The organism is Rhizobium sp. CC-YZS058 (genome assembly GCF_034720595.1).
Classification (GTDB): domain Bacteria; phylum Pseudomonadota; class Alphaproteobacteria; order Rhizobiales; family Rhizobiaceae; genus Ferranicluibacter.
In genome coordinates, this window is record NZ_JAYESJ010000002.1 from 1 (window position 1) to 57,671 (window position 57,671).

The following is a 57,671-nucleotide window of genomic DNA, read 5'->3' on the forward strand; positions in this document are numbered from 1 at the left end:
AGCTCTTGAAACGCGTAGACCGCTTCCAGAATGGACGGCGGATTTCCAACGAGTATGACCTTTCGCCGCTGGTCGAGCGGATCAAGGCAATCTCGCTCGATATGGCTCAAGCAAAGGAAGAGGCAGACCAGGCCAAGAGAAAGGCGGTTCGCCCAGGGACCCGAAAGCGCACAAAGGCAACGGTATAAAGGAGACCGAGATGAGCATGGGCTTATACGAATACATCTCTCTTGCGGTGGCTGTGGCCGGCCTCCTTGTTGCGGTTCTGCAGCTGCGTTCGCGTCGCTGACGGAAACGAGCAGGGCCGCCCCTTTGGCGGCCCCTCGATAAATCTGCGATAGGGCCTTACGCTACCCGCAGATCTACTGGTTTGAGCTCCTGGAGCGCGTGCAGATATGCGACGGCACGCTGCGCATGGGCGGCGGCCTGGAAGATGGCCCGTTTGTCATCCGTCAGCACTTTCAGCCAAGACTGAAGGTAGGAGGCATGGTCCGGCCGCGGCTCGAGTTCGGGAACGATCCCGAGGTCGGCGCAGAGGAAGCAACTCCCGAGTTCCGCAATGAGCTCTTCACGAGCTCGCTCTGTCCGATCTTTTGCATAGCGCGACAGGTCACGGCCGACGCGATGCTCTGCCGCCGTCCAGTGCGTCGCCTCATGGCTGAGGACGGCTGCATAACCGGCAGCATCGCGGAACGCCTCAAAGGGCGGCATCTGAATATAGTCCATGACAGGCGAGTAGTAAGCCTGATTGCCACCATGCCGGATGATTGCGCCCGTCGCTTTGAAGAAGCGATCGGCGCTCTCGAGGCGCTCGACAGGATCCCGAACCCTGGCTGGCGGGGCATAGTAGGTGTCTGGCAACCCATCGATCTGCTCGATATTGAACACCGAATACGCCTTTAGGAATGGGATTTCCCGATCGACATCGTTGCCGCTCTTGTCGGCCACCGATTTGGTGAAGCGACTGGCGAAGACGACCGTCGAGCCCGTTTCGCCCTTTCGCACGGCTCCGCCCAGTTCGAGAGCCTGTTTGAATGTCATCCACATCGAGGAGGAGAAGCCGCGCGAAACCTGCTCCGACCACAGCAGGAGCACGTTCATCCCCGAGTAGGGCAGCACATTGTGGCGCACCGGCCGGGTGATACGACCATCGGTGTTGGCGGCGCTCCACGGCTTGATCCAGGGGCGCACGCCCTGTTCGAGATCCTCGACGATCCGCTCGGTGATCCGCGTATAGATGTCGATACGATCCGTTTCCGTTTTCCTGACCATGACTTCCTTCTCCTTTTCTCAAGACCGCGTCTGTCGCGGTCTGTCACGGAGGTCCGAAGTCAGGGGCCGTTGGTGTGACCAAGCACCGGAACGGCCGCAACAGCGTGGAGGACGGCAAAGCCGTTGCATGGTCGCCCGGCTCCTGCAGGACCGCCGACCGGGACGGGCCGCGACCGGCACGTCTCCAGCTTTTCCCCTCGGCATGAAAAATGGCCGGCGCTTGCAGGCGCCAGCCTCGAAGGAAAGGAAAAGGGCGGGGTTGTCCCCGCCGATGGTATCATCCGAAGGCAGCCATCTGAGCTTCGGCCGCCTTGCGGTCGAGCGAAGCGCCCGGGTTCTCAACCGGCCGGTCGAAGGGCTTCCAGGTTTCGCCGACAACCTGTTCGTAGGCGGTGACAGCCCCTTCGGCTGCCATGCGCAACGCATGGGACTGGACACCCATGTCGGCCGCGAACTCCCGCTTGCGCTGGGCGCCGCTGTCATAGCCGACCGGACCGTCGAGATCCTCGTCGCGGGCATCGTTCGAGGCTTTGGCCGTTGCGTCGCGCGCCTCGGTGACGGCACGTGAGTAGAACTGTCCGGCGCCATGCGCCGATCCGACGAAGGCCCCGACGATCCGTTGCAGATGAATCTGCATGGCTTTCTCGCCCAGGCCTTCGGAGAGGCTTTCGGCGGTCTCGACGATTAGCCGCTCATGCAGGCTGCGGATGCCATCGCTGTCGACGATGGCCGTGCCGAAGCTTTCGGCAATCTTGTGCGCCTGCACGGCGTCGGGGCAGGAGAGGCGGACCATTTCGAGGGTGGTGCCGCGGCGGGATTGCGCCGATCGAGCGTTGGAGCGATTGGGAGTGGCGGGCTTGGCCATGTCTGTTCCTTCCGTGGCTGCCGAAGCGGTTCCGGCCCGTGCCGGTGTGCCCTTCGATGCGGACGACCAGAACCGGCAAGGGACGGGCGGCTTCACAGGTCCGATCCGACTGAACCAGCAGGGCAGGTTTGCGGGCCAGCAGGTCTTGACCTGAGCAGATCGCGGGATTGCCCTCGCGCAGAGAGGTGGGTCGGCCGCTCCGCGGCGCGCCAGCGGCCTTGAAACGACCGGCCGCCGGTTCAGACCGCAGCGAAAAAGAAGGGCAGTCCGGCACGGATCCGATATCAGATGCAAGCCGACGGCTGATGACATGGCCAAGCACGCCACCTTGGCGGTACCGGGCTGCTGACAGGCCACCCTGCAACCTCCATCTCAGGTCCACCTATCCCGCGACAGTGGGAAGGTCGCATCAGCGCACAGTTCGAATTCATCGATGACGTGCTGTTGCATTGCCAACCAGTGTGCGAGCGTGTCGAGTTCGGCCCATCGTTCGAAAGCCAGGCGGTCTGCCATCTCATGCCGGTAGAGCCGGAGGCCGGATCGGCGCCGTGCCCGGCTCCGGACTTTCATAGTGATCGCTTGCCGGCCGGCGCGGGCTGCAATCTGCCGGTTTAGACAATCGATATGCCGCTGGGTCTCACGCCGGGCGCCGATCGCGTTTTCCAGCGGTTTTGGAGCGAGGGCGTCAATCATGACCCATCCTCCCGACCTCGCCAGCCGATGAAGGAGGACGGCCCATGATACTCAGCATGCCGGACGGGATCGATGACAAAGCCGAACCGGCTGCGCCCGGCATACTCGTCGCTCGGGACCAGGAAGCGACGCTCATCGTTGTCTGCTGGCCGGTTATCCGCCCCTTGATTACTGGCGACGACCGCCACGACCTCGGTCATTCCGGGGTGCTGATCGGAAAAGATTGCAGATTTGACGACGTGGTCAGCGGCGTGACGCTGATCGAACGCCCTGCGATCCTTGGCCCAACTTTCACCCTCGGCCAGTTTGGAGCCGTGGATCGCCTCCCAGGCATCTGGCCAGGAGTTGCGGATGGTCTTCTCCGCCAGGGATCTCTCATAGCCGGTAAACAGTTCCGGAAAGCCGAGCGCCACGATCGCCCATTCGCAATCCTCCTCGTACCAGGGGGTGACTTTGCGCAGCAACGGATGGACTTTGCCATTGCGGTCGGAAGAAAGGTGGAAACCGCCGTGGCCGGCCGTGCTGTGGAAGACAACGCCATCGGCATAGACGACCGCCATTTGCGATCCGCCCCAGGGCGTGCTCGCCGCCGTGCGTGTCTGTGCGCGGTTCAGCGTAGCCAGATCGCGTTTGTGACCAGCGGTCTCGGTGACACGCACACGAAACTCGGCTTCGTCGGCCACCCGGCCATCGTGCCCGATGAAGTCGGTGCGCGTCAGCTCGGCGAGAGGCCGTCGTACGAAGACCGCGCTCGCAAGAAAGGCAAAGCCGCTGGGCGACGTGATCATGGCAAGCACGACGTCATCAATACGGGCGACGGGCATGCCATCGGCGCTGGTGGCAAACTCCACCCCCGAAAGATCGGGGGTGGGTGCTGCTGTGTTCGACTGGACAGCGGCGGTCATGCTGCTGCCCTCTGGTCGAAGTCCTGGTCGTGTTCTTCCTCGGCAGCGCCGTCAATGTCCTGCGGATCGTCCTGGCCAACCTCCTTGTCGACCTGCCCTGCCTGCTCTTCACCGGCGTCGTCGGCATCATCCTCGTCATTGCGTGAGCCAGTGCCGATGACATCGGTGGCGGCACCCGCCCTTATCCATTCAAGCAGCTCATCGGCCGGCGGCGCGAAGCGGCCGGACGGGTGGACGAAGTGCTCGCTCGCAAAATGCTCGACCAGCGCTGCGCGGGTTTCGCGCACCTTTTGCCTTGGCTGGACCGATGCTTCGGCGCAAGACGCTTCCAGCGCCTGGCGCGACAGGCACAAAAGGAAATCCTCCGAGCCCATGTTCGGCAGGTATTCATCCGCACCGATCACATCGCCGGCGATGCGCGAGATCATGCCGCTGTCCGACATGCCACGACGGCACGAGAGAACGTCGATCAGCACGGAGCGGACGGCGACCCGTAGCGTATCTTGTTCGAAATCAAGCTTGCCATGCTCGTCGAACAGCCCGACGGCGTGGCGCGAAAAGCGCTTACCGCCATAGAAGGTGCCATCGGCGCCGGAGTCGACGCGGACATTCTGCCCGGCAAAGGCCAGCACCATCAGCGCCATCAGCATGTCGTCCTCGATTGGAGCGCGGCCGAGCGCATCGTGGAGGGCATCGGTGCGGAAATCGCCGATCATGTCGTGGCCCTTCTGGGTCACATCGGGCCGGACCTTCGGCGCGGCGATTGCGTCGGTGTCGTCGCCACGTGCGACTGATCCGTCACCACCGGCGCCCTTCGGCTTCGCCGCCTCGGGTATGCGGTAATGGACCGTCTGCACCTTTCCATCGCGATCGAGATACATCGCCGCGTGGTCGGACTTGGACGGTTTGCCGTAAACCTGGCTTGCCTTCTTCGGTAGCTCCGGCTGGCCCCAGCTGTTGACGTCGACGATCCCGCCCTTTTTCGGCAGGTTGCTGGTCATCCATTCGTGCTGCGCGCCGAGAAAGCCCTCGACATTGGTCGTGTATCGGCCGTCCTGGTCAGCCGGCGCGAAGAGATCCTCGACCCACTCGATCCCGTAGGCTTGGGCGAGATCGTCGCCAAAACTCGCATCCTTTGCGTACATGCGCTTCTTGGTCAGCGCGTTTGCGATCTGCCACCAGGGTGCCGTGTCACCCTTCTTGGGCTTGTGGGCCTTCCAGACCTCTTTCTGGTCGACCTGACCGGCCGCAGCGATCACCCGCAACTGTTGCTCGTTCGGCATATCGCCGAGCGCCATCTGTTCGAGCATGGCCGGCAGGACGTTGGCGAGCAGGCGTAGCTTGCGGATCTGGCGGACGGGAAGGGCGAGAGCCACGGCGATCGCTTCCTCGGTCCAGCCGAGAGCCACGAGGCGCTCGATGCCGCGCCATTGATCGACGGGATTGAGCGGTTCACGGGCGCTGTTCTCGACCATGGAACGCATCGCGCCCCAAGAACCCGGATTGTCGTTAGCGGCGTCCACGACGAGGATTTCGATTTCTTCGAGGCCGGCGGCGATTGCGAGCCGGACCCGGCGATGGCCGGCATCAATGATGTAGCCGTTGCCACCATCCGGTTCCGGCGCGACGACCGGCGGCTGGACGATACCGACGGCCTTGATCGTGGCGAGCATCAGCGCATCCGCCTGCGGTGACGACTTCGAATGGCGCATCCGCTCTGGGTTTTCCTTCAGAGCGCGCGGGTCAATCTTCATGATCTGCATGGGACCGTTCCTTTCAGGAGAGTTCCGGACCGGCGCCTTGCCAGCCCTTCCTGTCTTCATTTTTTCTCGAAGACACCTCCCGGACCGCCGATCGGCCGGACTGACGCAACTGCGACCGAGCATCCCTGCTGCGAAGGACAAGCAGGGCTGACAGCCCTGCGAAGGTCGAGTGGCCGGGATGGCGCAGGTGGCCGTTGAGCGACAGCGGCGGCAGGAGGACCGATCGGCGAAGGGTTCCGTCCCTCCTCCATATATCCCATTTCTTTCTTGAAAAACCGGTGCACGCACGCTGCGGTCAGATCGGCACGTGAGAACCTTGGCTGGAAACAGAAACGCAAAAAGGGCGCTCGACCCGCGAGGGGAGCGCCCTTTTTTGATCCCGGACGATATCGAAAGCCACCGCAATTGCGGCGGCAGGATATCATCTGAACGGGAAGTAAAGCTCAGATATTGTCGATGACGGGAAGATTCAAGTCGGGCGTCTGCTAAGGGGACACGGCAGGAGAACGCCGGTCAGCGCAAAAGTCCGCTGCCTTCGAACTCTTCCCAGCCCTCCAGTAGCGTCGGCGGATCGTTGGGTTTTGCAGGCGGCGAGATCTTCGCCTTCTTCTTCAGGATACGCGTCAGCTTCGCCCGGTAAGCAGCCTCTCGGCGTTTTTCCGCTTTCGCCCCCGCATCTTCTTCGCGCCATTCATCAACGGCGCCGCGATCGAGAATATCTTCGACGACCTTGGGATCGAACACATGGAAGGTGATACGTTTCGCACGGCCGTTCAGTCTGACCGTTCTCGTACCGGCACTGGGCAGACGTCCATCTGCCAGCCATCGATGGCGCTCGCTCGGTTTGATCGTCAGGATATCCTGAATTTCCCGCGGAATGACGGGCAGGGTATCGATCGCCTCCATCGTCCGGGCGATGATGGCTGCCGCAGCCTTGAACTCGGTCTGTGCATTGGCAGGCATCGCCAAGGTCAAGTTACTGGCTTCGAGGTCGACCGATTTCTTCGCTGGGGCCGGGAGACGCGCCCGTATTTCCAAGAGTATCCCTTTTGCACGCACGGCTGAGCCCAACGTCGCCGAGGCGGGCAGGGTCCACGAACGGATGAGTTCGATTTCGGGCGTGTCGGACTTTGCCATGCTGTAGAAAATGGGATTGCCGCCACGTTACGTCAACGTACTTCGCACCGGTTTGGAGTTGATCGTGAACCGAGCGAGCAAACAGTCGGAAACGACAGGTAAAAAGAAAGGGCCGACGGAAGACCGCGGCCCATAAAGTGTGGAGATCTAAACCTCCAGAGGGGAACAGCTGTTGCGGCGGAACTGGGAGGTGACCGCCATATGCATCAGCTGTTTGCACTATGATGAAATTCTCATCGCGATGCACCTATTTTTTGTGCAGTGCAGCTATGCGGCGAGCGACTGGCTTGCGCTCGCATCAGTATCCGCGGCAAGCATCGTCTCGATCTCCCTGAACTGTCGGCGCTTGTTGGAAAGCTCCTGTGCGAAGGCAAAGGTGCCGCCATCTCGCGACTGATATGAGGCCAAGCGATGCCTGGCGTCTTCGAGCCGCCGGCGATACTGGCGCTGTTCTTCGTCGAAGCCATCAAGTGCATGCTCCAACCGTGAGACGGCACCAAGCGGCGTCACCGTTATCGCCAGATCGATCTCGTAGTCGGCGCCGGTGCGCTGAAGCAGTGTCTCGTAGCGATAACCATCGCCTTTGCCGAAGCGCTCCCCCTCGTAAACGAGATCGAAGCCACCGATCGTCGCCAGATGCACCTCGCCCTCCTGCTGCAACCGCAGAAGTGTGAGGATCTCCTTCATCAGCGCGCGACCGGCCTCCTTGCGTTCGGTATGGTCCTGACCGAGCACCTTCATCGTGAAGGCATCGCCCGTGGTTGGCCGCAGCCGCTTGATGTCCTCGCCAATTTCACCGATCCGACGGGTCGAGACCTCGATCTCGCGTTCGGCGTCGCGCATCTGCCGGCGGACGGCATATTGGTCGTCCTCATGGGCAGCGCGCAGGCGCTCGAGCCGAGCGATATCGGCCTCGAGTCCAGCTTTCTGCATCAGGCGCTCATCGCCAGACGCGATGGCCTTCGCCATAGCGAACTGATTGGCAGCGCCTTCACCGACATCTTCAAGGCGACGGATCGAGGTATCGCCAGACAGGGCCGCGGCGATGAAGCGTGCCTTGCGCTCGTTATTCTGCCACATGCTGGCGTCAAGACTTCCCTCCGTGGCATAGGCGAAAATATCGACCTCGTCATGCTGGTTGCCCTGACGCACAATCCGGCCCTCGCGCTGCTCGATCTGCGACGGCAGCCATGGAACATCCAAATGATGGAGCGCCTTGAGCCGCAGTTGAGCGTTGACCCCTGTGCCCATCGTCTCGGAAGAGCCGATGAGAAACCGGACCTTGCCGGCGCGGACATCGCCGAACAGCCGCTGCTTGGCCTCGGTCTTCTTATGGTCCTGCATGAAAGCGATCTGCGATCCGGGCACACCCAGCCGGATCAATTCGTCACGGATGAAGCGGTAGGCCGAGAAGCCGCGGGTCTTTTCGACATTGATCGTGCCGAGATCGGAGAAGATCATCTGGGCGGCGCCCGGGAGATCGAAATCCTTGCCATCAGGGCGGCGGTAGATGGCCTGACCGGTCTCCGTCCAGATCCGATGCGCATTGCGCACAAGCAGATTGAGCTTGTTGTCCACCTCATTGTCGGCCGCCGGCATCACGAGGCGCAGGTCGATTGCGGCGTGGCGGCCGTCTGTGATGACCGAGAGCAGGATGTCGTCACCGGGCTTGGCCGGACCTTCACGCTCCTCGATCGCCTTGATCCGGCCATCGAGCATTTTCTGGTAGCTCTTGAACAGCGCCGTCGGCTTGGCCGTCAGGATCTGCCGGCGGCCGGTCGAGATGTTGGGCACCTTCACATACTGCCGGAGATCGTCCGGCATGACGACATCGGCGAAAGACCGGAACATGGAGATCAGCTCGGGCACGTTAACGAAGGAGGCAAAGCGGCTGACCGGCTTGTACTTGCCGGATGGCTGGATCTCCAATTCCGTGGTCGTATCGCCGAAGCAGGACGCCCAGGCATCGAATTCGTGCAGCCCCCGCTCGGCGAGTGCCTCATGGCCAAGCAGGCGCTGGATGGAGAACATCTCGCCGAGCGTGTTGGTGATCGGTGTGCCGGAGGCCAGGACCAGCGCCCGGCCGGGATTGCGTGTCTCGATATAGCGGGATTTGACATAGAGGTCCCAGGCACGCTGCGAACCGTTCGGATCAATACCCTTTAGCGTCGACATGTTGGTGGCGAATGATAGCTTGCGGAATTCCTGCGCCTCGTCGACGACGATCTGGTCGACGCCGATCTCTGAGATCGTCAGAAGATCATCCTTGCGGGTGGCGAGGCCTTCGAGCCGCTCCTGCAGACCTTCCTTCAGCCGCTCGAGGCGCTTGCGCGAGACGCGATCCTCGCTGTCGACCTTGGTCAGCAAGTCCTCGTAAAGCTGCAGCTCGTCCTGGATCATTTCCTGTTCAAAGGCCGAGGGAACCGCGATGAAGCGGAACGCGGAATGGGTGGTGATGATCGCATCCCAGGTGGCGGTCGCGGCGCGCGACAGGAACCGGGCACGCTTGTCCTTGGTGAAGTTCGTCTCGTCGGCGACGAGGATGCGCGCATTCGGATAGAGGGCGAGGAATTCGCGAGCAGCCTGCGCCAGGCAATGGCTGGGGACGACAAGCATGGCCTTGGCGATCAGCCCGAGGCGGCGCTGTTCCATGATGGCAGCCGCCATCGTCATCGTCTTGCCGGCGCCGACGGCATGGGCGAGATAGGTCGAGCCATCGGCGATGATCCGCCAGATCCCGCGTTTCTGATGTCCATAAAGAACAAAGGCGCCAGAGGCGCCGGGAAGTTTAAGATGGGAGCCGTCGAACTTGCGTGGCGCGATGTTGTTGAAACGGTCATTATAGTCCCGCGCTAGCCGGTCGGTGCGATCGGGATCGGTCCAGACCCAGTCCTGAAACGCCTGCTTGATCCTCTGCAGCTTGTCGCGGGCGGCCTCGGTGTCGACAACATTGAGGACACGGCGCTCGCCATCGACGTCCCTGAACACGTCGAAGATCTGCGGGACCCGGCTGTTCAAGGCATCGGCAAGAAGATCGCCGGCATGGCGGCGGCTGGTGCCCCATTCGGACGTGCCGGCGGCGCTATAGCCGAGCTGACGCGCCTCCACCGTCCAGGACCCGAGTTCCGGCATATGATGGATGCAAATGTCGGCCTCCATCTTCTCCTTCACGAAGGCCACGACATCGGCGGCCGGTATCCATGGCGCCCCAAGACGCGCGGTGATGTCGGAGGGGCGAAGATCGGCCGGCTGAACATCAGTCAAGGCGCGAACATTGCGTTGATAAGCTGGATCGAGTTCGGCCGCAGCTTGGGCGGCGGCGAGCTTGGTACGGACTTCACCCGAGAGATATCCATCGGCTGTCTGCCACGATCCATCGGCCGGGTCACGGAAGATTGCCTCGCCGAGCTCGTCGACCACATCAGCGGGATCGTGGTGCAGCAACTCGGCGATATGGTCGATATCCACGTACCCGCGTTCGTTCAGCACGACAGCGAGCGCATCCGCAGGCGAAGTGATCGTCGGCGCTGCGGGCGGCGCGATTACGCGTTCGGAAAAGATCGGACCGGGCTTTGCCGTGTCGGTCTCCAGATCGTAATCCTCGATTGACGCCACCAGCCAGCAATCGGGGTCGTCACGGAAGGGTACAAGATTCGGCTGGCGATGGGTCTCCTTGACCCCGCCGGTCTCCGGATCCTCCTGGATCGAAACCGTCGTATGGTTGATCGGCCCGAAATCGCGGACAAAACTCGACCACGCGATACGCAACCGCACCTGAAGATCGCGCCAGGGGCGATCTGTCTCCTGCGCCTTCAGCACCTCGCGCACGCCGTCCCGGATCGGGATCAGCTTCGAGATGATCCGGATATGCTTTTCCGAGATACCGTCCCCGGCGCGGCCCTTGCGGATCGTGACCGGCACAGCCGATCCGTCGAGCATCTGCATCAGGCCTTTCGACCGATCGAGGAAGAAGCTGCCCTCGCGAACAGGTGCGCCCTTCGGCTGCAGATCGACAATTTCGGCGAGTTCGTCTTCCAGATCGATGTCGATGGGCGTCGGCTCGCCGTCGTAGAGGTCGGCCGGCAGAAGCTCGACGGCAGCGGAAAGCGCAGCTTCGAGATCCTCCCCATCCCGAGGCCGGCATGTGTAGGTCTCGCCGAATGGGCCCGAGGTCAGTGCATGGGTGCCGAGGACGAAGTCGGGATGCCGGGCGAACCAGCGATTGATGCGGATCGCACCTTCTTCGTCGGTGGCCGGCCTGACATCATCGACATCGAGCCACATCTGATCGCCTTCCGGCTCGCCCGGCTTGCGCTTGCGGAAGAAGAGGATGTCGACGACGACATCCGTACCGGCGCCGCGGCGGAAGCTGCCTTCGGGCAGGCGGATCGCGGCGACCAGGTCGGCCGACTTGGCGATATGCTCTCGCGCCGTCGTATCAGCCTTGTCCATCGTGCCATGTGAGGTCACGAAGGCGGCAACCGCGCCGGGCTTTAGGAGATCGATCGACCGGGCGATGAAGTAGTCGTGCAGGCGAAGGCCGAGCGACCGATAGGCTCGGTCCGATCGGACAGTGCGATCGGAGAAGGGCGGGTTGCCGATGGCGAGATCGTAGATCGGCGCCAGATCGGTGCGGGCGAAGTCGCCATTGATGATCCGGGCCTTCGGCTGCAGCAAGCCGACGATGCGGGACGTGATCGGATCCAGCTCAATCCCGGTGACATAGGCGGTATCGCGATAATGCTCCGGCATCAGAGCCGGAAACAGGCCCGTTCCGATGCCCGGTTCCAAAACCCGGCCACCGCGCCAGCCGAGTTTTGCGATCCCCGCCCAGATCGCCCTGATGATGAATTCTGGCGTGAAATGCGCATATTGGGTGCAACGCGCGAGCGACGAATACTCTGCGTCGGAGACTGCGGTTTCAAGCGAGGAGCCAAGTTCGTCCCAACCCTGCCGGAAATCGACCTCGCCCGGCCGGCGGAACATGCCATTGGCCAGCTCGCCAGCGCCGAAGCCGGTGAAGCGGATCAGCTGCGCCTGCTCCTTGGGCGTCGGCGGCCGATCCTGCTTTGCGATGCCGTCGGCGACGAGGATCGCCGCGACGTTAGCGCGGGCGCGATCCTTCCACGATGCACCCAGTTCGCGGTCGCCATCGAGATAGAAATTTGCCCGAAGTCCTGCCCGCCGCACGGGGGTGGCAGCGACGGGCAGGGCAGGAGCCGGCGGCACTGGATCGGGATCGTCATCATTGGCGGCATCGGGTTGGAAACCGCCAAATGCGGTGACGCCCAGGCCCAGCCCGGATGAAAGGGCGCTCGAGCCGAACATGTCGAAAGTGAAGGGATCGTTGCTCATAGGAAAGGCTCCTTTAAAAATTGGGATGAGCGCCAACGTCCGGTCGGAGACCCGACCGGCTGCAGCGCAGATTTTGCGGAGATGAGATCTGGCTCAGGCGGCCAGAATTGAGGGGAGGTGGCGCAGATGCACCGGCAGCTTGGCCGCGATTTCGTCGTCGGTCAGCGTATCGAGCACCTTCAGGAGAGTGCCTTCCTTGCCGCCATAGAGCATGATCGTCCGATGGCCCTGCATGGGCTTGGGCCAGCGGGAGCCGGCATAGCCACGATAGTCGTCCGCGGTGGTACTCCAGATATGCTCAAGCCGTTCTTCGCGGCTCATCGCCCGGACCGGCCGGGTTTCGCGGTCGAGGATCGCAGACCGCATCGCCTCGACCGAATTTTGATCGGCGAGGTCGCAATACGTATGAAAGTAACGGACGGTGTCATCGATCCGCATCGCGTAGAACACCGACGTCACGGAACCCGTCATGAACTCGCGCATCGCAAAGATCGGCCCCCGCATCCACAGCGGCGGCAGGATTTCTAGCATGTAAGTGTAGGAGGTCTCATCGATTTCGAACCATTCGCCGGAATAGGTGGCGGACTGATCACTTTCAAAACGATCTGGACGCTTGGCGTGCCGGTCGAACATACGGAACATGTCGGCGCGCTTGGCCACACCCTGAAACACTTTGCGGGGAAGGGATATCGAAGTCATCAGCCTGGTCCTTTCGGGGTTTGAGGACCGAAGGCAGCAATGTCGTTTCGACCTCACCATTCTCTTCAGTCCTTCATGACCCCTCCCGAGCGGCCGGCCTCGCGTCCGGGCGGGTCAAGGGCCGGCCTTGGCCGGGCGAAGCCTCCCTTGATGCGGCCGGCGCGCATGCGGCAGGCCTCATCTTCTTCTCCATTTTCTTTTCCTGTCTCTCCTTTTCTCTATTCTGCAAAACTTCGTTCCAGTCGTCCGCCGGCGGACGTAGCCGCTGCCAGTTGCAGCCGGACGCCTCAGCGAGTGCACGCAATCGCTCTGCGTAGACGTCCCCTTGGGAATTGGCATCCGTCGCGGCCACGAGTGTCAGTCCCGGCCGCTCAGCGAGTTCGCAAAGCGCGGCATCTGTCGCCGGTGACCACCCGCCGCCGGTGCTGAGATAGACTGTTCCCTCCCGCGAACCCTCGAGTGCTGCGAGGCTCATCGCGTCGATCGCGGCCTCGGTGATGCAAAGACGGTTGGCGTCAGACGGGCCGAACCGGAACAGAAGCTTGGAGCCCCCGGTCGAGAACCCGCGCCATTCGGGCCCTCGCTCTTCCCAGCCGACCACACTGCCATCAACCTGAACATGGGCGGCCCACATGCTTCCAAAGGGACCTTCTCGCAGGATGTCTTCCCGAATGGCCTGCCGGACTATGGCAGGCGGGATTGAGCGCTCCCAAGACAGATAACGCCACGCGCCCGATCCGGGCGAAGGCGAGCGCCGGCATCGCCAACGGTCACCAATGGCCTCGTCTGATACTGCAGACCGCGACGGACGCCATTCCGGCCGTGAAAGCTGAAACCCGACCAGCGCTGCGATAGCGTCCGCAGCGGCTGGGAACGTGGTTTTCTTGAGAACCATCGCGAGGCCGAACACGTCACCCTTCTCGTCACCCAGCGGATCGAACCAGCCTCGGCCCCCATGGGTCACGACAATGATGTTGCCACCATGCCGGTATTTGACGGCGCGACGCGTGCTTTCTTTCATATCTATTTCGTATCCAGCCTGCTCCAGGAGGGCTTCACAACTGACTCTGGCGCGCAGCGCCTCTAGTTCTTCTCGTCTCATGTTTTCTTCGGCCGCACGGCGGCCGTCCCTTCTTCATTCCCGCAATCTGCGGGCCACCTCTGTCCCGCCGTGAAGAGCGGAGGGGGCAAGGGCGCAGCGCGCAACTGACAAAAGTTGCAGCAGAGCGCTGCGGCGGAGCTTCCCTTGCGGCCGACAGGTCGCCAGCGGCAGGAATTGGCGGGTCTCAATGAGACCCGCGGGGGAAGTATTCATGCACGATCTCAAGATCGTCTTCGTCATCGAGTTCGTCGGACGGAAGGACGCCGAATTCGTCGCCGGATTTGAACAAGGTAATCGGGACCATCAGGTTGTTGCAGAGGTGGAAGGCGTGAGACTGGGCGAGAGAAAGATCGTGTGCCATCTTGAGGTGCTCCATCCGAAGCGGGCCAATTCCCGCTGATGGCTCCTCGAAGGAACAGGGACGGTCGCGATCACCGCGGAGACGAAGACGGAGCGGCGGCAGCTTGCTAGCCGACCCCTTGAGGGTTGATCGACGGAGATCCGAACCTGGTCCAGGACGCCATCACATGAAGCGGGATTGGTGTGCCTCCGGTGTTGCACAGAGCTGGCGCACGATCGATATCAAGGCGTAGCTCCCTTCGCTCAAACCGAGCGTATCAGAGGGACGCCAAAAAATCAGAAAAGCGAACTCATGCGGCGCATCTCGCAGCGAGTGCAGGCTTACGATGCGAAGCAACAGAAGTAGACAACGCCTATCCCCTTTCAAATGCTCTGATGACGTCGCGTCTTTACTGAATGGGGTCCGACGCAGCGACAGTGTCACTTACTGGTTGACTGCCAGTATCACTCGAGAACACCGGACGATCATGCCAAACCTTGCCCTCCATCGTAAGGCTGTAGCCTCTCTGGTAGACTGTCTGCATATAGGTCTGGTTGAACGGATCCAGAACCGAGTATGGCACTTGCTGATCAATCGACGCGACCTTGAAGTCGCTTTTGGATCGCTGTGCAAAGTTGTACAGGGCGAGCAGACCTTGCCGCGTCTGCGATTTTACCATCGCAGCATACGCCCTGCCAATCACTGGCAATGTTCGATTGTTCACGGTCGCGAACTCCGGGATCAAGGCGTTGTTGACAATGACGTTGATGTGAAAGCGCTTGGCCCCAGGCAGCCGGATGCGGGCGTCGGTCAAAGTGTCTTCCGGGAGCGTGAAGAATTGCATTGAGCTTCCGCCGTCGGAATGCATCTCCTCAATGTTGGTATCGCCCGCCCTGGCTCTAATCATCACGGCAGGAAATACGCCAGGGATTGATGCGGATGCCAGAAGCACGTTCTGGAAAAGGGCGACAGCATCTGGTCGGCCACTGTTTGCAATGGCTCCCATGTTCCAGGTCACCGGTCTCTGCGCGTCCAGATTTGTGGTGACAACGAATAGGCGCCGCCCCTTGCGATGCTCTGTTGCGATCTCGTCAAGCAACGAACGAGTGACATGCCGCTCAACCATTCGCCGCAAAGCTTGTCCCTTCAGGACACTTGCACCCAAAAGTCCCCCAGTCTTCCAGTTGAAATCGACGAGATCCCGAGCGCCGTCGCCGACGTAGAGCTCTTTGAGTGTTTCGTCATATCGGGAACCCAGGAAGGCAAAAGGAGCGATTAACGCACCGGTACTAACGCCGGTGACCACCTCAAATTCCGGGCGGTCTCCTCGTTTCGTCCAAGCGGAAAGAACGCCCACTGAAAACGCCCCGCCCGAGCCACCGCCAGATAAAGCCAACAGATGTACATCTTCGGACGCAGTCCCCACCAGCCATTGCGCAGGAGACGCAATGCTCTGAGGCGGAGCATCAGCAAATGCCCGCATGCCTTCGAAGCCCGGCACCTGTGCAGTTTGAACACGAGCGACATCATAGGCCGAACGCTGCGCCGTGGCACATCCGGCTAACACCATCGCCAGGCATAGGACGATGAGAAGAGTTGGCCGGCAACAGCCTCGAACAAGTGGAGAAGACAGCATTAGGCAAAACCCTCAAGGGGGTCGTAACCCTCCCGCGAACATGGACACTGAGCAGGATGCTGTCGCTTTGCTTGTAGGTTTTATTGTGGCGCTTGCAGTCGCAACGAATGTGCAATGTGCTTTCACATGCTGACAGCGACCAATCGACAAAATCTAATTTTTCTTGTTATATTTCAATATTTTATAAAAAATCAGATAATCTTTATTATGGAACAACTGCATCGAAGTTAAGCGTTATCGGGGCGGTTGGGCCACTATGGCTCGCTACACGCAACGTCGCGCGCCTCGCGAAAACCATCCATTTTCACTCTCAGCGCGCGCTGCGACGTAGGTTCGACTGACCGCCTCAACTCGGCTGTGCGGTGAGACCCATCGCTTCCACACCAGAGATTGCCGCGATCTCGTCATTATCTGAGGTGTCGCCTGTCACGCCTACAGCACCGAGCAACTCACCAGGCTGGTTTCGAACTAGGATGCCTCCGGGGACCGGCACGATATTTCCATTGGAAACTGCCGTGAGTCCAATGATAAAATGCGGGCGTTCCTGCGCTACGTTTTCGAGCCAGCGCGAGCCGAACCCTACGGCAAGTGCACCGTAAGCCTTGCCGAAAGCAATCTCAAAACGCAGCATGGATGCACCGTCCTGTTTCTGAAATGCGAGGAGATGTCCACCTGCGTCCAGTACCGCCACACTTAGCGGCTTAAAACCTCTATCCCTCGCGAAGGAGAATGTGTTCTCGATGAGCGCGTTGGCTATGGACAGGTTAAGCTTGGTCATTTTGTCTCCTTATAGATGCCTTCGGCGCGCTGATGGTGGTATCGCGACCGGTGTACTTAAGGATAGATCGCACAGCATCTTCAACGGAAGGCTCTGAAGATCGTTCACTGGCGACTCGTGTTCAAGCAACTCGGGCAGTTCCTGCCAAATTGCCAGCGACAACATCAGCCAAAAGCTCCGATGTCGCTGCCGACAATGTCCATCCCAAGTGGCCATGCCCGGTGTTGTAGAAGATGCCAGGAAGGCGGCCTTTGCCAACCCGTGGCATCATGTTTGGCATCATCGGGCGCAACCCTGCCCAAGGAACTACCTTACTGGTGGTGACGGTGGGGAATAGCAATCGGGTCCACTCCACCAAAGGCTTTATCCGATCATCTCTGATGTCGAGATTGAAACCGTTGATTTCAGCTGTGCCGGCAACACGAAGTCGATCATCCCCTAACCGGCTTGTTACGATTTTCGCTCGGTCGTCGAGCAAACTGACCCAAGGCGCGGCCGATTTCGCCTTCTCGTCGTCAAGCTGAACCGTGATCGAATATCCCTTCACCGGGTAAATGTTCACGCGGTGTTGATTTGCACTGAGAGCTGACCCGGGATTGCGGGAAATTATCACTGAGATTTGACCCATGTTTCAATCATCCCTCGCGAGGTTTCGGCGGGGGCTCTGGAGTGATCGACATGGCGTTACTAAGCGTAATCCGACGCTGGCATTTTCGAGAGCATCTATCGATCCGGGAGATTTGCCGCAGGACCGGCCTGTCCCGGAACACTGTCCGCAAATACCTGCGGCTGGACGGCGTGGAGCCGAAATTCAAGGTCCCCGAGCGACCGAGCAAGCTTGATCCGTTCGCGGATCGGCTGTCGGCCTGGCTGAAGACGGAATCGAAGAAGGGCCGCAAGCAGAAGCGTACCCTGAAGCAGCTCCATACCGACCTGGTAAGCCTCGGCTATGACGGTTCCTATTGCCGAGTTGCAGCCTTTGCCCGCGAATGGAAGGCAGACCGGCAGAGGGAATTCCAGACGACAGGGCGCGGAACGTTCGTGCCTCTGGCCTTCGAACCGGGCGAAGCGTTCCAGTTCGACTGGTCAGAAGACTGGGCGATCATCGGCAATGAGCGCACCAAGCTGCAGGTGGCGCATACGAAGCTGAGCTACAGCCGCGCCTTCATTGTTCGGGCCTATCTCCTCCAGACGCATGAGATGCTGTTCGATGCCCATAATCATGCATTCCGGGTCTTCGGGGGTATCCCCGGCCGCGGCATCTACGACAACATGCGAACGGCAATCGATAAGGTCGGACGTGGTAAGGAGCGCGACGTCAATGTCCGTTTCCTGGCGATGGCCAGCCACTATGTGTTCGAGCCCGAATTCTGCAATCCCGCGTCTGGTTGGGAGAAAGGGCAGGTCGAGAAGAATGTTCAGGATGCGCGTCATCGCTTCTTCCAACCTGTTCCGCGCTTTCCATCATTGGATGCCCTGAACGACTGGCTGGAGCTCCGATGCAAGGAGTTCTGGGCAAAGACGCCGCACGGACAGATGCGCGGCACCGTCGCCGATATATGGGCTGAGGAAGCTCTGGCGCTGATGCCTGTTACCCGGCCGTTCGACGGCTTCGTCGAATATACGAAGCGGGTCACGCCAACCTGCCTCGTCCATCTGGAGCGCAATCGCTACAGCGTCCCGGCATCCTTCGCCAATCGACCGGTGAGTTTGCGGGTCTATCCGGATCGTGTCGTGATCGCTGCGGAGGGCCAGATCGTCTGCGAGCATCGTCGCGTCATCGATCGTTCTCATGATCGGCCGGGACAGACGATCTACGACTGGCGGCACTATCTGGCGGTGGTGCAACGCAAACCAGGCGCTCTACGCAATGGTGCGCCCTTCATCGAGCTACCGGACGCATTCCGGACCTTGCAGCAATATCTATTGAAGAAGCCGGGTGGCGACCGGGAGATGGTCGATATCCTTGCCCTTGTTCTCCAGCACGACGAACAGGCCGTGCTGTCGGCGGTCGACATGGCGCTGAAGTCCGGCGTTCCGACCAAGACCCACGTGCTGAACCTGCTGCATCGCCTCGTCGACGGTAAATCCTTCACACCACCGACCGTCGACGCGCCTCAGGCCCTGACGCTCACCAACGAGCCAAAGGCCAATGTCGAGCGATACGATACCTTGAGAAAGACGGAGGTTCGCCATGCGTCATAATCCGGCAAGCGGCGCTATCGTCATCATGCTGCGGCAGTTGAAGATGCACGGCATGGCCCAGGCCGTCGGCGAACTCACCGAGCAGGGATCGCCAGCGTTCGAGGCCGCCATCCCGATCCTGTCGCAGCTCCTCAAGGCCGAGACCGCGGAACGTGAAGTGCGATCGACGGCCTACCAGCTGAAGACGGCACGCTTTCCAGCCTATCGTGATCTGAACGGCTTCGACTTCACCAGCAGTGAGATCAACGAGGCGCTGGTCCGTCAGCTTCATCGTTGCGACTTCCTCGACGAGGCCAACAACATCGTCCTCGTCGGCGGTCCCGGCACGGGCAAGACGCATGTCGCCACGGCCATCGGTGTCCAGGCCATCGAACATCATCACAAGCGGGTTCGGTTCTTCTCGACCGTGGAGCTAGTCAATGCGCTGGAGCAAGAGAAGTCCCAAGGTCGCCCAGGCCAGATCGCCAACCGCCTGGCACACTCCGATCTCGTCATCCTCGACGAGCTCGGCTACCTGCCGTTCAGTGCTTCAGGCGGTGCGCTGCTGTTCCATCTGCTGAGCAAACTCTACGAGCACACGAGCGTCATCATCACCACCAACCTGAGCTTCAGCGAATGGGCCAGCGTCTTCGGTGATGCCAAGATGACCACCGCGCTGCTCGACCGTCTCACGCATCATTGCCACATCCTCGAAACCGGAAACGACAGCTTCCGCTTCAAAAACAGTTCGGCCCATGAGCCCAAAACGACGAAGGAGAAACGTAGGAACTTGACCACGACCGCAGACCCGAAACATACCTAATAGGCGGGTCACTTCTCGGCGCAAATCCCGGGTCAGCTCTCAGTGCAAATCAACACACAGAGGGATCGTCACATTGAAATGAGCTTCACACCTCGATGCGCCCAGGGACTGGGCGGCTTCCATGTAGCGCGGACTCAAGTTCATAATCGCCCCTGATATGATTAAAATGGATAGCGGTATCTGGTAATGTAGAAGTCCTGCGAAAACGTTCATGTAAACATAAACATTGCTATTAGTCGAATAACCAAAATATTGTATAAATGATCCTATTCCGCTCACCGATCCAAAGGTCAACTGAATAGCATATATACGGACCGTGGAGCTTAGAAACATTAGCCCTATGAGAGCGGAAATACTTATTCGGCGGCCGACACTACCCATGTGTCTTGCAACATAATTTGCAACGGGGAACGAGACGAGGATAGCCAGAAGAGCCGAAAGCGACGCAATCAGGTACGTCTGCAGGAAGTAGGTTGCGTAGACTGGATTGAGCAATTCTGTATAATTGGCAACAGTGACTAGTGCTCCCTCGGACGCCCCCACCCTTCCTGGGACGAATTCTCTCACGCTCTCATTTGCGACGATGAGCATCGGAGCGACCAGAAATGCTATTAATATCATCAACGCTGGCGCCAGAAGCACCAGCGTTGGCTTTTTACTCAACATATTACTGTACTCCCGGCAGATGCGCAGGCTTCAAATAGTGCACTGATTATAGAAGAGGCTGAATTTCCTGCTCCCAGCGGCTCATCCACGCACTAGCCTGCGTACCAATGTATGACCAATCTGGAACATATACGAACTTATCCATCTCAGCGTCCGAGAACATCAGCGACTTCACGCTTTCAGATGCCGTCGATTGCTCATTTGTGGGAATCCCGTCGATTGCAGAATTAAAAGCGCCGTTATTTTCAGGGGAAATTAGAAAATTGACCAGTTTGAATGCCGCGTCTGAGTTCTTTCCTTTGAGGACACACCATCCTTCTTGATAGACGAATGTTTTAAAGCCACTCTCCGGTTCCATTTTGGTTAGTAGTTTTAATTTGAAGTCTCGTTGCAGATGGACTGATGACGTGCCCGTGAGAAACGTCACACAAGTCTCTCCAGTGCTGATGGACGACTGAATATCTTGGTCCGAGCTTGCGATGCGCCCAATGTTGCCACTGGTGGCTAGCTTTTTCATATAGTCCCAAGCGGGTTCCATATTTCTCTCGTCACCGCCAAAGTGAAGCGCCAATGAAATCATCTGCAGGTTTGACTGCAGTGTCGGAGCCGGGAAGCATATCTTTCCCTTCAGCCGCGGGTCTAGCAAATCGTCAAGCTTCGTGATGACGAATGGTGTCTGATCTTCTCGATAAAGCCAGCTATTTGAACTGATTGTGCGAGGAATGTTTACTATATTTCCTGCATTGTCCTTGAAGAGCAGTTTTTTCGGTATATGGGCTAGGTTGGGGACTTTTTCGATTGTTACCGGTTCCGCCCATCCTTCAGCGGAGACCGTCCGCCACGAAACATCCCACCCTGCCAGCAGATCGATGCCGGAATTCGGCCAAGATGCCTTAATTTTTGGAAGGATCGCTGCTGCGCCGCTTGAGTAAAGTTGCCAATTGACGTCAACGTCTGATTGCCCGGCAGCCAGTTTCTTTATCGCATCGAGGTATGGGTTACCCCATTCTGTAGCGGTGATGCGCTGCGCTGCATTAGCAGACGGGGAGGTTAGAGCACCACTGATGCCAACCACTGCTGCAGTCGATGCAACCCCCCGCACGAGGTCTCTACGCGATATCGTGAACATTACGGTTCTCCCGTGTTAGATTTTCCCACTCTCGTCTCAACTTTTTTGCTTTTTATGAGACTTGTTAGCCTTCATTCGGCTTTCGCTGAGGATGGCGCGAATGTGTCGGGGGGTGAGATCAAAAATCTGCCGGGATTGATGAATTAGCTCCAAAATCCCTGCTCATATGAAATGAAATGTCAGCGCTGCAGGCTCGCGGTGCCCATCGAGCTGACATTCTCATCGCAGGGGTCGACACCGAACGCATCGCTTTGAACGTTAAGTCGCTGAAGTTGATCCAGTGTACCAGTGGCGGCGTGAACAGAAACGCACCTTTCGACTGGCTCGGGCCGTCTATGATCATTACGAACGCGAGTGGGGTGCACGCCGAACAACCTAGCGAGTTCGCGCTCATGGCAGCCATGATGTTGCACGAGCACGTGCCGGCGATCGCCACGAGACAACGGCAGCGCGTCTGGTTGACACAGTTTCGAGACGTGAACGAAAGGCGACGTGTCCTAATATATGGGGTCCGAGCATTTGGTGGGGTTTTAGCCAGGCGACTGAGTAAGGAAGTCTTCCATGTAACGGGGGTAAGGCGGAGCGGAAGGCCGGCTGCTGCGGTGGAGCGGATGATAACTCCCGACCAAGAGCGCATGCCGGTATTCAGAGAGTTGCTGCAATCTGCTGTACGCAGCCGTGTCCGCGTCTATGCCACGAACGCTTAGAAACAAAAAGCCCGTCGCGGGAGGAGGTGTGCTGCTTTCGGGCGCCGGGTCTCTGGGAGGAGGTAGATCGTCAGTGCTGGTTTTTCTATCTCAACTGAGAGCCAACGGGACAAGTTCCAGCTGTGCATGGGAGCCATGCGCCCCTCGGTACACGCAGCGGTCCCATACTGTCTAGTCGGCGAGTTCGTCCGGATTGCTTGGCAGCAGGTCCGAGGAGAACAGCCTGTCCTTTGACAGCAGCCCCGCATCTTCGATGCGCTTCGCGATCCGGCAGGTCGCGCAGTGTCTCAAGCTCAAAATGCACCAGCAACGCCTTGGTCATGACGTAGGTGTAGGGCGCGTCAGGCGTCGGGCTGCGCGGACCCGAGGCAATAAAATCGCGCTCGCGCATTATGCCGATCAGATCGCGGCTGACTTCCTTGCCAAAGAAGTCGCCGAGGGCAGCACGTGTGATCGGCTGGAAATACGCGATGCACATCAGCACTAGCGTTTCGGACTGAATGAGGTCGACCACCTGCGTGACGGTATTGCCGCTGATCCGAATGGCGTCGGCATGGACCGGCCGCGTCAGATGCTTCCAGCCACCGGCGACCATGACCAGGTCATAAGGGCGGCCGCGAAGCTCGGTGCGGATGTCGCCGATAATCAAATCGACGCTGCAGTTGCATCCAACGACCCGCGCAAGGATGTCGCGGGGCACCGGCTCACTGGCGGCAAAGATAACCGCCTCGACCCTCTGCATCCATTCCCGCCAGCGCACTTCGGGCGGCAAATGTTCCAGCTTCGGATCGAAGAGCGGATCCCGCGCGAGCGCAGCAGTGCCTCTTCTGCTCCCAGGCCACAAATCCGAAACGCTGGCCGGCCGGAGAGTTCGCACACCGCACCGAGTTCAACCAGCCGCAAAAGAAGCGGCGCAGGCCGCGATCACTCATCCAAGAACCAGCTGGGATGCGACCGCAGCATCTTCGTTCAAAAGTTTTGCAACGACATTGTCCGATCCCTTCGCGCGACGCTGAGCAATTGATCGGAACGGCGCGCCAGCTCTGCCGCGAGATCGATGGCGCGAACCGCGGCGGCAGCCGCACTGTGCAGCATCTCTCGCGCCCCCTGCCCGCTTCACGATCAGCGGCGGACCGACGTGCCCCAGGCGATCCAGCTGCACTTCCGAACAGTGGAACAGCGCGCTCCCAACGTGATATCTTTGCCAGCAAAGCATCCGCCAGCCACAGCGTTATGTCGCGCGGCACCCCGAGCCTCAGCGCCTGGTGCAACAATGTAGTTAGCCCAGGCATCCCATGCTCAGCGCATTGCGCCAGAAGATCGTTCAGCGCATCGAGCACCGCGTCGCCGAGGCGTTGGCCGAACAGCTCGGCGAGCCGCATTAGCGTATCCGCGTGCATCAGCGCGTCGGGGTCAAGCTCGACCAGAAGCCGCCATCCCAGCTGGGTGTCGCCGGCCAGGCCGACGGCGTCGCCGGGCCGCGTCAGCAGCACGGCATCGCGCAGTTCAGTTTCCCCCTCGATGCGACCGAGCCGCCGCGCGGTCGCGGCGAAAAGCGCCTAGCGCTGGCGCCAGACGCCGTCGCAAAGCCGCTCGGCCCGCACCTCGTTATCAAGAAGTGCGAGTGCGCCGCCGAACGCCAAGGATTCCTCAACACCTTCCGAGGAATCGATGGCCTGCCGCAACCATCTCGGCACGACGCTCGTCGTCGCGACCGAGGCTCTTTGAAGAGCGCCTGACCAAGGTCTTGCGGGCGATTGGGGGGCGAGAAACATCCTCCCACTCTGAATTATGACGGCGCTATCTGCAAGCAAATAGCAAGGTTTTCGCCGCGCCTGTCGCTTCTCAATAATGACGGATAATCGCGCCGGTTATTCCAACACCGGTCGTAACATTCCCAGATTTGTCACCCAGTCGTGAAAAGCCGCAACCTCATATCGCCGAAGAGCCTTTCCTGAGGCTACAACGTAATAGGCCCATCGGACCGGCCATTTCACGTCCAGCAGCAGGGGAACCAGTCGACCGCTTTCGATTTCCTGAGCCACCAGCGCCTTTCTCACCAGTGCGACGCCCCGGGCCGCTACGGCCGCATTGATGACCGCCGCCGTGGAATTGATCTTGAGCCCTCTATCGTCGGGGACATGGTTTGCCCCCGCGCGCACCAGCCATTCGGCCCAGGTCGGGAAGTCCCCGCCGGGATGCGGGGTGCCATCATGGATCAAGGTTTGCTCGGAAATCCAGCCGGCGGTCACTTCCCTGTCGGTCGGCAGCAGCTTGTTGTGGCAGACGGCGATGATCTCCTCGGCCATGAGGTATTTCGATTTCACACCCTTCCAGTTGCCCAGCCCGCACCTGATGCCGATATCGGCCTCCCCTTGCGCGAGATCGATCACACGATCCGACACGTCGAGCCGGACATCGACGTTGGGGTACTGGGTCGAAAAATCCTCCAGCCGGGACATCAGCCAGTTTGCCACGAGAGCCTGTGACGCCGTGACGACGACAATGGATCGCGCCCTGCGCCCGCGCAGTTTTTTCAGGCCGGATTCCAGGAGATCCAATCCCTGTGCGATATCGTCGAGAGCCTCGCGTGCTTCATCGACGGCGGTCAGCCGCTCCGTACCGGAACGGCTACGCTTGAAGAGAGGGTAGCCCACCCAGTCCTCCAGCGAGCGAACAAGCTGGCCGACCGCAGGCGGCGTCACGTCAAGTTCTGCGGATGCGCCGACATAGCTTCCGTGTCTCGCGGACGCCTCCAAAGCTTGCAGCGACTTCAGTCTGGTGAGATTTCTCATGTTGATCACGACAAAGATTTTCTTTCTTGTCGATATGGCGTCTTTTCCTCGCGAATGCAAACGACACGGGATAGCTAAGGGCACCTGATACGAGGAACGATGAGATGATGCTCGAAGGAAAGACCGCATTGGTGACCGGCGGATCAAGCGGGATCGGGCTTGCCGCTGCCCGGTTGTTGACTGAGAACGGCGCCCGCGTCGCAATCACCGGGCGCTCCGTCGAGAGGCTGGACGCCGCCGTCGCAAAACTTGGCAATCAGGCAATCGGTATCCAGGCAGATGTGACGGCGCGAGCTGACCTGACGCGTATGAATACGACGATCGAGCAGACGTTCGGTTCTCTCGACATCGTCTTCGCCAATGCCGGCGTTGCAATCGGCACCCCGCTTTCGACCACGGACGAGGACGCTTATCACAAAATCATGGATACCAACGTCAAGGGCGTGTTCTTCACGGTTCAAACCGTGCTTCCGCTTCTGCGCGATGGCGGTTCGATCATCCTCAACACGTCGTGGCTCAAACAGGTCGGAACGCCCGGCCGGGCTATCCTGTCCGCGTCGAAGGCGGCGGTGCGCTCCTTCGCCCGGACGATGTCGGCGGAGCTCCTCGATCGCCGCATCAGGGTGAATGCCGTCAGTCCCGGCTCTATCGAGACGCCAATCCATCGGGGAAGCAACCAGACCGAGGACGAGTTTCGCGCCTATGCGGACCGTGTCGGGGCGCAGGTGCCGCTCGGTCGAATGGGACGACCGGAGGAGATCGCAGCAGCCGTCCTCTTTCTCGCAAGCGATGCTTCAAGTTACATGCTTGGGGCAGAGATGGTCATCGACGGCGGCAGATCGGAGCTTTGAGATGCTTTTGAATGAAGACCTTTCCAGGCGCACCCTCGTCCATGCCGCCAAACTCGACTGGATCCCGAGCCCGGCCAAGGGCGTCGACCGCCGCATGCTTTTCCGGATCGGTGACGAGAAGGCGCGCGCCACCTCCATCGTCCGATACGCGCCTGAAAGCAGCTTTTCCTATCACGGCCACCCCGGCGGCGAAGAATTTCTCGTGCTCGCGGGCGTGTTCCAGGATGAGAGCGGCGACTTTCCCGCCGGCACCTATGTCCGTAATCCACCGGGAACCGGTCACGCCCCGAAGAGTGACAATGGTTGCACGATATTGGTCAAGCTCTGGCAGTTCAAGGCGAGCGACCGGGAGCGCGTCGTCAGCCGTCCTGCAGAAGGATCCTCTCCAAGCGCGCGTCATGGTGTCGAGAATTCGTGCGTCCTCTTCGACGGGCCAGACGAACTGGTGATGATGGAGGACTGGCAGGCAAACGCGACACTGGAGATCGGCAACCCGAGCGGCCTTGAGCTCCTTGTGCTCGACGGTGGCTTCAAAGAGAATGGTGATGGCCTCGATCGCTGGAGCTGGCTGCGGCTTCCCGCAGGCCAGGACCTGAAGGCCACCGTCGGTTCGGACGGCGCTCGCGTCTGGTACAAGTCGGGACCTCTGTTTCACGAGGACGTCTGCGCGTTCGACGCACCTATCGAGGGAACCAAACCATGAACACATGCAAGGTGGCAGTCATCGGTGCCGGGCTTTCGGGTCTTTACACGGCACAGGCACTGCATGCCGCCGGCGTCGATGTGCTTCTCATCGAGGCGCGCGACCGGACCGGCGGCAGAATTTTGACGGCTGGCGAGGACGCAATGCCGGCAGACGACGGCTTCGATCTAGGACCCTCATGGTTCTGGCCGGCGATGCAGCCGGCGATGGCCGAACTGATCCAAGAGCTGGACTTGGATTCCTTCGTCCAGCACAGCGACGGCGATGTCGTCTTCGAGCGGATGTCTCGCGAACGCCCGCAGCGTTTCTCACCGGCCTACGAAAACCAGCAATCGATGCGGATTTCGGGTGGGACGGGTGCTGCCGTGCGAGCGCTGGAAGCGCGGCTGCCGCCAGAGCGGATCAGGCTCGGGACCAGGGTGACGGCCATGGCGTTGACGAACGGCGGGGTTGAGATTTCCGTGTCGACGAAAGCGCCAAGCGAAACAATCGTTGCCGAATATGTCGTCGCCGCTCTTCCGCCTCGCCTATTCGAGGCGACCGTGACATTTTCCCCGGCACAGGATCCCGCCATTGCCGCACGGTGGCGTGGCACTCCTACCTGGATGGCGCCTCATGCCAAATTCTTCGCCGTCTATGACGAAGCCTTCTGGCGAAAGGACGGTCTCTCCGGAACCGCTCAAAGCATGGTCGGGCCGATGGTCGAGATCCATGATGCGACGACCCATTCGGGCAAGGCCGCCTTTTTCGGGTTCCTTGGGGTCGGAGCCGAACAACGCTCGACGGTCGGCGAGGCGGCGCTGAAGCGGGCCTGTGTCGATCAACTCGCCAGGCTGTACGGACCTCAGGCGCTGACGCCCCGGGCAACATTGCTCAAGGACTGGGCGGCCGATGCCCTGACTGCCACGGCGCTGGATCAGACGGGTGGCGAGCATCCGGCGCCTGGCAGTCCGCGCTGGGTCACCGGGCCCTGGGAAGGGCGATTGCTGATGGCCGGCAGTGAGACGAGCTCCTCCGAGCCTGGTTACCTTGCGGGCGCGGTCGTGGCCGCCCGGCAAGCCGTCGCCGACATCCTTTCTCGATTGAACGCGGAATAGACATGCAACAGAACATTGTGGTCGACGCCAATGTCGGCAAGCGCAACGCGTGGATCCTGACGGTGGCGCAGGCTTTCGGCGGGGCAAATGCCCCGATCGTCATTTCGCTCGGCGGCCTGGTTGGCCAGCACCTGTCGCCGAATCCCGATCTCATTACCCTGCCTGTCAGCCTCCTGAACCTCGGCCTTGCGCTCGGAACATTACCGGCAGCCTACGTCATGCGCCGCTTTGGACGACGTCGCGGCTATCTGGTCGGAACGACGATCGGAATGATCTCGGGCCTGATCGCCGCGATGGGCATCATCCTGTCGAGCTTTCTCGTGTTCTGCCTGGGCACGTGCATGGCCGGCTTCTATTCATCCTATGTCCAGAGCTACCGCTTTGCAGCCGCCGACAACGTATCCGGACCAGACGGTCAGAAGGCGATCGCCCGGGTCATGGTTGGCGGTCTGGTTGCCGCCATCATCGGTCCGCAGCTCGTGATCTGGACGCGGGACGCCGTGCCGGGAACGGCATTCGCAGGAAGCTTCATCAGCCAGGCGATGCTAGCCGCCCTCGCCTTCCCCGTGCTGTGGAACCTACGCTCGGCTGCCTCCCTCCAGTCGAAGGCGGGTGGAGGCGTGGACGAGCGTCCGCTCCTTCAGATCCTGACCTCGCGCAGATATCTCCTGGCAATAGCGACCGGCGTCGTCTCCTACGGGTTGATGACGTTTGTCATGACGGCGTCGCCCGTCGCCATGGTCGGCCACGGACACTCCATCGATCAGGCAGCCCTGGGTATCCAGTGGCATATCCTCGCCATGTACGGACCGTCCTTCTTCACCGGCCGCCTGATGGTGCGCTTCGGGAAGGAACGCATCGCTGCGGTCGGACTTCTCCTGATCGGACTGTCGGCGGCGGTGGCGCTTTCCGGCTTCGACATCGCCCACTTCTGGGTTTCGCTCGTTCTTCTGGGCATCGGCTGGAACTTCGGCTTCATCGGCGCGACCTCGATGGTGGGCGATTGTCATACCCCGGCGGAGCGAAGCAAGGTGCAAGGCGCGAACGACTTTCTCGTCTTCGGGACGGTTGCCTGCGCCTCTTTCTTCTCGGGATCGCTGCTTCACAGCTCAGGATGGGAGACGATCAACTGGATCGTGATGCCGGCGGTCGCGCTCGTTCTGGTGCCATTGGTATGGCGGGCCGCGCGACCGTTGGCTGCTGCTTAGGCAATATCAGGCGAGAGCGGCGCTGCCGCTCTCGAACACCGTCTCGTCGTCAAGGATGTTGGCCGTGAGCATCGCGCCTTCCAACGCGGCAAGAACCCTAATGGCGGCAGCACGATCAAGACCGCCTTCCTGAAGCTTCTCGATGCCGAGCTCGAAGAACCTCTTCACTTCCAGCCTGACCTCGTCAGCCAGATCGTGCGACGTTGCCGCGAGCGCTCCGCAAAGACACATGCGCCCGTCCCGGCGCAGCGCCGTCCTGAAGACGTCGCGCCATGCCTGGATCACTTCGACGCCGTCCTTCACTTCGGCATCGACCGTTTCGATGAACCGGTCCGTGTAACGCCGCGCGACCGCGGCCGCGAGCTTTTCCTTGGCGGGAAAGTGGTAGTGAACCGACGACGCCTTCACACCGACGTCAGCCGCGACGTCGCGAAAGCTGAAACCGCTGTAGCCGGCGCTGCGGATGCGCCTCTCCGCGGAGTCGAGAATGGCGCTGGTCGTGTCCGTCATGTAAAAATCCTCTCTATCTAATGTTAGATAGGGCTTGCAATTTCGAAAATCAATCCTTAGATCATCGCCATCTATCTAACGTTAGATAGACAAACAGGAGATAGACAATGCGTTTTGAAGGTAAGGTAGTTGCGATCACCGGCGGTGGCTCTGGCATCGGCAAGGAAGCTGCAGCACGGTTCATCGCGGAAGGCGCCAAGGTCGCGATCAACGGACGTGATCTGGCAAAGCTTGAGGCCGCCGCAAAGGACATCGATCCGAGTGGCCAGAACGTGGTCGTGTCCGCAGGAGACATCGCGAAGCCGGAAACCGGCGCCGCCCTCGTCGAAGCGGCCGTCTCGACGTTCGGCAAGCTCGACGTTCTCGTGAACAATGCAGGCGTCTTCAATCCGAAGCCGTTCATCGAACTGACCGAAGCCGACTACGACTGGTATCTGGACACGATCCTGAAGGGCAAGTTCTTCACGGCGCAGGCTGCCGCCAAGGCGATGAAGGACACCGGCGGCGCGATCGTCCAGACCGGGTCCATGTGGGCCATCCAGGCAATCGGTGCGACGCCATCGGCAGCTTATTCCGCGGCAAACGCCGGCGTCCATGCCATGGTCCGCAACCTCGCGATCGAGCTCGCGCCTTATAACATCCGCATCAACGCGGTCGCACCGGCCGTCGTCGAGACACCGGTCTACAACACCTTCCTCTCCGACGACCAGGTCAAGGAAGTCCTCCCCACCTTCAATGCTTTCCATCCGCTCGGCCGCAACGGTCAGCCCCGTGACGTCGCCGAGACCATTCTGTTCCTCGCCTCCGAGCAGGCATCCTGGATCACCGGCACGGTCCTTCCGGTCGACGGCGGCGTAACAGCCGGCCGCCAGTAAGGAGACGAGATGATGAGCAACATGCAGGATTGGAACGCCTATCGCGATACCCTGATCGGCCGTGTCGGCGACTTCGCCAAGCTCAGCCCGGATGTGCTGCGTGGCTTGAACACGATCGAGGGCAGCGGCAATAAGACCGGCAAGCTTGAACCGAAGATGCACGAGATCATCGCTCTTGCTGTCGCGGTGACTACGCGCTGCGACGGATGCATCGCGGTCCACGCCAAGAAGGCCATCGAACTCGGAGCGACGGAAGGTGAGATCGCCGAAGCGCTCGGCGTCGCTATCGCCTTGAACGCAGGCGCAGCGTTGACCTACTCGGCCCGCGTCTTCGATGCGATCGCGTCTCTGCCAAAAGAATAGCGCGTCTGACGACGGGCGTGCAGCCCACGCCCGTCGTCTTCAAAAGCCTGCGGACAGCTTCTGGCGCAAAATCATCGGCAGGATCCCTCCGGCGCGCAGGATCGAGACTTCCGCGGCCGTCTCAATGGCCGCAACGGTCTCAACCTCCATTTTCTCACCTGCCCGGCTGATCTCGATCAAAACCCTGCAACGGGGCGAGATTGCATCCGATGGGGCATGAACGATGACCGTGTCGCCCGGTTTCAGATCAATCTGCAACGAGGTGAGGTTCTCCGGCAGCTTCAGTGGCAGGACACCCATGCCGATCAGGTTCCAGCGATGAATTCGCTCGAAGCTTGAGGCAATGACAGCGCGAACGCCAAGCAATGCGACACCTTTGGCAGCCCAGTCTCTCGACGACCCCATGCCATAGCGTTCACCGGCAATGATGACCACCGGGATCCCCTCGGCACGATAGCTCTCCGCCGCGTCCCAGAGCGCCATCGTCTTTTGCGAGGGCGCATGGATTGTCGAGCCGGGAGCCAGATTTTCGCCGAGGCGATTGCGGACGTTCTTGTTGGTGAACAGCCCGCGGATCATCGCCTCCCAGTTTCCCCTGCGGGAAGAAAAGACGTTCAGGTCATCCGGGTTCTCGCCACGCTCGATCAGATAGCGGCCTGCATCTCCGCTCGCCGCGATCGCGCCCGCCGGCGAAATATGGTCCGTCGTTATGTCGTCACCGAGCACCAACATCGGCTGGGCTTCATAGACGCCAAGCCTTGAGCCTTCGCCAATATTGGCAAAGGGAGGCCTTCGAATATAGGTGGAGGCCTCATGCCAGGGAAACAGGGTTGTCGTCGGCGCCGGCAAATCAGCCCATTGCGCACTGTCTTCGGCCGCCTGAAACGCGGGCTCGAAGTCTGTCGGACTGGTCGCCAGAGCAAGCGCATCATCGATCTCGGCGCCCGATGGCCAGACATCGGACAGTCGAACCGGTCGACCGTCTGGGCTTACTCCGATGGGATCACTCAAAATGTCGATGTCGACCGTGCCGGCGATCGCGAACGCCACCACGACAGGCGGAGAGCCAAGAAACCCCGCCTCGAGTTGCGGATGCACACGACCCGGGAAATTCCGGTTGCCGGAAAGGACGGCAACCGGGAGGACATTGCGCTCCCGCATGGCTTGCGAGACAGATGGTGTCAGTGCGCCGGAGTTGCCGATACAGGTGGTGCAGCCGTATCCAACGATACCGAAACCCATCGTTTCGAGATCGTCGAGGAGGCCCGCGCGTCGCAGATATCGTTCCGCGGTCGGCGAACCCGGCGCAAGCGACGTCTTGACCCAGTCCGCCGACCGAAGACCAAGGGCAGCGGCTTTGCGTGCCACCAATCCGGCGGCGAGCAGCAATCTTGGGTCGGAGGTATTGGTGCAGCTGGTAATTGCCGCGATTGCGACGGCGCCGTCATTGGGTTGGTCGGGAACGAAGTCAGCGCTTTTACTCTTGTGCATGCCGGCAATCGCCGCCCGCGTACCGGACAGGGAAATCCGGTCCTGCGGCCGCTGTGGGCCGGCCAGGCTCGGCTCGACGCTGCCAAGATCAAGCTCCACGACGGACGTGAATCTGGGGTTGGCATCGGGATCGAACCACAGGCCGACGCGCTTTGCGTAGTCTTCGACAAAACGACAGTGATCACGACTGCGGCCGGTCCTGGCTAGATAGTCCACCGCGTGAGCGTTTATCGGGAAGAAACCGGTATTGGCGCCGAACTCGGGGGTCATATTGGCAACGACGGCGCGGTCGCCGGCGCTCAGGCTACCAACGCCGGGACCGAAGAATTCGACGAACCTGTCCTGCAGGTCGATCTTGCGCAGGAGGTGCGTCACGACAAGCGCGAGATCTGTTGCCAGCACCCCTTCCCGCAGTGCCCCGGTCAGTTTGACACCGACGACCTCGGGGATCCTTAGACTGACAGGCATGCCAAAGAACACGCTTTCGGCCTCAAGACCCCCGACACCCCATGCGAGCACGCCAATGCCATTGATCATCGGCGTGTGACTGTCGGTTCCGATCAGCGTATCGGGGGCCGCCCACCGCGTCCCATCCCGATCGATGGTTGCCACGATCGTCGCCAGTCGCTCCAGGTTGAGCGTGTGCATGATCCCGGTCCCCGGCGGGTGGACCCGGAAACCTGTGAGCGTGTTGGTCGCCCATTTCATGAAACTATAGCGCTCGGCATTGCGCTTGTATTCGCGCGCCATATTGCGTGAGAACGCTATGTCGCTGGCAAAATCATCGACCGCTACCGAATGGTCGGTCGAGACATCCACAGGCACCACAGGATTGAGTGTCGCGGGGTCCCCGCCCGCTTCCGCCAGCGCGGCGCGCATTCCCGCAATGTCGACCAATGCCGGCCCGCAGGTGGTGTCATGCATCAGAATGCGGTTTGGAAGAAACGAGATCTCGACATCGCTCGTCCCGGATGCGAGCCAGGCGATCATCGCGTCTTTCGATCGACCAGCGTCAGCGTCGCCAACCCGCAGGATGTTTTCCATCAGAATCCGATGGATGTGCGGCATGCGCTTGAGGTCGTCGCCGATCTCCTCTGGTAGATCGACGATACGGTAGGCCGCACCATTGAATTCGAACGTTGTCAGACTATCCTCCCGATCCGAGCAAGGCCTTAGCCGCCACCGAACAACGCGCGAAGCTCGTTGACGTTGTCTTGCGAGAGCATGCGGGTTGGCGCGCCACGCAAAGTGACCAGCAACTTCGCCGTCTCTTCCAGTTCCTCGGAGGCATAAACCGCGGAATGGATGTCCTTGCCTGTCACGACTGGCCCGTGATTGGCCAGAAGTACGGCGGCATAGCGGCCTTCAAGCGCCCGGATGAGATCGCCCGCGCGCGGATCGCCAGGCGCGACATAGGGCACGAGTTTGACTTGCCCGACCCGCATGACGACGTAGGGTGTCAGCGGCGGTACGCAGTCGTCAGGGTCGACATCCGTCATGCAAGAGAGCGCGGTTGCGAAGGTCGAGTGGAGATGGACAACGGCTCCGGCTTGCTTGCGTGTGTCATAAAAGGCCTTGTGGAGGAAGATCTCTTTGGATGGCTTATCGCCCGAAAGATGGCGTCCGTCCGTGCTGATCTTGCTGATGCGCGCCGGGTCGAGAAACCCCAGGCATGAGTTTGTCGGCGTCATCAGGATGCCATCTTCGACGGCCGCACTGATATTGCCGGCCGAGCCAACGGAAAATCCGCGCTCGAACAGCGACCGCGACAGCCGCACGATATCGTCGCGGACCTTGTTCTCATTGTCCATGCGCTGTCATCCTCTGCAAAGCCTTGGTGAAGAAATCGGGCGCGCCGAAATTACCGGATTTCAGGGCAAGAGCCACCGGCCGATCGCCTTGGGAGACGAGGACCGGAACACCCGGATCGATTTCCTGCCCGATCGAGAGGGCCCCGAGATCAAGCGCCGAGACCACGGCGCCCGACGTCTCGCCGCCGGCAACGACAAGGCGCGTGACGCCTTCCGCGACAAGACGCTTTGCCGTGTCTGCAAACAGTCGATCGAGCTTGTCGGCGACCGCCTCGCGACCATACTGGGCCTGTGACTGCCGGACGCCGTCGGGGGTGGAGGAGGAATAGGCCAAGGGCGCCCTGCCCCTGTTGCGCAGCATGAAAGCGACGATCGTTTCTGCCGTCGTTTCGCCTGCCATCACCCGGTCGACATCGATCTCAAGGGTTGGATGTTCCGCCTTGTGACTATCGATCTGGCCTCTGGTTGCGCCCGAGCAACTGCCGGCAAGGATCGCCTCTGGGCCGGCCAGACCGACAGCCTGGGCAGCGGCGCCGGACGCGAGGCCGCGCCGGATGAAATTGCGTGGCAGACCGATCGCGATGCCCGAGCCTCCGGTCAGCAGCCGATCACCGGCCGCCGCGGTTCCGATCGCGATCAGGTCTTCATCTGAGATTGCGTCGACGACGACCAGACCGTCGGTGGCAGCATCGAGTGCCGCGCGGATTGCACGCTCACCTTGTCCGACGACGCTGTGCTTGATAGCGCCGACGGCGCCGTTCGTCTGATATCCGAGCCAACGCCGGATATCGGGATCGCTCATCGGCGTCAGCGGATGATTTTGCATGCCGGATTCGCTTAAGAGCTGATCCTGTACGAAAAGATGCCCCATATAGATTGTCCGGCCCGCACCGGGAAACGCCGGGCATACGACAACACCCTTGACGCCGAGCCGCTCTGCAAGCGCTTCTGCGACGGGACCGATATTGCCCTCGCGGGTCGAATCGAACGTCGAGCAGTATTTGAAGACGATCTGCTGGCAGCCCTGCTTAAGAAGCCATTCGAGCGCCAGGAGCGATTGTCGTACCGCTTCAGCCGGCGCGATCGAGCGGGTCTTCAGGGAAATCACGCCGGCTTCGATGCCGGCTGGCGCCGGATCGCCTGGAACACCCAGAAACTGCGCCGTTCTCAGCCCGCCTTCCGGCGCAATACCCTTGGCGATCGTATTGGCGATGTCGCTCGCCCCGGTAAAATCGTCTGCGATCACGCCCAGAAGCATGCTCGGTCCTCCCAGTCTTCGAATTGTCAGGCGAGCAGGTTGCGCAGTTTGGCAACCGCGGCGTCGGGACTGCTGAACACCGGTGTCGCGGTCACCGTGCGAACCCGCTCGATTGCGCGTGCGGTGGAAAAATGCGCCAGCATGATCGCGTCGTAGCCGGTCAGAGCGCTTGCTGCCTCCGAGACCAGGCGATTGTGGGTTTCGATGTCGCCGTTGCGGACCGCGTCGATGGCACCATCGACCAGAAAACTCTCGATCGTGGCCGACGGGTTCTTTCGTGCCGCCTCCTCATGAAACTCGACCTCCATGCTGCCCTTGGCCGGCGGGAAGGTGTAGAGCATTGCGGTGCGGCCGCCCTGGCCGATCGCGGCCTCGAACATTGCCTCGTTCGGTTTCAGAACTGGCACCGGCAATTGGGCCGCAGCCGCCTCGATTGCCGATCCGAACGACGAGCAGGTAAAGAGGATCGCATCGCTGCGTGACTTGATTGCGTATTCGGCGAGCAACAGGATCCTCTGTGCAAGTTCATCGGTGATCGACGGCACGTCGGCGCGATCGGGCGAGAGACTGTCTTCGAGGATGTTGATCGTCTGTGCTTCAGGCCAGCCCTTTTCGAAGGACGCCTTGATGGGGTCGATGGCGATGGAGGTCGCGTGGATAAGCGCGATGCGCGGGGCGGTAGCCATGGCAGGTCCTGTCGTATGTCAAATGTTGGCGGCCGCCCGGGAGGACAGGCGGCCGCCTTTCGCCGTTACTTTTGCGCGCCGGAGAACACCCACACGCTTTCAGGCGGGATCTGCGCCCAGACTTTCCCGGAGGCCATCTGCTTGGTGCCGTGCGCCTTGGCGACGAAGTCACCGCGACGAAGGCGATATTCCCAGCGATCGCCGAGATAGATGCTGTCGTCGAGATCCATCTCGATACCGTCGGCTGACGGTGTGTCGGTCACCTTGATCTGCTCGACGCGGATGACGGCGCGCGCATCCTGTGCCTGGCCGAGGCCCGCCCCTTCCCGGACAGTTCCGTTCAACGACCAGCCCTGCCCGCCGATCACAGCAACCTTGCCGTCGATGGTCTGGACCTTGGCCTTGACGATGTTGTTGGCGCCAAGGAAGTCGGCCGAATAGAAGCTGTTCGGGTTGGAGTAGATCTCCTGCGGTCCGCCTTGCTGGACGATGCGACCGTCCTGCAGCAGGAGAATATTGTCGGCCGCCGCCAGCGCCTCACTCTGGTCATGCGTGACGAGAATGGCGCAGATTTCCAGATCCAGGATCAGCTTGCGGATCCAGTAGCGAGCCTCTTCGCGAAGCTTCGCGTCAAGGTTCGACAAGGGTTCATCGAGGAGGAGAACGCGGGGCTCGTAGACCAGCGCACGGCAGATGGCGACGCGCTGCTGCTGGCCGCCGGAAAGCTGGGAGGGAAAGCGGTCGGCAAGATGACCAAGGCCCATCCGGTCGAGGATTGCCTGGACCCGCTTGCCGATATCGGCTGCGTCGACACCACGCAGCTTCAGCCCGTAGCCGACGTTTTCCTTGACGGTCCGGTGCGGCCAGAGCGCGTAGCTCTGAAACACCAGGCCGATATTGCGCTGTTCGGGCGGCAGCGCGAGCTTCTTTTCGCCATCGAGTACGGTCTTGCCGCCGATGACGATCGTGCCGATTTCGGGCTGTTCGAGACCCGCGATGCAACGCAGCAAGGTTGTCTTGCCGCTACCGGACGCGCCAAGCAGGGCGACGATGCTTCCCTTGTGCGCGGTAAACGAGGCGCCCTTGAGGATCTGCAGGCCACCGAGCCATTTCTGGACATTATTGACAACAAGTTCAGTCATGGATTTTAGCTCCAAGTCGAAGGGCAAGCGCCAGGCCCGCACCTGTCAGGACAATGCTGATGAGAGAAAGTGCGGCAATGGTGTTCATTGCACCGGTCTGCAGAAGCGAGACCATGAGAGAGCCGATGACCTCGGTCCCTGCACCCATGAGATAGACGCCCGTCGCGTATTCGCGAAGGAAGATGATCATGATCAGGGCCCAGGCGCCGGCAAGGCCCGGACGCACGATCGGGATGACGACATCCTTCCACGTCCGGCCGATCGTCGCACCTGTCGTGCGAGCGGACTCTTCAAGCTCGGGAGCAACCTGGATCAGCGTGCCCTGCAGGAGCCGGAGCCCGTAGGAGAGGCCGACGACAACATAGGCGACGAACAGGCTGACGAGTGTCGGCCGAAGCGGCGTCAGAAGCGGAACGAACAGGAAGACCCAGAAGAAGGCAAGGCCGATGACCAGTCCCGGCAGGGCGCGGGGCAGGAGGACGATATAGTCCAGCACCGTGTTCGACAGGCCCCAGTTCCGATGGCCGGCAAGGCCGACCGCGAGATAGATCGCGACAGCCGCCGCGCCACCGAAGACGGAGAGAATAACGGTGTTGACGATGCCTCGCGACAGGCTCGGGACATCGAGCATCCGGTCGAAATTGGCGAAAGTGAGCTGATCCCAGAGATTTACCCCCTCACCCCAGGCGTCGACAAATGCGCGCACGGTGATCCCGCCGATCGGAAGGACGACCGACACGAAGAGCCAGAAGCCGATGATCGATAGCGCAATAACCTGGCCGCTGGTGCCGAGCTTCAGCGTTGAAACGCGGGCGCCCTTGCCACCCATTGCAGCATATTTCTTGGCGTTGCGAAGGAGCCTGCGCTGCGCGGCCACGAGCGGGAGCGTGATGAGGATCAAGACGACGGCAACGACGGCCATGAGCTGATAGGTGGGCGTGCCGAAGAGTGTCGTCAGCTTGTAGATATAGGTGGTCAAAACCATGATGCCGTTCGGGTCGCCGAGGACGAGCGGAATACCGAAGGTCTCAAATCCAAGCAGGATGTTGAGCGAAGCCGCGAAGATCAAGGCGGGCAGAACCATCGGCAAGGTGACGTCGCGCGACACCTGCCAGATCGACGCGCCGGTCGTGCGAGCTGCTTCCTCGAGGTCGGACGGCAGATTGCGCATGGCAGACGACACATAGAGATAGACATGCGGCACATGGCTGAGGCCGGCAATCAGGATCATGCCGGGCAGCGAATAGATGTTCCACGGTACGATGCCGACGATATCGCGGATGAACAGCGACACGAAGCCGGTCGGACCGACGGAAACGGTGTAGCCGAAGGCCAGCACGATCGACGAAATGAACATCGGCACGAGGACGAGGATCTCGAGGAGACGCTTGCCCTTGATGTCAGTTCTGGTGATCAGGAACGCCAGAAGGCCGCCGAGCGGCACGGCAATCGCCACCATGCCGAACGAGAAAATCGCCGTGGTGCCGAGCGCCTTGTAGAACGCCTTGTCGGTAAAGACATAGCGGTAGGCGTCGAAGCCGAACTGCGCTCTCTTGCTGAAGAACGGAGCCGACAGAAAGCTCTGATAGATGATGAGACCGACGGGAGCCAGAACCGCGATCGCCAGCAATCCGATGACGATATTGCGGTAGAGGTTGGCGTTGCCATGTCTCGGCATTCTTGCCGGATACTTCTTTTCGGCTGCTTCCTTTGACAGGGGAAGTGCTGCCGGTGCCTGCACATGGGTAGACATATCTGCCTCACACTAGAGAAGAGGAGCTGCGGCGCGATTATACGCGCCGCAGGCGTTAGACCTCAGCGGCCGAGGGCGGCTTTCCAATCGTTGAGGAACTGCACGCGCTTCATCTGGTCCATGTATTCCAGGACACCTTCATCGACGGCGATCGGCTTCAGTCCACCACCGACACGTTCGTTCAGCGTCTTGATGTTGAGGCCGGCGGTGACGTCCTCGCGCACAGACGGCAGGCCGCTGCCAGCGAGCAGTGCCTGCCCTTCCGACGAGAGCATGAAATCGATCAACAGCTTGGCGGCATTCGGATGCGGTGCATCCTTGGTCTTCAGCGCAAGGCGCGAGAAAGCCGGGGTATAATCGGTCGCGAAGTGAACGCCGAGGTTCGGGCTTTCCTTGACCCAATCGAGAGCGTAGGAGCCGATAATGTTGATGGCGATGACATTTTCGCCGGAGACGACGGTTTCCTTCATGCCGCCCGAGCTCGAATAGATCTTGGCGCCATCGTCACCCATGGCCTTGGCGAGGTCCCAAAAATCCTTGCGATTGCGAGCATCGTTGGAGTGGTGGAGGAAGCCGGAGCCACTCTTTTCCGGATCGAAGGTCGCCACCTTGCCCTGAAGCGTCGTCTTGTTGTCCTTCAGGAAGGTGATCATGTCGGCATAGGTCTTCGGGAGCTTGTCCTCGGTCAAGGCCTTGGTGTTGTAGATGACGCCGATCGGCTCGACGGTCGTGGCAAAAAGCGTATCCTTGTAATTTGCCCATATCGGAAGCTTGGACGCTTCGGGCGACTTGTACTCTTCCGCATAACCGTCCTGCACCAAGGTCATCTGCAGATCCATGGCCGAGCTCCAGACGACGTCGGCGGTGACCTGGCCGGCTGCGGCTTCGGAGATCACCTGGTTGTAGGCGCCGTTGGTGCCGAGGTCGTTATAGGCGATCTTGATGCCATACTTGGCCGTGAAGGCATCCTGAAGCTTCTGTGACTGGGCGGCATCGGTCGAGGTGTAAACCGAGACCGTGCCTTCGGCCTTGGCAGCCTCGATGACCGCCGCGTAGTCGGCGGGGTAACCTGCCGGGACTTCCTGCGCAAAAGCTGCGGATGTCATCAGCGACAGGACGGCCGCCGTCGCAAACCCTTTCGGGGAAATAAATGAATTCATGTCTCTTCTCCCAAAATGCCCAGTCTCCTCCGGGCGATAATTCCGAGGGCGCACAACACGCCCCCGAACCTTTGATTGGCTTAACTCAGCCAGAAAACCAGATCAGGCGTTAGCGACCTTCTTTTCGGCCGAGCCCTTGCCGATCGCCTGCGCCACGAGCGAGCCGAAGGCATCGGTGTTGACGTCGCCGCCAAGATCGCGGGTACGGCTGGCCGGATTTGCCAGCACCTCATCGACAGCGCGCTCGATTTCGGCGCCGGCTGCTTCGAAGTTCGGTAGGCCACGCTGTTCGCCGAGCCAGCTCAGCATCATCGCCGCCGACAGGATCAGCGAGGTCGGGTTTGCGATGTTCTGGTTCTGGATGTCGGGCGCAGAGCCGTGCTGTGCCTGGGCGCAAACGAGGCCAAGCTCGGCATTGGCGTTGATGGAACCGGCAAGGCCGAGACTTCCGGACAGTTCGCTGGCGAGGTCAGACAGAATGTCTGCATAGAAGTTGGTCGTCACGATCACGTCGAAGCGCGAGGGGTCGCGAACGAGATGCGCGGCCATGGCATCGATGATGAAATCGTTGAGCTTCACTTCGGGAAACTCTTCAGCGACCTTGCGCACCTGCTTCATGAACAGGCCGTCGGTCAGGATGAAATTGTTGGCCTTGTGAACCGCAGTCACCCGCTTGTCGCGCTTCATCGCGAGCAAGAATGCCTGGCGAGCGATGCGTTCGCAGGCCTTTGCGGTGATCTTGCGCACAGAGAGCGCCACATCTTCAGTCGGCATGAACTCGCCGGTTCCCGCGACCATGTTGCGGTCCGGATAAAAACCTTCGGTTGCCTCGCGCATGATCACAAGGTCCATCGTCTTCGAATTGTTCAGGAACGAACGCGAGCGTGCCGGGCGAACGTTCGCGTAGAGGTCGAGCTTGACGCGGAAGCCCGCCGACACATTGACGCCGCCCTTGTCGCGCGCCGGGTAATCCATGTGCGACTGCGGTCCGAGGATGATGCCGTCATAGCCGCGAGCCCGCTCGATGAGCTCGTCGCGCAGCGTCGTGCCGAACTTTTCAAGGCTCGTGAAACCGGTGTCTTCGTAGTCAAAGGTCAGGCCCAGGCCGAACGCCTTGTCCGTCGCCTGGAGCACTTCCATCGTCGCAGCGGTGATTTCCGGACCGATGCCGTCGCACGGCGTAACCATGATTCTCATTGAATTGATCTCCCTAGAGACGGCGGATCTCCGTCGTCGTCATCACCCACACAGATTGGCTTTTTATAGATCTAAATGCAATATTGAATCTGCGGCCGCGCTCAAGTTTTTTTGGTGCGTCTTCCGCGACAGATCGGCGCGGCATTCCCGCCCCGACCGCCGGTCGCGGCGGTCGGGTACCTGTCTATTGACCTGCCAGCGTGGGATGCCGGTTCGCAGGCGTCCTACACGCTCGCGCTTTTCGCAACACGCACATGCTCGACCAGCGGCGGCGCGGCAAAGAAGCTGCCTGCGGCCGCCCGCCATTTCTGGAAATCGTCCGAAGCCCGGAAGACCACCATATGATCCTCAAGCGTTTCCCAGTCGACCACGAGATAATAGGTGGCCGACTCTTCGATCGACCGTTCGAACCGCACGCCTTTGCAGCCCTTTGCCGCCAGAAACAGCGGAGCAACGTCTTCAAAGATATCGTTGAACGCGTCGGCCAGTTCGGGCTTGATGGAAAGTCTTGCGCGCTCGATGATCATGGCGTCTTCTTTCCATGTTCCGCATCGATCGTGCGTGTTTCGCCGCTGGCGATCATCGTGCGGGTGGCATCGACCGATGCGTAGGTCCAGAAGATGCGCATTGGCTCGCTGTCCGACGCATTGATGAACCTGTGCGGTACGTCGGCCGGAATCCAGGTCGTATCGTTTGCTTCCAGCCTGTGCTGCACACCGTCGATCTCGGCAATCGCGGTGCCATCGAGCACCATGACGCTTTCTTCGCAATTGTGCTTGTGGAGACCGATCGCCGCTCCCGGATCAAATGCCGTGATGCCGTTGATCATGCTGGTCGAACCACAACCGCGTGTGACGAGCGGCGTCGTTCGGGCGCCGCCGCCGCGGTCATTGGTTTTGAGTTCCTTTGGTCGAAGAATGGCTGCCTGTTTCATATCGCTCTCACTTCACTGCCTTTGCGGGTCCGATCCAGACTGTCTTGATGTTGACGAATTCGCGGATGCCGTAGACGCCGAGTTCACGGCCATAGCCCGATCGCTTGATCCCGCCGAATGGGTAGCGGGGATCGGATGCAACCATGCCGTTGATGAACACGGCACCAGCATCGATCTGACGGGAAAGTGTCTTGGCGCGCGCGATGTCACGCGTCCACAGTGCCGCTCCGAGACCAAATTCGGTATCGTTCGCCATTGCGATCGCCTCGGCCGCGTCTTTCACGCGGATGATGGCCGCCACGGGACCGAATGTTTCTTCCCGGAACGCGGTCATGTCGGGGCGAACATTGTCGATGACGGTCGGCGGGTAGAAAAAGCCATCGCCTTCCACTGGCTTGCCGCCGAGTTTCAGCACGCCACCGGCCTTGACCGTCGCTTCCACCTGGCGATGAAGCGTGGCGCGCAAGTTCTCGCGCGCCATCGGGCCGATATTCGTGTCCCGTTCCATCGGATCGCCAATCTTCAATGCCTTGGCGGCCTCACAGAACAATTCGACGAAGCGATCGGCCACGCTCTCCTCGACAATGAAGCGCTTGGCGTTGACGCAGGACTGGCCGACATTGATGTAGCGCGCCTTGACCGCAACGGTTGCGGCCTGTTCGAGGTCGGCATCGGCAAGAACGATGAACGGATCCGAGCCGCCGAGTTCAAGCACCTGCTTTTTCAGCGCCTGGCCGGCCTGGCTTGCAACGATGGCGCCGACCTCGGTCGATCCGGTCAGGGTGACGGCCGCAATCCGATCGTCGGCAATCAGTCCGGCGACCTTGGAGGCGTCGATCAGGATGGTCGAGAACAGACCGGACGGGCAGCCGGCCTTTTCCATGACGTCCTGGATTGCAAGCGCGCATTCGGGAACATTGTTGGCGTGCTTGAGGATCGCGCCGTTGCCCGCAGCAAGTGCCGGAGCTGCAAACCGGAAGAATTGCCAGAACGGATAATTCCACGGCATGATGGCGAGCACCACACCAAGAGGATCGAAGGCGACGACACTCTCGCTCGCGTTCGAGGGAACCTCTTCATCGGCAAGATAGCCGGCGGCGTGCTCGGCGTAGAAATCGCAGTTATAGGCACATTTTTCGATTTCTGCCTCTGACTCGGCGATGGGCTTGCCCATCTCCCGGGTCGTCATTTCGGCGAGCCTGTTCTTTTCCTCGCGCAGGACGCGGGCCATCGACTTCAGGAGGGTGACCCGTTCGCTGACGGGAACCGTCTTCCATTGCGCCTGGGCTTTCACGGCCGCAGTCAGGGCCTGGTCGACCTCGGCTTCCGTGTGGAGTTCAAAGGTCGCAAGCTGTTTGCCGTTTGTCGGGTTGACGGACGAGATCATCATTTTCTCACTTTTCTCGGATCACGCTGCATGGGTGGTGGAGCGAACGCGCTCGAGCGCATCGCAAACCGCTTTCGTAAAGACGTCGGTCGTCGCGGTCCCACCGATGTCGCGGGTGCGAACGGACGGATTGTCGAGCGCTGTCTCGACGGCTTGTTCAATGGCTGCGGCCGCCTGGGTCAGGCGAGAATTGCCATCGCGCCGGCCCCTCCAGTCGAGAAGCATCGCGGCAGACAGAATAAGCGAGGTCGGATTGGCGACATTCTGGCCAGCGATGTCAGGCGCCGAACCATGTTGGGCCTGTGCGACGCAGATCTCATCGCCCGCATTGATCGAACCGCCGAGCCCAAGGCTGCCGCACAGTTCCGATGCCTCGTCGGAGAGGATGTCGCCAAACATGTTCGTGGTGACCATGACGTCGAAGCTGTCAGGCCGACGGATCAGCAACGCGGCTGCGGCATCTACGATCAGCTCCTCGAGTTCGACCTCCGGGTAGTCCTGCGCCACCTTGCGGACTTCGCGAAGGAACAGGCCGTCCGAAAGCTTAACCACATTGGCCTTGTGAACCGCGGTCACCTTCTTGCGACGGCCCTTTGCGATTTCGAATGCCGCGCGCGCGACACGCGCCGATCCCTTTGCGGTGATCTTGCGAATGGAAAGCGCCAGATCCGGATCGGGCATGAACTCGCCCGAGCCGGCAAACATGTTGCGGTCGGAGTAGAACCCTTCCGTGTTCTCGCGAACGAGGATGAGGTCCATCGGCTTGCGAAGCACGGTCAGTTCCGGCCGCGAGCGGCAAGGACGCACATTCGCGTAGAGTTCGAAGACGACGCGAAGCTCGCCGGAGGGATTGATGCCGCCCTTGTCACGGGTCGGATAGTCATAATGCGATACCGGTCCGAGAATAACGCCGTCGGAGGCGGGGATCGCTTTCATGACCTTTTCAGGAAGGGTCGTGCCGTCAGTGGCAAGCGAGGCCAGTCCGATATCGTGGCTTTCGAATTCGAGGTTGAGCGAGAGTGTGCGATCTGCGACGCGCAACACCTGCAGGGTCGCTTCAGTAATCTCCGGACCGATACCGTCGCCTGGGAGTACGAGAATTTTCATGGTGGGGGCTTCCATTGTCAGTTGAGGGTTAGTGCAGGGTGGCCATAGCCAGAAGTGCCAGCGTCACGGTGATGCCGCCGCCGATGCGGGTCGCGATCTGCGCAAAAGGCATCAATCGCATACGATTGCTTGCGGAAAGGATCGCGATATCGCCGGCTCCGCCCATGCCGCTGTGGCATCCGGTGACGATGGCACTCTCGACAGGATGCAGATTGACAAAGCGCGCGGTGATGAAGCCAGTGACGACCATCGCCGTGACGGTCGCCACGATCGTGATGAGATTTGCGGGCGCAAAACCGGCAACCAGCTTGTCCCATGGTGTCAGCACGACGCCGAAGGCAAACAGCATCGGATAGGCAACCGCGGTCAGGCAGAATTTGTAGACGGTGTAGGATCCGGTTTGCAGGCGCGGCGAGACACCGTGGGCAAGTTTCAGCATCACCGCGAGGAACAGCATGACGACCGGAGCCGGGAAGCCGAGCAGTTTGAAGGCCAGAACGCCCGTCAGGTAGAGCGTTACCGCAGTCATCGCGGCGGCTGCGATGTTCTGCACATTGCCGTCCGTTTTGCCGCTGTCGAGAAGCACAATGCCTTCGTCATTGTTGTTGGGCTGGAGGACACCGTTGCCGGTCAGGGCCGGATAGCGCTTGCCGAGTGAATTGAGGGCACCCGCTAAAATGATTGCGGTCAGATTACCGACGAGAATCGCCGGCAGGAGCTGGGCAAGGATGGCGCCGTGGTCCTGTCCGGTGATCCCGGCGTAACCGAGCGACAGGGGAATTGCGCCTTCTCCCACGCCGCCGGCCATGATCGGAACGACGATGTTGAACAGGGTGTGCTGCGCGCCGAGCCCCAAGGAGGTGCCGACGGTGACGCCGACCAGAGCGGCAACGAGCGACCCCGCAGCCAGGGGAACGAAGATCTTGGCAAATCCCTTGATCAGCGTATCGCGGTCCATGCTGAGGATGGAGCCGACGATGACGGCGGCGATAAAGAGACTGAGCACGTTGGTGGATTTGAAGAAGTCGCTAACGACCGAGACGGCTTGGGGTGGGATCCACCCCTTGTAGGCGAGATAAGACGGAACGAAGGTGACGAGCACAGCGCCCCCGCCGATGTTGCGGATGACAGGTGCGTTGTTGCCGATCGCGCCAAGCGTGAAGGCAAAACTCGCCATGATGCCGATCACCATGGCGATCTCGCCATTGATCAGACCTTGCCACACGAAGATCGCCAGCAGGCAAACCAGAAGTGCGTAGACGGGCAAGGGTATGATGCCGACATCGATGTCCATAAGGCGCCACCAGCGTTCGCGGCGCCCGGAACGCTCGGCCGGCTCTTTTACTATTGCCCCTTGGGCTGCATGATAGGTCATGGTGTCCTCCCCTCGGTCGACGATGCGACCTGAGATGTTTTAGAATTCGAACAGGGTCTTGGCGTTCTCGACGAGGATCTTGCGGTAAAGCTCAGCGTCGCCAAGCCAACCAAACAGCCGATCGAGGTCGGCGCCGTCGTCGATCTCGCGGAAAGGTTCGATCGCATTGACGTCGCGCGTGGCGCGCTCGCGGCCACCGCCGGTATGCGGCCAGTCCGACGCCCAGACGAGACGGTCGGGATTGGCCTCAACGAGAGCCTCGACGAACGGGCGAAGATCGTCCCCCGACGTCTCGGCGGCGACGCGATAGGGCGCCGACAACTTAACCCAGACATTGCCGTCGCGGATCATCTGAAGAAGGGCCTGAAAATCATCTCCACCGACACCTGCTCTGGTGTTCAGGGCAGCGAAGTGATCGAGGACGACATCGACGGCGATCTCCTCGATCAGCGGCCGAAGGCGTGCGCAGTCCGAAAGGTTCAGGAACAGCTGCACCTTCATCGAATGGGCGACCGCCCTGCCCGCGGTGCTGCGCAGCATATCGGCGGGCGATTTGCGTATCGTTCCAGGTGCCGCCTCGAAATTGACCCTGAGCGCCTTCACGCCGGCCCTGCCAAGGACGGCAATGGTCTCGTCGGTTTCGTTGTCCGGATCGACGACCGCCACGCCTCTGGCTGCATCGCCGAAATGCGCCAGGGCATCCACAAGGCAGGAATTGTCGGTTCCGTAAACGCTCGGCTGGACGAGAACCACCCTCTCCGTGTCAATCGAATGCATGAAGGCGGCCAGGTCCTGGCAGGTCGCCCGCGCCGGGGTGTAAGCGCGGCCGGACGCATAAACGAACCGCTCGGGGTCGAACACATGCACATGGCTGTCGCATGCCGATGGCATCGATACGGATGGCCCACGAAAGGCTTTATGGTGCGAAAAATCCAATCCCGGCTCCTCCAAAGCTGGGCAGACCATACGCTGGTTTTGGTATTTTGCAATCTCAAAAAACCATGATTTGACGCGATGGTGGTTTTATTCCGGCTCGAAATCTGCTTATGTGTCTGAACGGCAAGGAAAAACCGGAGCGACCGAGAACTCGTGAATTCAACGCCTTTGATCAATCATCTTGCGTCCAAGATCGTCGAATATGTGCGCGCGCAAGACGAGCCAAACGGCATGCGTCTGGTGGAGCGCAAGCTCGCCGAGCATTTGAAGGTGTCCCGGTCGCCAGTGCGTAGTGCACTGAAAATGCTTGAGGAACAGGGTCTGCTGAAAACGGCCGAAACCGGGGGCTTTTATGTCGACTGGGATGGTCGGACTGTTCCCGCGAGCCTGACGGATCCGCAGTCAGACGACGACGACGAGGCCTATATGAAGATCGCCGGCGACCGGCTTTCCGGCGATCTTCCGGACAAGGTCACGGAGAGCGAGCTTGCACGGCGATACGGGTTGACCAAAGCCCATCTCGGACGGGTTCTCAGGCGGATCGCGGGAGAAGGCTGGATCGATCGCCTTCCGGGTCACGGCTGGGAATTCCTGCCAATGCTCACCTCGATGCAGGCCTACAAGGACAGCTATCGCTTCCGCCTGACGATCGAGCCGGCGGCAATTCTCGAACCGACATTCGTCCTCAACCGCTCATCGCTTGAAGATTGTCGCCAGCATCAGCAGCGCCTGATTGACGGCGAGATCTGGGACGTCTCCAACCCGGATCTGTTCGACATTAACAGCCGACTGCACGAAGCGATCATTGAATGCAGTCACAACCTGTTCTTCATCGAATCGTTGAAGCGGATCGATAGGCTGCGCCGGCTGATCGAATATCGTCAATCGCTCAATCGCAAATATGCGATCGTCCGGTGTCGCGAACACGTACGCCTTGTCGATTTGCTACTGCAGGGGCGGATGGTCGAGGCGTCCGAGTTCATGACGAACCACCTCTCTTCCGTCAGCGTGATGAAAACCGTGGCCGATTAGGTGGCGTCAGTGCTCTTGGTCTTCCTTTACCGGACGCGTCGCCCCGGCTTCCTTTGACCAAAGCAAGGGCGATTTCCTCGAGAGCGCCCCGCCGAGATGCCGTCTCATTGCATATGAGGCCTCCACAATTTCCCCCTTCTCAAGCAGGCTCAGGATTGCGAGGTGGTCCTGACATTGGACCATCAGGCGATCGCGGTCGACGTTCGAGCGGTATTCGAGGAGGCGCCGCATCCGGTTCACCCGAACGAGCGAAATGTGAAAGAATGGATTGCCCGAGAGCTTGATCAGTTCCTCGTGAAATAACGAGCCATTGTGCAGCAGCCGTTCTGCCGGCAGACTGCTGATATCCGTTGCGAGCATCCGCTCCTGTATGCGCCTTTGTTCATCGATGATCTTGCGATCGAGCATGAATGTCGGCTCGAGCATGGCGGCCGGCTCGATGAGCATTCGAAAACGGTAGATCTGCTCGAAAGATTCAGGTGTCTTTGCAACGGGCAGGAAACGCCAGCCATATCCCTGCTTCGGCTCCGCCCACCCTTCACGCGACGCCCGCATCAGGATGTCCGAAAGCTGCGTTTTCGTGAGGCCGTACCGCTCCCGCAGCAGCTGCTCGGTAACATCCGCCGGGATCCTGTCGGTCAGCCAATCTTCCGAGAGACGGTGGTAATCGCTCATTGGCTCGGGAAGCGGATCGTCCGGGGCCTTGTCGGTTTCGACTGTAAGACCCGGCTTGACGAAAAACCCGCGATTGGGCTTCTGCTCCAGAAGGCCTTGGTCGTTCAAAATCTGCATTGCCTCTCGCACCGGCGAGCGCGAGACGCCGAACCTGTCCGCCAGCCCCTGCGTGCTGAGATGCTCCTCGGCGCGCAATTCGCCTGTTCGGATCAATTCGCCGATTTCCTTGGCGATGTTGGTGGTTAGCTGGCTTGTACGCATTCCAGGCTATGCTCTCGATTTACGTCCCTTTGAACGGTCATACGTGAGTTTCCGCCGTTGTTAAACAGCACGCGGCGGCGCAACGTCCGCATGTGTCATACCGACTGCGTCGAATGCCGCACGAACTGTCCCGTCCCGCTTGAGTTCCTCGATCATCCGCGTTGCGGCAGCTAAAGCATGCGGCCGACCGCGTGGCACGACGATCGCCGTTCCCGCTTCGTGAAAATGACCCGCGACCGCATGAGTGCCGGCCACCTTTGCCACGACACTCAGGATCGACTCCTTGCCGAGCGCAAGCGCGTCGATTTCGCGGGCGGTGAACAAGCGCATGGCCTCGTCCAAAGACGCGATCGCTGTCAGTTTGGCGCGCTTGAGCGACCGCTCGGCGCTTCGAAAGGTTGCCGTACCGGCAACGCCGGCGACCCGGACACCGTCGTGATCGACATCGGCGACGGTCTGAAAGGCGTCTGACCGCGTCAGGTATGTGCTGACGCCGAGATAGTAGTCCGGACCGACCGAAAGCTTCTCGCGCCGGTCGCTGTCGATTGGCACAAAGGAGAGCGTCCAAAGGTCGTCGTTGGCGTTTTGCACAATATCGCCCGAGCTTTCGAACTCGACCAGTCTTAAGGCAAGACCGGTGTTCCTGGCGATCGCTTCAGCAAGCGAAACCGTGACGCCGCGCGCCTTTCCCGTTGCAGGATCCCTGACGCACCAGACCGCTGAAGTCGCAGGTCCAACGGCGACCGCGACCTTCAATTCACCGTCGCGAGCAAGCTCCGCCGCTTCTTGTTTGGATAGGCTGAAAACCATGATGCACCTCAAAAAACACGTTCAATTTATTGCATTTTGAGATATTCAAATGCAATACGGAAAAACCATTCGGGAGAGTTTCCATGTTGGATGCATGGTCGCCAGCACAATATCTCAAATTCGAAGACCACCGGACGCGACCCGCCATCGATCTCTTGGCCCGGGTCGGCAATGAACATCCAACCAATGTCACCGACCTTGGCTGCGGCCCCGGGAACTCCACGGAGCTTCTTGTCGCCCGCTATGGATCCGGCCCTGTCACCGGGATGGACACGTCTGTAAACATGATCGAAGCTGCAAAGAAGCGGCTTCCCGATTGTATTTTTTATGAGGCGGACGCAGCGACCTGGTCACCTGCCAAACCGCAGGACGTCATCTTTGCCAATGCGGTCCTGCAGTGGCTACCCGACCACGAGGCACTGTTCGTTCGTCTCGCGCGCCACCTGAAACCCGGTGGAACCCTTGCGGTTCAAATGCCCGACAACCTCGACGAGCCGTCGCATGTAAGCATGAGAATGGCAGCCGCCGACCCGCGATGGGCAGAGAAGCTCGCCAAGGCTCATGGCGAACGCACCACGATCCTCCCCGCCAATCAATACTGGTCGATCCTCAAGTCGCAGTCGAGCCATGTCGACATCTGGCGCACCACCTACCATCACCCTTTGCGGGGACTGAACGGTATCGTCGAATGGTTCAAGAGCACGGGCCTGTTACCCTATCTCAGCCGCTTGAATGCAGATGAGCAGATCGCGTACCTGGAGCGCTACGAGGAGTTGCTGAGGGAGCATTACCCCGTGCTTTCCGATGGCACGGTCATTCTGGCTTTCCCGCGAATTTTCCTGATAGCGGTTCGGTAGTTCGCGCGCGCAAGAAAGTCCATCTATCCTTGCGCGCACCAATCCCCGCAGGGACGTCAAACGTCGATCGCTTCGCCCGCCCTTCGACGGCGACATCGCTCCCTGGTCGATGCTATGCCGCCCTGGCCGAATAGAGCAGAGCGTGCCGCTCGGACGTTTCCGATAGCTGGAATTGCGCCAGAAGACCGGTCAGCGTCTGGATGTCGCCAGACAACGCGTGGCTCGCCGCCGTCGACTCTTCCACCATGGCGGCGTTGCGCTGGGTTGTCTGGTCGATGGTCGTGACAGCGCCATTGATTTCCTGCAAGCCGACAAGCTGCTCTCTCGCCGATGTCGCGATCGCACGGACCCGACCGCTGATATCCTCGACGCGTGCGACGATCGCCTGAAGCGTATCACCAGTTTCGCCGACCAGCGAAACGCCAGAGCGAACCTGCTCGCCGGAGGTGGTGATGAGCGCCTTGATCTCGCGGGCAGCCTGCGCGGAGCGCTGGGCAAGTTCACGAACCTCCTGGGCGACGACAGCAAATCCCTTTCCGGCCTCGCCCGCTCTTGCGGCCTCCACGCCGGCATTGAGCGCCAGCAGATTGGTCTGAAAGGCGATTTCGTCAATGACGCCGATAATGCTGCCAATCTCGACTGACGAGGTTTCGATCGCCTTCATCGCGCCCACCGTTCGCTGGACGATCGATCCCGAAGCCTGAGCCGATTCCCGCGCCTGCCGGACCAGCGCCTCTGCTTCTTCGGCTCTCGTCGTCGCGTCGCGTGTCGCTGTTGTAATCTCTTCAAGCGCAGCCGCCGTTTCTTCGACCGACGCCGCCTGTTGCTCGGTGCGATGAGCCAATTCGTCTGCGGCGCCGCGAATTTCCATGGCACTCGCCTCAATGGAACGGGCATTGATCCCGACGGCTCTCAACGTCCCCTCAAGCTTGTCAGCCGCCGAATTGAAATCCAACCGGACACGGTCGAGGCTTCCACTGAATGGCGTCTCGATCCGCTTGGAAACGTCACCATCGGCAAGTCTTGCGAGCGCATCAGCCAATGCCGATACCGCTTCCTCGACGTCTCGGGCATGAGCGGCCTTTTCGGCGTCCTGCACGCGACGGTTCGTTTCGAACAGTTCGTCTTTTTGACGCGCGGTGGCCTCAAGTGCTTCGCGCTGGCGGGCATTTTCCTGGAAAACCTTGACGCTGGTTGCCATGCTGCCAATTTCGTCGCGGCGCGCCGTCTCGTTGATCGAAACCTCGAGATCACCTTCGGCCAACCGCATCATTTTCTGGCGCAGGCGATCAATCGGGGACAGGATTGCAACAGAGGCAAGCACCATTGAGGCGACGATCGCGGCGATGATCGCGCCGGCCAGCACCGCACCGCTTCCGACGATCGACCCGATGTTTTGTGCGGAAAGGTCAGCCACTCCAGTCGAGACCTGAGCTTCCATCTCCTCGTTCCACTGACGCAACTTAGTGGATAGCTCATCGATTTTCGGATCAGCGGCATTCAAGACAGCCAAGGCGTTGAGGTCGCGATTGCCTTTCGCCGCGACCATGGCCTTGTCGAGCAGAACCTTGATCTGAATGGCGTCAGCAACAAAGCCGTCAATTGCGGCTTTACCGGCCGGATAGACCTTCGCAGCGTCGGCAAACCGGTCAAACATGCGCGTTGCGTTCTTGTCGTAGCTTTCCGCCACGTCGGCGAAATCCGGTTCGTCGGGGGCGTAGGCCGTAAGCTGGTAGGCGCGGTAGGCCACGGATTGAAGATGCCGCGTTGCAGCGACGACATCCGTGCTTGCCTTTGAGGCTGAGCCGATAAATTGCCTGTACTCCTCGTCGGCCGCCGCGAACTTCCACGACGTATAAGCGAGGCTTACGCCGGCCAGCGCGCTGACCAGAAGGATCATCGTCAAAATTTTCATGCGAATGCTGATGTTATGCGCGAATGACACGATGCCGGACCCCTCAAAAAGTGTTATTGCAATTATTGGCTTTATTTAGTTAAAAAACCAATACACTTAGTCATGGGTCCGAAAGAGGTCTTCGCGCGGCCTTCTCTCCGCAGAATTGAGCGTAGCAACCGTCGTCGTTCCACCGAGCTGCGTGTGTTCAGCGGTTCTATTGCGTTATGCGCGAGCCGAATTTCAGCCGCATAGCAGGGGAAAATCGCCTCATTGCCATTGTCTCAATATTTTCGACACAAAAATTGAGACACATTCATTCAGCTGTCAAAGAAGCTCGATATCTGGTTGCTCGCGCTCTCGGATGACCATGGATGTCTGTCGCGGGTGATGTCACGTTATTGGCGGCTTAATGGTTGATGGCTATCGGTCTGTGATGAGTTCATTGATCGTCAGCTACAAGAACCACCGTTTCCCGCCGCAGATCATCGCCCACGCGGTGTGGCTGTATTTCCGGTTTCCGTTGAGCCTGAGACTGGTCGAGGAAATGCTGCTGGAGCGTGGCATCATCGTGTCCTATGAAACGATCCGGCGATGGGGCCGCAAGTTCGGGCCGGCCTATGCCAAACGACTGCGCAGAAAGAAGCCGTCACGAAAGGATGTCTGGCATCTGGACGAGGTGGTCATCTCCATCGGTGGCCAGAAGCATTGGCTTTGGCGAGCAGTCGACCAAGACGGGTACGTTCTCGATGAAATCGTTCAGGCTCGTCGTGACACGAAGGCGGCCAAGCGATTGCTGGTCAGGCTGCTGAAGAAGCAAGGCCTCACGCCGAAGCGAATCGTCACCGACAAACTGCGCTCGTATGGAGCGGCGAAGCGGGAGGTGATGCCGAGCATCGAGCACCGATCGCACAAGGGACTGAACAATCGGGCGGAAAATTCACATCTGCCGCTGCGAAAACGAGAGCGGGTGATGCAGGGTTTCCGATCCGCGGCCGGCTTGCAGCGATTCATATCAGTGTTTTCAGCGCTCAGAAATCTCTTCGTCCCGCAATCACAGAAGCGGTCTGCCCTCAGCACCCAAATTCACCGGATGCGGGCAATGGCCCAGTGGAAGGCTATAACCGGCACGGCCGCCTGACCCGATGGAAAGTGTTTAATCACGCTTCAGTCAAACAACGTGACAATACCCCAAAAACAGCTCGGTCATGCATCGGCAGAGATGACACGCAGATATCAGCGCCGGCGGGATCGCTTCCGCGTGAATCTGACTAAGGCATCAGGGCTTTAGTTGGCCCCTCCCCTACTCCGCAGTGAAATCGTAAGAGGAGATTTCGGCGTCGGATTTCTCGCTTAGCTCTTAAATTGAAATCGGGAGCTAAAAGCCACACCTGCTTCGGATATGGGCTTGAGCAGGCTCTGGATGGGCAATTTTTCTAGATCGTAAGACATTGTAATCATGGTAAATGATTTGCTAAAGGAACTCTATCGATAAGTTAGAGTTCCTCACTGGATATGCTTGCTGGTGGGATTATCTACCATCGATAACAATCGTTTATCGATGGTAGATTGACAGAGGCCGCGAATCCACCGAATCTGGGCCAAATCCCGCTCCGCAAAGGCCTTTTCCCATGGAAGATCGCGTCCGTTTCGCCCTTGAAAAGCTGCTGAACATTGCAAACGGCGACACCGGCCAGGGCCGACGCGTCGCCAATTTTGTTCTCGCCTGGTGGAACGCAGACGAGCATGGCGGCTTCGATCTGACCGATCTCGCCAATGTCGATCGCGAGGTCGCCGAGGATATGGCGACCATCTTCACCTGGCTGGCACGCGAAGAGGACCTTCACTATCCCGATGACTATCGCAGCGAGGTCGAGCAGATTATCGCGCGCTGGCGGCCACAGGCCGAGACCGCCTGATGGTTTCCGCCAGAAAAGCTGCCAGCCTGTCTGGCATCGAACGCCGCGCCGTCGAGCTGGACACGATCGCCTCGGTGCTGCCAATCGAGCGGAGGGACGAGCTCGCCGAGCTGCTGACGGACCAGGACGTCGAAACGTTGCGCCACCTGGTCAACGAGGGAATGGGCGCCAACACGTTGCGCGCGCTGACCTCCGATCTCGCCTATCTCGAAGCCTGGGCGCTGGCCGCGACAAAACGATCGCTGCCCTGGCCGGCGCCCGAGGCGCTGCTGTTGAAATTCGTCGCGCAGCATCTTTGGGATCCGGCAAAGCGGGCCGTCGATCCCGATCATGGCATGCCGGACGACATCGCCGACAATCTCCGTGCCCAGGGGTTTCTGAAATCGGCCGGACCGCACGCGCCAGCCACCGTGCGTCGCCGCCTGGCCAACTGGTCGACGCTGACCAAGTGGCGCGGCCTCGATGGCGCCTTCGCCTCCCCTCCCCTCAAGTCCGCCATTCGACTCGCCGTGCGCGCCACGCCGCGGAAGCGTCAGCGGAAGAGCGCCAAGGCAGTCACCGGCGATGTGCTGGCCAAATTGCTGGCGACGTGCTCGACCGACAGTCTCCGCGACCTGCGTGACCGGGCGATCCTGATGGTGGCCTTTGCCTCCGGTGGGCGCCGGCGCAGCGAGATCGCCGGATTGCGCGTCGAGCAGCTGACGGAGGAGGCGCCGATCGAGGTGGCCGACGGCCCTCCCCTCCCCTCTCTCGCCATCCATCTTGGGCGGACGAAGACGACGAGCGGCGAAGAGGATGATGTCGTCTATCTGACCGGCCGGCCGGTCGAAGCACTGAGCGCCTGGATGGTTGAGGCAAAGATCGACAAGGGCAGCGTGTTCCGGGGGATAGGGCGCTGGGGCACGGTGTCGAGGCGTGCGCTCGATCCGCAGTCGATCAATGCGATCCTAAAACAGCGGGCGGCGATGGCGGGGTTGGAGCCAGGGGAGTTTTCCGCCCACGGGTTGCGTTCAGGGTATCTGACCGAGGCCGCCAATCGCGGCTTACCCCTTCCCGAAGCTATGGAACAGTCGCGTCATCGCTCGGTTCAGCAGGCATCCAGCTATTACAACAGTGCGAGCCGACGAACAGGGCGCGCCGCCCGCATGTTGTAAGCACTTCAGACAGGGCAGTCAGAGCTCATCATCTAAGTCAATCTCAGGGAACGAGTAGGTCTCATCATAGAATTGGTGAAGCTGGACTCGTCCTAATATCTCCCGATGTGCGTTTGCAAACTGTAGCTTCTCGGCGGTGTCAAATCCTCGACGAATTGTGCCAGAAAGACTTTGCAGAAGTTCGACATCGAGCGTTGCCTGGGCGTCGGGGGCACCCATCTCCTCAGCCATCCTACCAACGACGCCCATCGCAAAAGAGAGGCCTCTTGGGATGAACGAAGAGGTCAGTTCCCTCGCACGCATACAAATCCGCGAGTTCTTCTGCTCCCCATTCGGATCCCCGCCTAAGGCAAGTTCAATTTTGTTGAGCGGCTTACCCTCGATCCAAGCTAGAGTTCCCGAGCAAAGGCGGTCCAGAACACTTGTATCAATCGGGTGGTCTGACGCTTTGCCAGCTGCTGCCAGAGCGGCTCGTTCGACGTCACGCAGCAAATACTCCCGCGCACGAGCATCGCTCTTTAACCACAGAAATGCCCACTCTACCCATGCCCTGATGGTGGTCGGCAACTCCCCCATGGACTTTGCGATCCGCGCCCGCAATGTTTCCAACAGGTCAACAGGAAGCCCACTTTGTGTTGCAAGTAGGATCACAACAGCTTCGGGATCAGCGTCAACCGCTTCTTTCACAACGGTCCAGAGCTGCTCCACCTTCGTGGCGTAGTCCTTCTCTTCGTCACGCTTCCGGGCGAGGAAAGCGCCAAAAGATCGGGACATTAGATTGTGCGCTGATCCCGTGCCTGTATCCGTGATGTTGAGCGAAACAAGCCGGTTAATGGTGTAGTTTACCTGGCGGTCATCGAGGGCCCCGGCCATCACTTTGTCGAGCACAACTTCCAGCGGGTCGGTGATTGTGACACAACGATCATCTTCCGGGAGAACCGACTTTAGCTTGTCCTTGAGTTTGGCGTTCAATGCTGCTCCGGGTTTGAATTTTATAACGGGCTCAGGGATTAGGATGACTACACCATTGGCCAAATGCCCTGCCCTACCGGCTCGCGCGGCGGCATTTAACAGCTCGTGGGCTTCAAGCGGCTCTCTTGAACCCTTCTTTTTACCAGACCGTTTGTCTCCGGCCAAAATTGCGAGATGAGCAGGTAGATTCAGACCTTGAGCAAGAGTAGGAGTTGCGACGATGACGTGCGCGCCGTCAGGGCGCCGGAAGAGCCTCTCTGAGAGACTGCGCTCGATGCGAAGCATTGCTGAATTATGAGGAACCGCTCCGAAGTTTCCGTTTGGGAAGATCGCATGTTTAGCGTCCCCAAGCTCCAGCACAAGAGCGTCCCAAAGTGATCTTTCGGCTTCGTTCAGGACTACGGTTTCCCCTAGCCGTTCAGCGACGCTCCCAGCAGTTCCGACAGCATCAGCCTTGGTATTCACGAAGATAATTGTCTTGAGGCCAGTGCTGTATGCCTTGATCGCGATCGAGGCGGCAACCTCATTCGCGTTTGGGGTTGCCCAAATTCTCCCCTCTTCAAACCCTCCGGCCAGTTGGAAGACACCGTCCGAAATGGTGGTTAAAGCGTGCGACTTTGCTGACTTGTGCCAGTTATGTTGGAGACCCCAAACCACATAAGGCTGGGCCACCAACTCGCGTTTCGAGGCTGCACGAAGCGTGGCCGAAACCTTCCCTTTCTGTTCATCCAGCTCGGCTTGCTTGCGCTCCGCACGTTGGGTGGCCTGGTCGATTTCATTCTTTTCAAAAGCGATGACACCACGTGCCTGCCGGCTCGGCTTCCAGAGAAGATCGACGGGGACGCAAGTCCGTTCGGTTAGATCCTCAATCCACTCTGCGAACTTCGGGCCGTTCTCAAGCATCGCCGAAAGAAAGAGCATGTCCGCCTTAGGTGCAGCCGCGTGGAACGCCAGAAGGCACAGCATTCCATCGAGCGCTCGGCCGATCTTGCCCGACTCCGGGCTCAGTAGGTGACACTCGTCAAAAACCAGCAACCCGACCTTTTTGAACGAGGCGGGCGAATAGGACAGCATCGCAAGGCATCGCTCGGGTGTCATGACCTCGATGTCCTGCAACTGCGCCTCTTCAAGCAGCAGTGAATCGAAGTCGCTTGAAACTTCCAACCCGAACTTGTCTTTCGGGAAAAGCTTTTGCAGATCTTCGGTAAGTTGCTCTACGAGCGCATGCGTTGGCGCAAGAAATACCACTTTCTTGCCGCTCGAGAGGCATGCCGCAATTTTCAGAACGCTAACTGTCGTCTTTCCAGCGCCAGTCGGCAACACCAGGACCGCAGAATTACCGGCCTGATGAAACCCTTTACCTATAGCCTCTCTGTGATTTCGCCATACGTATGGTGCTTCTTC

The 57,671-nt window shown here is 60.1% G+C and carries 51 protein-coding genes and 2 pseudogenes (1 of these 53 running past the window's edge); 17 read left to right on the forward strand and 36 right to left on the reverse strand.

The genetic code is table 11. The features are described from left to right. The coding region (locus tag U8330_RS20235) for a hypothetical protein (RefSeq protein ID WP_323107388.1) at positions 1-188 on the forward strand (188 nt) is incomplete at its 5' end. Positions 189-345: 157 nt separating this feature from the next. On the opposite strand, the gene U8330_RS20240 is transcribed toward U8330_RS20235, so the two are convergent. Together U8330_RS20240 and U8330_RS20245 are read right to left on the reverse strand one after the other, a co-directional pair. After that, positions 346-1,272 (reverse strand): ArdC family protein, encoded by a 927-nt coding sequence (locus U8330_RS20240; RefSeq protein WP_323107389.1) that lies wholly within the window; start codon positions 1,270-1,272, stop codon positions 346-348. Between the two features lie 277 nt (positions 1,273-1,549). Next, positions 1,550-2,137 (reverse strand): hypothetical protein, encoded by a 588-nt coding sequence (locus U8330_RS20245; protein WP_323107390.1) that lies wholly within the window; start codon positions 2,135-2,137, stop codon positions 1,550-1,552. Here U8330_RS20245 and U8330_RS20250 point away from each other — a divergent pair. After that, complete coding sequence (locus tag U8330_RS20250) at positions 2,136-2,291, forward strand: hypothetical protein (RefSeq protein ID WP_323107391.1); 156 nt, start codon at positions 2,136-2,138, stop codon at positions 2,289-2,291. The genes U8330_RS20245 and U8330_RS20250 overlap by 2 nt on opposite strands. A 218-nt stretch (positions 2,292-2,509) precedes the next feature. Here U8330_RS20250 and U8330_RS20255 read toward each other — a convergent pair whose 3' ends face one another. From U8330_RS20255 to U8330_RS20285, 7 genes are all read right to left on the reverse strand, one after another. Next, positions 2,510-2,830, reverse strand: coding sequence for a hypothetical protein (locus U8330_RS20255; RefSeq protein WP_323107392.1), 321 nt, complete (start codon positions 2,828-2,830; stop codon positions 2,510-2,512). Further along, on the reverse strand, positions 2,827-3,735 hold the full coding sequence (locus tag U8330_RS20260; RefSeq protein WP_323107393.1) for a DUF7007 domain-containing protein: 909 nt from the start codon (positions 3,733-3,735) through the stop codon (positions 2,827-2,829). Before U8330_RS20260 ends, U8330_RS20255 begins: the two co-directional genes overlap by 4 nt. Next, complete coding sequence (locus U8330_RS20265; protein WP_323107468.1) at positions 3,732-5,498, reverse strand: ParB N-terminal domain-containing protein; 1,767 nt, start codon at positions 5,496-5,498, stop codon at positions 3,732-3,734. The genes U8330_RS20260 and U8330_RS20265 overlap by 4 nt, the downstream gene beginning before the upstream one ends. Positions 5,499-6,011: 513 nt before the next feature. Continuing rightward, positions 6,012-6,635 (reverse strand): hypothetical protein, encoded by a 624-nt coding sequence (locus U8330_RS20270; RefSeq protein WP_323107394.1) that lies wholly within the window; start codon positions 6,633-6,635, stop codon positions 6,012-6,014. A 267-nt stretch (positions 6,636-6,902) separates the two neighbouring features. After that, entirely contained in the window at positions 6,903-11,990 is a 5,088-nt protein-coding gene (locus U8330_RS20275) for a DEAD/DEAH box helicase family protein (RefSeq protein ID WP_323107395.1), read from the reverse strand. Between the two features lie 93 nt (positions 11,991-12,083). After that, positions 12,084-12,689 carry a DUF1419 domain-containing protein gene (locus tag U8330_RS20280; RefSeq protein WP_323107396.1) on the reverse strand — a complete coding sequence of 202 codons (606 nt, stop codon included), beginning with the start codon at positions 12,687-12,689 and terminating at the stop codon, positions 12,084-12,086. Positions 12,690-12,762: 73 nt separating this feature from the next. Continuing rightward, complete coding sequence (locus tag U8330_RS20285; protein ID WP_323107397.1) at positions 12,763-13,791, reverse strand: DUF3991 and toprim domain-containing protein; 1,029 nt, start codon at positions 13,789-13,791, stop codon at positions 12,763-12,765. A gap of 211 nt (positions 13,792-14,002) precedes the next feature. Here U8330_RS20285 and U8330_RS20290 point away from each other — a divergent pair, with 211 nt between their 5' ends. Next, complete coding sequence (locus tag U8330_RS20290; RefSeq protein WP_323107479.1) at positions 14,003-14,191, forward strand: hypothetical protein; 189 nt, start codon at positions 14,003-14,005, stop codon at positions 14,189-14,191. Positions 14,192-14,540: 349 nt separating this feature from the next. Here U8330_RS20290 and U8330_RS20295 read toward each other — a convergent pair whose 3' ends face one another. The 3 genes and pseudogenes from U8330_RS20295 to U8330_RS20305 form a co-directional block, all read right to left on the reverse strand. Beyond that, entirely contained in the window at positions 14,541-15,767 is a 1,227-nt protein-coding gene (locus tag U8330_RS20295) for a patatin-like phospholipase family protein (RefSeq protein WP_323107398.1), read from the reverse strand. 346 nt (positions 15,768-16,113) lie between these two features. Further along, complete coding sequence (locus U8330_RS20300; RefSeq protein WP_323107399.1) at positions 16,114-16,545, reverse strand: heme-binding protein; 432 nt, start codon at positions 16,543-16,545, stop codon at positions 16,114-16,116. 121 nt (positions 16,546-16,666) lie between these two features. After that, positions 16,667-17,149 (reverse strand): annotated as a pseudogene (locus tag U8330_RS20305) (FAD-dependent oxidoreductase); the annotation flags it as partial. Between the two features lie 74 nt (positions 17,150-17,223). Between U8330_RS20305 and istA the strand changes: the two are divergent. Then, the gene (gene istA, locus U8330_RS20310; RefSeq protein WP_323107470.1) at positions 17,224-18,750 is read left to right on the forward strand and encodes an IS21 family transposase; all 1,527 of its coding nucleotides are present in this window, start codon (positions 17,224-17,226) and stop codon (positions 18,748-18,750) included. After that, positions 18,740-19,552 (forward strand): IS21-like element helper ATPase IstB, encoded by an 813-nt coding sequence (gene istB, locus U8330_RS20315; protein ID WP_323107400.1) that lies wholly within the window; start codon positions 18,740-18,742, stop codon positions 19,550-19,552. Before istA ends, istB begins: the two co-directional genes overlap by 11 nt. A gap of 39 nt (positions 19,553-19,591) precedes the next feature. Here istB and U8330_RS20320 read toward each other — a convergent pair whose 3' ends face one another. From U8330_RS20320 to U8330_RS20335, 4 genes and pseudogenes are all read right to left on the reverse strand, one after another. Continuing rightward, on the reverse strand, positions 19,592-20,218 hold the full coding sequence (locus U8330_RS20320) for a hypothetical protein (RefSeq protein WP_323107401.1): 627 nt from the start codon (positions 20,216-20,218) through the stop codon (positions 19,592-19,594). A gap of 46 nt (positions 20,219-20,264) precedes the next feature. Next, a complete protein-coding gene (locus U8330_RS20325) occupies positions 20,265-21,347 on the reverse strand; it encodes an ABC transporter substrate-binding protein (protein WP_323107402.1) in 1,083 nt (360 codons plus the stop codon). A gap of 878 nt (positions 21,348-22,225) precedes the next feature. After that, positions 22,226-22,835: pseudogene (gene scpB, locus U8330_RS20330) on the reverse strand (SMC-Scp complex subunit ScpB). Continuing rightward, complete coding sequence (locus tag U8330_RS20335; RefSeq protein ID WP_323107403.1) at positions 22,759-23,547, reverse strand: DUF1403 family protein; 789 nt, start codon at positions 23,545-23,547, stop codon at positions 22,759-22,761. The pseudogene scpB and the gene U8330_RS20335 overlap by 77 nt, the downstream one beginning before the upstream one ends. Between U8330_RS20335 and U8330_RS20340 the strand changes: the two genes are divergently transcribed. Beyond that, positions 23,449-23,793 (forward strand): hypothetical protein, encoded by a 345-nt coding sequence (locus U8330_RS20340; RefSeq protein ID WP_323107480.1) that lies wholly within the window; start codon positions 23,449-23,451, stop codon positions 23,791-23,793. The genes U8330_RS20335 and U8330_RS20340 overlap by 99 nt on opposite strands. A gap of 132 nt (positions 23,794-23,925) precedes the next feature. On the opposite strand, the gene U8330_RS20345 is transcribed toward U8330_RS20340, so the two are convergent. Next, positions 23,926-24,849: a LysR substrate-binding domain-containing protein gene (locus U8330_RS20345; protein WP_323107471.1), complete on the reverse strand. Its 924-nt coding sequence runs from the start codon at positions 24,847-24,849 to the stop codon at positions 23,926-23,928. A gap of 107 nt (positions 24,850-24,956) precedes the next feature. Between U8330_RS20345 and U8330_RS20350 the strand changes: the two genes are divergently transcribed. From U8330_RS20350 to U8330_RS20365, 4 genes are read left to right on the forward strand one after another with little or no spacing between them, the layout of a single operon-like run. Further along, positions 24,957-25,700 carry an SDR family oxidoreductase gene (locus tag U8330_RS20350; RefSeq protein ID WP_323107472.1) on the forward strand — a complete coding sequence of 248 codons (744 nt, stop codon included), beginning with the start codon at positions 24,957-24,959 and terminating at the stop codon, positions 25,698-25,700. Between the two features lies 1 nt (position 25,701). Beyond that, on the forward strand, positions 25,702-26,403 hold the full coding sequence (locus U8330_RS20355) for a cupin domain-containing protein (RefSeq protein WP_323107404.1): 702 nt from the start codon (positions 25,702-25,704) through the stop codon (positions 26,401-26,403). Next, positions 26,400-27,500 (forward strand): flavin monoamine oxidase family protein, encoded by a 1,101-nt coding sequence (locus U8330_RS20360; protein ID WP_323107405.1) that lies wholly within the window; start codon positions 26,400-26,402, stop codon positions 27,498-27,500. Before U8330_RS20355 ends, U8330_RS20360 begins: the two co-directional genes overlap by 4 nt. 2 nt (positions 27,501-27,502) lie before the next feature. Continuing rightward, the gene (locus U8330_RS20365; RefSeq protein WP_323107406.1) at positions 27,503-28,708 is read left to right on the forward strand and encodes an MFS transporter; all 1,206 of its coding nucleotides are present in this window, start codon (positions 27,503-27,505) and stop codon (positions 28,706-28,708) included. A 6-nt stretch (positions 28,709-28,714) separates the two neighbouring features. On the opposite strand, the gene U8330_RS20370 is transcribed toward U8330_RS20365, so the two are convergent. Further along, positions 28,715-29,218, reverse strand: a complete 504-nt coding sequence (locus U8330_RS20370) for a TetR/AcrR family transcriptional regulator (RefSeq protein ID WP_323107407.1) — start codon at positions 29,216-29,218, stop codon at positions 28,715-28,717. Positions 29,219-29,325: 107 nt separating this feature from the next. Here U8330_RS20370 and U8330_RS20375 point away from each other — a divergent pair, with 107 nt between their 5' ends. Together U8330_RS20375 and U8330_RS20380 are read left to right on the forward strand one after the other, a co-directional pair. Further along, positions 29,326-30,093 carry an SDR family NAD(P)-dependent oxidoreductase gene (locus U8330_RS20375; protein WP_323107408.1) on the forward strand — a complete coding sequence of 256 codons (768 nt, stop codon included), beginning with the start codon at positions 29,326-29,328 and terminating at the stop codon, positions 30,091-30,093. Between the two features lie 21 nt (positions 30,094-30,114). Next, positions 30,115-30,456, forward strand: a complete 342-nt coding sequence (locus tag U8330_RS20380) for a carboxymuconolactone decarboxylase family protein (RefSeq protein ID WP_323107473.1) — start codon at positions 30,115-30,117, stop codon at positions 30,454-30,456. Positions 30,457-30,495: 39 nt separating this feature from the next. Here U8330_RS20380 and acnA read toward each other — a convergent pair whose 3' ends face one another. The 14 genes from acnA to U8330_RS20450 form a co-directional block, all read right to left on the reverse strand. Continuing rightward, a complete protein-coding gene (acnA, locus tag U8330_RS20385) occupies positions 30,496-33,093 on the reverse strand; it encodes an aconitate hydratase AcnA (RefSeq protein ID WP_323107474.1) in 2,598 nt (865 codons plus the stop codon). Positions 33,094-33,119: 26 nt separating this feature from the next. Next, complete coding sequence (gene otnC, locus U8330_RS20390; protein ID WP_323107409.1) at positions 33,120-33,758, reverse strand: 3-oxo-tetronate 4-phosphate decarboxylase; 639 nt, start codon at positions 33,756-33,758, stop codon at positions 33,120-33,122. Beyond that, a complete protein-coding gene (gene otnK, locus U8330_RS20395; protein ID WP_323107410.1) occupies positions 33,748-35,016 on the reverse strand; it encodes a 3-oxo-tetronate kinase in 1,269 nt (422 codons plus the stop codon). Before otnK ends, otnC begins: the two co-directional genes overlap by 11 nt. Before the next feature lie 26 nt (positions 35,017-35,042). Beyond that, on the reverse strand, positions 35,043-35,702 hold the full coding sequence (locus U8330_RS20400; protein ID WP_323107411.1) for an aspartate/glutamate racemase family protein: 660 nt from the start codon (positions 35,700-35,702) through the stop codon (positions 35,043-35,045). A 65-nt stretch (positions 35,703-35,767) separates the two neighbouring features. Beyond that, positions 35,768-36,844: an ABC transporter ATP-binding protein gene (locus U8330_RS20405; RefSeq protein WP_323107412.1), complete on the reverse strand. Its 1,077-nt coding sequence runs from the start codon at positions 36,842-36,844 to the stop codon at positions 35,768-35,770. Next, the gene (locus U8330_RS20410; protein ID WP_323107413.1) at positions 36,837-38,522 is read right to left on the reverse strand and encodes an iron ABC transporter permease; all 1,686 of its coding nucleotides are present in this window, start codon (positions 38,520-38,522) and stop codon (positions 36,837-36,839) included. Before U8330_RS20410 ends, U8330_RS20405 begins: the two co-directional genes overlap by 8 nt. A gap of 137 nt (positions 38,523-38,659) precedes the next feature. Then, positions 38,660-39,757 (reverse strand): ABC transporter substrate-binding protein, encoded by a 1,098-nt coding sequence (locus tag U8330_RS20415; RefSeq protein WP_323107414.1) that lies wholly within the window; start codon positions 39,755-39,757, stop codon positions 38,660-38,662. Between the two features lie 102 nt (positions 39,758-39,859). Then, complete coding sequence (locus U8330_RS20420) at positions 39,860-40,954, reverse strand: isocitrate/isopropylmalate dehydrogenase family protein (protein ID WP_323107415.1); 1,095 nt, start codon at positions 40,952-40,954, stop codon at positions 39,860-39,862. Between the two features lie 224 nt (positions 40,955-41,178). Further along, a complete protein-coding gene (locus U8330_RS20425; protein WP_323107416.1) occupies positions 41,179-41,481 on the reverse strand; it encodes an antibiotic biosynthesis monooxygenase family protein in 303 nt (100 codons plus the stop codon). After that, positions 41,478-41,888 (reverse strand): cupin domain-containing protein, encoded by a 411-nt coding sequence (locus U8330_RS20430; RefSeq protein ID WP_323107417.1) that lies wholly within the window; start codon positions 41,886-41,888, stop codon positions 41,478-41,480. Before U8330_RS20430 ends, U8330_RS20425 begins: the two co-directional genes overlap by 4 nt. A gap of 7 nt (positions 41,889-41,895) precedes the next feature. After that, positions 41,896-43,275 carry an NAD-dependent succinate-semialdehyde dehydrogenase gene (locus tag U8330_RS20435; RefSeq protein ID WP_323107475.1) on the reverse strand — a complete coding sequence of 460 codons (1,380 nt, stop codon included), beginning with the start codon at positions 43,273-43,275 and terminating at the stop codon, positions 41,896-41,898. A 21-nt stretch (positions 43,276-43,296) separates the two neighbouring features. Next, positions 43,297-44,382: an isocitrate/isopropylmalate dehydrogenase family protein gene (locus tag U8330_RS20440; protein WP_323107418.1), complete on the reverse strand. Its 1,086-nt coding sequence runs from the start codon at positions 44,380-44,382 to the stop codon at positions 43,297-43,299. Positions 44,383-44,410: 28 nt separating this feature from the next. Further along, on the reverse strand, positions 44,411-45,757 hold the full coding sequence (locus tag U8330_RS20445; RefSeq protein ID WP_323107419.1) for a 2-hydroxycarboxylate transporter family protein: 1,347 nt from the start codon (positions 45,755-45,757) through the stop codon (positions 44,411-44,413). 39 nt (positions 45,758-45,796) lie between these two features. Continuing rightward, a complete protein-coding gene (locus tag U8330_RS20450) occupies positions 45,797-46,723 on the reverse strand; it encodes an amidohydrolase family protein (protein ID WP_323107420.1) in 927 nt (308 codons plus the stop codon). 138 nt (positions 46,724-46,861) lie between these two features. Here U8330_RS20450 and U8330_RS20455 point away from each other — a divergent pair, with 138 nt between their 5' ends. Next, positions 46,862-47,725 (forward strand): GntR family transcriptional regulator, encoded by an 864-nt coding sequence (locus tag U8330_RS20455; protein WP_323107421.1) that lies wholly within the window; start codon positions 46,862-46,864, stop codon positions 47,723-47,725. Positions 47,726-47,731: 6 nt separating this feature from the next. On the opposite strand, the gene U8330_RS20460 is transcribed toward U8330_RS20455, so the two are convergent. Continuing rightward, on the reverse strand, positions 47,732-48,661 hold the full coding sequence (locus U8330_RS20460; protein ID WP_323107422.1) for a GntR family transcriptional regulator: 930 nt from the start codon (positions 48,659-48,661) through the stop codon (positions 47,732-47,734). Positions 48,662-48,721: 60 nt separating this feature from the next. After that, positions 48,722-49,471 (reverse strand): transporter substrate-binding domain-containing protein, encoded by a 750-nt coding sequence (locus tag U8330_RS20465; protein ID WP_323107423.1) that lies wholly within the window; start codon positions 49,469-49,471, stop codon positions 48,722-48,724. A gap of 86 nt (positions 49,472-49,557) precedes the next feature. Between U8330_RS20465 and tam the strand changes: the two genes are divergently transcribed. Next, a complete protein-coding gene (gene tam, locus U8330_RS20470) occupies positions 49,558-50,328 on the forward strand; it encodes a trans-aconitate 2-methyltransferase (protein WP_416236947.1) in 771 nt (256 codons plus the stop codon). A gap of 112 nt (positions 50,329-50,440) precedes the next feature. Here tam and U8330_RS20475 read toward each other — a convergent pair whose 3' ends face one another. Further along, entirely contained in the window at positions 50,441-52,273 is a 1,833-nt protein-coding gene (locus U8330_RS20475; protein ID WP_323107425.1) for a HAMP domain-containing methyl-accepting chemotaxis protein, read from the reverse strand. Between the two features lie 385 nt (positions 52,274-52,658). On the opposite strand from U8330_RS20475, the gene U8330_RS20480 reads away from it, so the two are divergent. The 3 genes from U8330_RS20480 (at position 52,659) to U8330_RS20490 (ending at position 55,295) form a co-directional block, all read left to right on the forward strand. After that, positions 52,659-53,363, forward strand: coding sequence for an IS6 family transposase (locus tag U8330_RS20480; RefSeq protein WP_416236945.1), 705 nt, complete (start codon positions 52,659-52,661; stop codon positions 53,361-53,363). Positions 53,364-53,853: 490 nt separating this feature from the next. Then, positions 53,854-54,141 carry a hypothetical protein gene (locus tag U8330_RS20485; RefSeq protein WP_323107426.1) on the forward strand — a complete coding sequence of 96 codons (288 nt, stop codon included), beginning with the start codon at positions 53,854-53,856 and terminating at the stop codon, positions 54,139-54,141. Continuing rightward, positions 54,141-55,295: a site-specific integrase gene (locus U8330_RS20490; protein WP_323107427.1), complete on the forward strand. Its 1,155-nt coding sequence runs from the start codon at positions 54,141-54,143 to the stop codon at positions 55,293-55,295. The genes U8330_RS20485 and U8330_RS20490 overlap by 1 nt, the downstream gene beginning before the upstream one ends. A gap of 18 nt (positions 55,296-55,313) precedes the next feature. On the opposite strand, the gene U8330_RS20495 is transcribed toward U8330_RS20490, so the two are convergent. Next, positions 55,314-57,671 carry the 3' portion of a DEAD/DEAH box helicase gene (locus U8330_RS20495; protein ID WP_323107428.1) on the reverse strand. 885 nt of this gene lie beyond the right edge of the window, so the window shows 2,358 of its 3,243 coding nt (coding positions 886-3,243); its start codon lies off the right edge, out of view; its stop codon occupies positions 55,314-55,316.

Excerpts from the sequence above, each read along its gene's own strand:
- U8330_RS20240 (WP_323107389.1), bottom strand. The coding sequence starts at position 1,272 with ATGGTCAGGAAAACGGAAACGGATCGTATCGACATCTATACGCGGATC.
- U8330_RS20250 (WP_323107391.1), top strand. The coding sequence starts at position 2,136 with ATGTCTGTTCCTTCCGTGGCTGCCGAAGCGGTTCCGGCCCGTGCCGGT.
- U8330_RS20245 (WP_323107390.1), bottom strand. The coding sequence starts at position 2,137 with ATGGCCAAGCCCGCCACTCCCAATCGCTCCAACGCTCGATCGGCGCAA.
- U8330_RS20255 (WP_323107392.1), bottom strand. The coding sequence starts at position 2,830 with ATGATTGACGCCCTCGCTCCAAAACCGCTGGAAAACGCGATCGGCGCC.
- U8330_RS20260 (WP_323107393.1), bottom strand. The coding sequence starts at position 3,735 with ATGACCGCCGCTGTCCAGTCGAACACAGCAGCACCCACCCCCGATCTT.
- U8330_RS20265 (WP_323107468.1), bottom strand. The coding sequence starts at position 5,498 with ATGCAGATCATGAAGATTGACCCGCGCGCTCTGAAGGAAAACCCAGAG.
- U8330_RS20270 (WP_323107394.1), bottom strand. The coding sequence starts at position 6,635 with ATGGCAAAGTCCGACACGCCCGAAATCGAACTCATCCGTTCGTGGACC.
- U8330_RS20275 (WP_323107395.1), bottom strand. The coding sequence starts at position 11,990 with ATGAGCAACGATCCCTTCACTTTCGACATGTTCGGCTCGAGCGCCCTT.
- U8330_RS20280 (WP_323107396.1), bottom strand. The coding sequence starts at position 12,689 with ATGACTTCGATATCCCTTCCCCGCAAAGTGTTTCAGGGTGTGGCCAAG.
- U8330_RS20285 (WP_323107397.1), bottom strand. The coding sequence starts at position 13,791 with ATGAGACGAGAAGAACTAGAGGCGCTGCGCGCCAGAGTCAGTTGTGAA.
- U8330_RS20290 (WP_323107479.1), top strand. The coding sequence starts at position 14,003 with ATGCACGATCTCAAGATCGTCTTCGTCATCGAGTTCGTCGGACGGAAG.
- U8330_RS20295 (WP_323107398.1), bottom strand. The coding sequence starts at position 15,767 with ATGCTGTCTTCTCCACTTGTTCGAGGCTGTTGCCGGCCAACTCTTCTC.
- U8330_RS20300 (WP_323107399.1), bottom strand. The coding sequence starts at position 16,545 with ATGACCAAGCTTAACCTGTCCATAGCCAACGCGCTCATCGAGAACACA.
- istA (WP_323107470.1), top strand. The coding sequence starts at position 17,224 with ATGGCGTTACTAAGCGTAATCCGACGCTGGCATTTTCGAGAGCATCTA.
- istB (WP_323107400.1), top strand. The coding sequence starts at position 18,740 with ATGCGTCATAATCCGGCAAGCGGCGCTATCGTCATCATGCTGCGGCAG.
- U8330_RS20320 (WP_323107401.1), bottom strand. The coding sequence starts at position 20,218 with ATGTTGAGTAAAAAGCCAACGCTGGTGCTTCTGGCGCCAGCGTTGATG.
- U8330_RS20325 (WP_323107402.1), bottom strand. The coding sequence starts at position 21,347 with ATGTTCACGATATCGCGTAGAGACCTCGTGCGGGGGGTTGCATCGACT.
- U8330_RS20345 (WP_323107471.1), bottom strand. The coding sequence starts at position 24,849 with ATGAGAAATCTCACCAGACTGAAGTCGCTGCAAGCTTTGGAGGCGTCC.
- U8330_RS20350 (WP_323107472.1), top strand. The coding sequence starts at position 24,957 with ATGCTCGAAGGAAAGACCGCATTGGTGACCGGCGGATCAAGCGGGATC.
- U8330_RS20355 (WP_323107404.1), top strand. The coding sequence starts at position 25,702 with ATGCTTTTGAATGAAGACCTTTCCAGGCGCACCCTCGTCCATGCCGCC.
- U8330_RS20360 (WP_323107405.1), top strand. The coding sequence starts at position 26,400 with ATGAACACATGCAAGGTGGCAGTCATCGGTGCCGGGCTTTCGGGTCTT.
- U8330_RS20365 (WP_323107406.1), top strand. The coding sequence starts at position 27,503 with ATGCAACAGAACATTGTGGTCGACGCCAATGTCGGCAAGCGCAACGCG.
- U8330_RS20370 (WP_323107407.1), bottom strand. The coding sequence starts at position 29,218 with ATGACGGACACGACCAGCGCCATTCTCGACTCCGCGGAGAGGCGCATC.
- U8330_RS20375 (WP_323107408.1), top strand. The coding sequence starts at position 29,326 with ATGCGTTTTGAAGGTAAGGTAGTTGCGATCACCGGCGGTGGCTCTGGC.
- U8330_RS20380 (WP_323107473.1), top strand. The coding sequence starts at position 30,115 with ATGCAGGATTGGAACGCCTATCGCGATACCCTGATCGGCCGTGTCGGC.
- otnC (WP_323107409.1), bottom strand. The coding sequence starts at position 33,758 with ATGGACAATGAGAACAAGGTCCGCGACGATATCGTGCGGCTGTCGCGG.
- otnK (WP_323107410.1), bottom strand. The coding sequence starts at position 35,016 with ATGCTTCTGGGCGTGATCGCAGACGATTTTACCGGGGCGAGCGACATC.
- U8330_RS20400 (WP_323107411.1), bottom strand. The coding sequence starts at position 35,702 with ATGGCTACCGCCCCGCGCATCGCGCTTATCCACGCGACCTCCATCGCC.
- U8330_RS20405 (WP_323107412.1), bottom strand. The coding sequence starts at position 36,844 with ATGACTGAACTTGTTGTCAATAATGTCCAGAAATGGCTCGGTGGCCTG.
- U8330_RS20410 (WP_323107413.1), bottom strand. The coding sequence starts at position 38,522 with ATGCCGAGACATGGCAACGCCAACCTCTACCGCAATATCGTCATCGGA.
- U8330_RS20415 (WP_323107414.1), bottom strand. The coding sequence starts at position 39,757 with ATGAATTCATTTATTTCCCCGAAAGGGTTTGCGACGGCGGCCGTCCTG.
- U8330_RS20420 (WP_323107415.1), bottom strand. The coding sequence starts at position 40,954 with ATGAGAATCATGGTTACGCCGTGCGACGGCATCGGTCCGGAAATCACC.
- U8330_RS20425 (WP_323107416.1), bottom strand. The coding sequence starts at position 41,481 with ATGATCATCGAGCGCGCAAGACTTTCCATCAAGCCCGAACTGGCCGAC.
- U8330_RS20430 (WP_323107417.1), bottom strand. The coding sequence starts at position 41,888 with ATGAAACAGGCAGCCATTCTTCGACCAAAGGAACTCAAAACCAATGAC.
- U8330_RS20435 (WP_323107475.1), bottom strand. The coding sequence starts at position 43,275 with ATGATCTCGTCCGTCAACCCGACAAACGGCAAACAGCTTGCGACCTTT.
- U8330_RS20440 (WP_323107418.1), bottom strand. The coding sequence starts at position 44,382 with ATGAAAATTCTCGTACTCCCAGGCGACGGTATCGGTCCGGAGATTACT.
- U8330_RS20445 (WP_323107419.1), bottom strand. The coding sequence starts at position 45,757 with ATGACCTATCATGCAGCCCAAGGGGCAATAGTAAAAGAGCCGGCCGAG.
- U8330_RS20450 (WP_323107420.1), bottom strand. The coding sequence starts at position 46,723 with ATGGTCTGCCCAGCTTTGGAGGAGCCGGGATTGGATTTTTCGCACCAT.
- U8330_RS20460 (WP_323107422.1), bottom strand. The coding sequence starts at position 48,661 with ATGCGTACAAGCCAGCTAACCACCAACATCGCCAAGGAAATCGGCGAA.
- U8330_RS20465 (WP_323107423.1), bottom strand. The coding sequence starts at position 49,471 with ATGGTTTTCAGCCTATCCAAACAAGAAGCGGCGGAGCTTGCTCGCGAC.
- U8330_RS20480 (WP_416236945.1), top strand. The coding sequence starts at position 52,659 with ATGAGTTCATTGATCGTCAGCTACAAGAACCACCGTTTCCCGCCGCAG.
- U8330_RS20485 (WP_323107426.1), top strand. The coding sequence starts at position 53,854 with ATGGAAGATCGCGTCCGTTTCGCCCTTGAAAAGCTGCTGAACATTGCA.
- U8330_RS20490 (WP_323107427.1), top strand. The coding sequence starts at position 54,141 with ATGGTTTCCGCCAGAAAAGCTGCCAGCCTGTCTGGCATCGAACGCCGC.